The sequence below is a fragment of the Micromonospora sp. NPDC049559 genome (genome assembly GCF_040676675.1).
Taxonomy (GTDB): Bacteria; Actinomycetota; Actinomycetes; order Mycobacteriales; family Micromonosporaceae; genus JBFAPK01.
In genome coordinates, this window is sequence record NZ_JBFAPK010000007.1 from 143,071 (window position 1) to 200,741 (window position 57,671).

Annotated in this window: 49 protein-coding genes and 1 pseudogene (1 of these 50 running past the window's edge); 22 read left to right on the plus strand and 28 right to left on the minus strand. The window is 73.5% G+C overall.

Annotated features, from left to right (window positions below; translation table 11 throughout):
* Positions 1–208 (minus strand): hypothetical protein (locus AB0J86_RS11645; RefSeq protein WP_363856039.1); only part of this gene is annotated, 208 nt, incomplete at its 3' end.
* A gap of 104 nt (positions 209–312) precedes the next feature.
* Here AB0J86_RS11645 and AB0J86_RS11650 point away from each other — a divergent pair.
* The 7 genes from AB0J86_RS11650 to AB0J86_RS11680 all read left to right on the plus strand — a co-directional run bounded on the left by AB0J86_RS11650 (position 313) and on the right by AB0J86_RS11680 (position 8,806).
* The gene (locus tag AB0J86_RS11650; protein ID WP_363856041.1) at positions 313–627 is read left to right on the plus strand and encodes a hypothetical protein; all 315 of its coding nucleotides are present in this window, start codon (positions 313–315) and stop codon (positions 625–627) included.
* Between the two features lie 15 nt (positions 628–642).
* The gene (locus AB0J86_RS11655; protein WP_363856043.1) at positions 643–1,005 is read left to right on the plus strand and encodes a hypothetical protein; all 363 of its coding nucleotides are present in this window, start codon (positions 643–645) and stop codon (positions 1,003–1,005) included.
* Positions 1,006–1,090: 85 nt separating this feature from the next.
* Positions 1,091–4,546, plus strand: coding sequence for an ATP-binding protein (locus AB0J86_RS11660; protein WP_363856045.1), 3,456 nt, complete (start codon positions 1,091–1,093; stop codon positions 4,544–4,546).
* 1 nt (position 4,547) lies between these two features.
* Positions 4,548–6,476 (plus strand): MFS transporter, encoded by a 1,929-nt coding sequence (locus AB0J86_RS11665; protein ID WP_363856047.1) that lies wholly within the window; start codon positions 4,548–4,550, stop codon positions 6,474–6,476.
* On the plus strand, positions 6,473–7,030 hold the full coding sequence (locus AB0J86_RS11670) for a hypothetical protein (protein ID WP_363856049.1): 558 nt from the start codon (positions 6,473–6,475) through the stop codon (positions 7,028–7,030). The genes AB0J86_RS11665 and AB0J86_RS11670 overlap by 4 nt, the downstream gene beginning before the upstream one ends.
* A gap of 89 nt (positions 7,031–7,119) precedes the next feature.
* Positions 7,120–8,184: a peptidoglycan DD-metalloendopeptidase family protein gene (locus AB0J86_RS11675; RefSeq protein WP_363856165.1), complete on the plus strand. Its 1,065-nt coding sequence runs from the start codon at positions 7,120–7,122 to the stop codon at positions 8,182–8,184.
* Between the two features lie 16 nt (positions 8,185–8,200).
* Positions 8,201–8,806 carry a hypothetical protein gene (locus tag AB0J86_RS11680; protein ID WP_363856051.1) on the plus strand — a complete coding sequence of 202 codons (606 nt, stop codon included), beginning with the start codon at positions 8,201–8,203 and terminating at the stop codon, positions 8,804–8,806.
* A gap of 38 nt (positions 8,807–8,844) precedes the next feature.
* Here AB0J86_RS11680 and AB0J86_RS11685 read toward each other — a convergent pair whose 3' ends face one another.
* Positions 8,845–9,402, minus strand: coding sequence for a hypothetical protein (locus AB0J86_RS11685; protein ID WP_363856167.1), 558 nt, complete (start codon positions 9,400–9,402; stop codon positions 8,845–8,847).
* A gap of 223 nt (positions 9,403–9,625) precedes the next feature.
* Here AB0J86_RS11685 and AB0J86_RS11690 point away from each other — a divergent pair, with 223 nt between their 5' ends.
* Both AB0J86_RS11690 and AB0J86_RS11695 read left to right on the plus strand, forming a co-directional pair.
* Positions 9,626–12,400, plus strand: a complete 2,775-nt coding sequence (locus tag AB0J86_RS11690) for an FtsK/SpoIIIE domain-containing protein (protein ID WP_363856053.1) — start codon at positions 9,626–9,628, stop codon at positions 12,398–12,400.
* Positions 12,397–13,296 carry a hypothetical protein gene (locus AB0J86_RS11695; RefSeq protein WP_363856055.1) on the plus strand — a complete coding sequence of 300 codons (900 nt, stop codon included), beginning with the start codon at positions 12,397–12,399 and terminating at the stop codon, positions 13,294–13,296. The genes AB0J86_RS11690 and AB0J86_RS11695 overlap by 4 nt, the downstream gene beginning before the upstream one ends.
* 42 nt (positions 13,297–13,338) lie before the next feature.
* Here AB0J86_RS11695 and folE read toward each other — a convergent pair whose 3' ends face one another.
* The 4 genes from folE to AB0J86_RS11715 form a co-directional block, all read right to left on the minus strand.
* On the minus strand, positions 13,339–14,013 hold the full coding sequence (folE, locus tag AB0J86_RS11700; protein WP_363856169.1) for a GTP cyclohydrolase I FolE: 675 nt from the start codon (positions 14,011–14,013) through the stop codon (positions 13,339–13,341).
* 29 nt (positions 14,014–14,042) lie between these two features.
* On the minus strand, positions 14,043–16,055 hold the full coding sequence (ftsH, locus tag AB0J86_RS11705; RefSeq protein WP_363856057.1) for an ATP-dependent zinc metalloprotease FtsH: 2,013 nt from the start codon (positions 16,053–16,055) through the stop codon (positions 14,043–14,045).
* A gap of 637 nt (positions 16,056–16,692) precedes the next feature.
* Positions 16,693–17,268, minus strand: coding sequence for a hypoxanthine phosphoribosyltransferase (gene hpt, locus AB0J86_RS11710; RefSeq protein WP_363856059.1), 576 nt, complete (start codon positions 17,266–17,268; stop codon positions 16,693–16,695).
* Positions 17,269–17,380: 112 nt separating this feature from the next.
* Complete coding sequence (locus tag AB0J86_RS11715) at positions 17,381–17,518, minus strand: hypothetical protein (RefSeq protein WP_363856061.1); 138 nt, start codon at positions 17,516–17,518, stop codon at positions 17,381–17,383.
* A 146-nt stretch (positions 17,519–17,664) separates the two neighbouring features.
* Here AB0J86_RS11715 and AB0J86_RS11720 point away from each other — a divergent pair, with 146 nt between their 5' ends.
* Positions 17,665–18,627 (plus strand): helix-turn-helix domain-containing protein, encoded by a 963-nt coding sequence (locus tag AB0J86_RS11720; protein ID WP_363856063.1) that lies wholly within the window; start codon positions 17,665–17,667, stop codon positions 18,625–18,627.
* Between the two features lie 88 nt (positions 18,628–18,715).
* Here AB0J86_RS11720 and tilS read toward each other — a convergent pair whose 3' ends face one another.
* The 3 genes from tilS to dacB are packed head-to-tail and all read right to left on the minus strand — an operon-like array spanning position 18,716 to position 22,290.
* Positions 18,716–19,702, minus strand: coding sequence for a tRNA lysidine(34) synthetase TilS (gene tilS, locus AB0J86_RS11725; protein ID WP_363856064.1), 987 nt, complete (start codon positions 19,700–19,702; stop codon positions 18,716–18,718).
* A gap of 8 nt (positions 19,703–19,710) precedes the next feature.
* Entirely contained in the window at positions 19,711–20,781 is a 1,071-nt protein-coding gene (locus AB0J86_RS11730; RefSeq protein WP_363856066.1) for a zinc-dependent metalloprotease, read from the minus strand.
* Between the two features lie 54 nt (positions 20,782–20,835).
* Positions 20,836–22,290, minus strand: a complete 1,455-nt coding sequence (dacB, locus tag AB0J86_RS11735; protein WP_363856068.1) for a D-alanyl-D-alanine carboxypeptidase/D-alanyl-D-alanine-endopeptidase — start codon at positions 22,288–22,290, stop codon at positions 20,836–20,838.
* 1,005 nt (positions 22,291–23,295) lie between these two features.
* Between dacB and AB0J86_RS11740 the strand changes: the two genes are divergently transcribed.
* A complete protein-coding gene (locus tag AB0J86_RS11740) occupies positions 23,296–23,808 on the plus strand; it encodes an inorganic diphosphatase (RefSeq protein WP_363856070.1) in 513 nt (170 codons plus the stop codon).
* Positions 23,809–23,941: 133 nt separating this feature from the next.
* On the opposite strand, the gene eccD is transcribed toward AB0J86_RS11740, so the two are convergent.
* Entirely contained in the window at positions 23,942–25,372 is a 1,431-nt protein-coding gene (gene eccD, locus AB0J86_RS11745) for a type VII secretion integral membrane protein EccD (RefSeq protein WP_363856072.1), read from the minus strand.
* 284 nt (positions 25,373–25,656) lie between these two features.
* On the opposite strand from eccD, the gene eccCa reads away from it, so the two are divergent.
* Positions 25,657–29,640 carry a type VII secretion protein EccCa gene (gene eccCa, locus AB0J86_RS11750; protein ID WP_363856074.1) on the plus strand — a complete coding sequence of 1,328 codons (3,984 nt, stop codon included), beginning with the start codon at positions 25,657–25,659 and terminating at the stop codon, positions 29,638–29,640.
* Between the two features lie 255 nt (positions 29,641–29,895).
* Positions 29,896–31,209: a type VII secretion-associated serine protease mycosin gene (mycP, locus tag AB0J86_RS11755; protein WP_363856171.1), complete on the plus strand. Its 1,314-nt coding sequence runs from the start codon at positions 29,896–29,898 to the stop codon at positions 31,207–31,209.
* A 206-nt stretch (positions 31,210–31,415) separates the two neighbouring features.
* Here mycP and AB0J86_RS11760 read toward each other — a convergent pair whose 3' ends face one another.
* From AB0J86_RS11760 to AB0J86_RS11785, 6 genes are all read right to left on the minus strand, one after another.
* Positions 31,416–32,594, minus strand: coding sequence for a MarP family serine protease (locus tag AB0J86_RS11760; protein ID WP_363856076.1), 1,179 nt, complete (start codon positions 32,592–32,594; stop codon positions 31,416–31,418).
* Between the two features lie 110 nt (positions 32,595–32,704).
* On the minus strand, positions 32,705–33,403 hold the full coding sequence (locus AB0J86_RS11765; protein WP_363856078.1) for a CoA pyrophosphatase: 699 nt from the start codon (positions 33,401–33,403) through the stop codon (positions 32,705–32,707).
* Positions 33,400–34,161: a TlpA disulfide reductase family protein gene (locus tag AB0J86_RS11770; RefSeq protein WP_363856080.1), complete on the minus strand. Its 762-nt coding sequence runs from the start codon at positions 34,159–34,161 to the stop codon at positions 33,400–33,402. The genes AB0J86_RS11765 and AB0J86_RS11770 overlap by 4 nt, the downstream gene beginning before the upstream one ends.
* Positions 34,158–34,931, minus strand: coding sequence for an endonuclease III (gene nth, locus AB0J86_RS11775; protein WP_363856173.1), 774 nt, complete (start codon positions 34,929–34,931; stop codon positions 34,158–34,160). Before nth ends, AB0J86_RS11770 begins: the two co-directional genes overlap by 4 nt.
* A gap of 267 nt (positions 34,932–35,198) precedes the next feature.
* The gene (locus AB0J86_RS11780) at positions 35,199–36,398 is read right to left on the minus strand and encodes a CapA family protein (protein WP_363856081.1); all 1,200 of its coding nucleotides are present in this window, start codon (positions 36,396–36,398) and stop codon (positions 35,199–35,201) included.
* Positions 36,399–36,548: 150 nt separating this feature from the next.
* Positions 36,549–37,226, minus strand: coding sequence for an adenosylcobinamide amidohydrolase (locus AB0J86_RS11785; RefSeq protein ID WP_363856083.1), 678 nt, complete (start codon positions 37,224–37,226; stop codon positions 36,549–36,551).
* Between the two features lie 313 nt (positions 37,227–37,539).
* On the opposite strand from AB0J86_RS11785, the gene AB0J86_RS11790 reads away from it, so the two are divergent.
* From AB0J86_RS11790 to AB0J86_RS11820, 7 genes and pseudogenes are all read left to right on the plus strand, one after another.
* Positions 37,540–38,217, plus strand: coding sequence for a Crp/Fnr family transcriptional regulator (locus tag AB0J86_RS11790; protein ID WP_363856085.1), 678 nt, complete (start codon positions 37,540–37,542; stop codon positions 38,215–38,217).
* 212 nt (positions 38,218–38,429) lie between these two features.
* Complete coding sequence (locus AB0J86_RS11795; RefSeq protein WP_363856087.1) at positions 38,430–39,050, plus strand: TetR/AcrR family transcriptional regulator; 621 nt, start codon at positions 38,430–38,432, stop codon at positions 39,048–39,050.
* Positions 39,051–39,148: 98 nt separating this feature from the next.
* Positions 39,149–39,943, plus strand: a pseudogene (locus tag AB0J86_RS11800) (TIGR03084 family metal-binding protein); the annotation flags it as partial.
* 95 nt (positions 39,944–40,038) lie between these two features.
* Positions 40,039–41,754, plus strand: a complete 1,716-nt coding sequence (locus AB0J86_RS11805) for an acyclic terpene utilization AtuA family protein (RefSeq protein WP_363856089.1) — start codon at positions 40,039–40,041, stop codon at positions 41,752–41,754.
* 384 nt (positions 41,755–42,138) lie between these two features.
* Complete coding sequence (locus tag AB0J86_RS11810; protein WP_363856174.1) at positions 42,139–43,677, plus strand: carboxyl transferase domain-containing protein; 1,539 nt, start codon at positions 42,139–42,141, stop codon at positions 43,675–43,677.
* A 7-nt stretch (positions 43,678–43,684) separates the two neighbouring features.
* Complete coding sequence (locus AB0J86_RS11815; protein ID WP_363856090.1) at positions 43,685–45,793, plus strand: biotin carboxylase N-terminal domain-containing protein; 2,109 nt, start codon at positions 43,685–43,687, stop codon at positions 45,791–45,793.
* 90 nt (positions 45,794–45,883) lie between these two features.
* Entirely contained in the window at positions 45,884–47,041 is a 1,158-nt protein-coding gene (locus AB0J86_RS11820; protein WP_363856092.1) for an acyl-CoA dehydrogenase family protein, read from the plus strand.
* Between the two features lie 92 nt (positions 47,042–47,133).
* Here the strand turns inward: AB0J86_RS11820 and AB0J86_RS11825 are convergent, their stop codons facing one another.
* The 3 genes from AB0J86_RS11825 to AB0J86_RS11835 all read right to left on the minus strand — a co-directional run bounded on the left by AB0J86_RS11825 (position 47,134) and on the right by AB0J86_RS11835 (position 50,124).
* Positions 47,134–47,757: a hypothetical protein gene (locus AB0J86_RS11825; protein ID WP_363856094.1), complete on the minus strand. Its 624-nt coding sequence runs from the start codon at positions 47,755–47,757 to the stop codon at positions 47,134–47,136.
* Positions 47,758–47,986: 229 nt separating this feature from the next.
* Positions 47,987–49,183 (minus strand): hypothetical protein, encoded by a 1,197-nt coding sequence (locus AB0J86_RS11830; RefSeq protein WP_363856096.1) that lies wholly within the window; start codon positions 49,181–49,183, stop codon positions 47,987–47,989.
* Entirely contained in the window at positions 49,180–50,124 is a 945-nt protein-coding gene (locus tag AB0J86_RS11835; RefSeq protein WP_363856098.1) for a transporter substrate-binding domain-containing protein, read from the minus strand. The genes AB0J86_RS11830 and AB0J86_RS11835 overlap by 4 nt, the downstream gene beginning before the upstream one ends.
* A gap of 169 nt (positions 50,125–50,293) precedes the next feature.
* Between AB0J86_RS11835 and AB0J86_RS11840 the strand changes: the two genes are divergently transcribed.
* Both AB0J86_RS11840 and AB0J86_RS11845 read left to right on the plus strand, forming a co-directional pair.
* Positions 50,294–50,926, plus strand: a complete 633-nt coding sequence (locus AB0J86_RS11840; RefSeq protein WP_363856100.1) for a LysE family translocator — start codon at positions 50,294–50,296, stop codon at positions 50,924–50,926.
* 285 nt (positions 50,927–51,211) lie between these two features.
* Positions 51,212–52,501, plus strand: coding sequence for a phosphodiester glycosidase family protein (locus AB0J86_RS11845; protein WP_363856102.1), 1,290 nt, complete (start codon positions 51,212–51,214; stop codon positions 52,499–52,501).
* A 78-nt stretch (positions 52,502–52,579) separates the two neighbouring features.
* Here AB0J86_RS11845 and AB0J86_RS11850 read toward each other — a convergent pair whose 3' ends face one another.
* The 9 genes from AB0J86_RS11850 to AB0J86_RS11890 form a co-directional block, all read right to left on the minus strand.
* Positions 52,580–52,975: an NUDIX domain-containing protein gene (locus AB0J86_RS11850; protein ID WP_363856104.1), complete on the minus strand. Its 396-nt coding sequence runs from the start codon at positions 52,973–52,975 to the stop codon at positions 52,580–52,582.
* Positions 52,976–52,977: 2 nt separating this feature from the next.
* Positions 52,978–54,012, minus strand: coding sequence for a hypothetical protein (locus tag AB0J86_RS11855; RefSeq protein WP_363856106.1), 1,035 nt, complete (start codon positions 54,010–54,012; stop codon positions 52,978–52,980).
* Positions 54,013–54,024: 12 nt separating this feature from the next.
* Entirely contained in the window at positions 54,025–54,618 is a 594-nt protein-coding gene (locus AB0J86_RS11860; protein ID WP_363856108.1) for a thiamine pyrophosphate-dependent enzyme, read from the minus strand.
* Positions 54,605–55,114: a thiamine pyrophosphate-binding protein gene (locus tag AB0J86_RS11865; protein WP_363856110.1), complete on the minus strand. Its 510-nt coding sequence runs from the start codon at positions 55,112–55,114 to the stop codon at positions 54,605–54,607. Before AB0J86_RS11865 ends, AB0J86_RS11860 begins: the two co-directional genes overlap by 14 nt.
* On the minus strand, positions 55,111–55,680 hold the full coding sequence (locus AB0J86_RS11870; protein ID WP_363856112.1) for a GTP cyclohydrolase I: 570 nt from the start codon (positions 55,678–55,680) through the stop codon (positions 55,111–55,113). Before AB0J86_RS11870 ends, AB0J86_RS11865 begins: the two co-directional genes overlap by 4 nt.
* Positions 55,673–55,978 (minus strand): hypothetical protein, encoded by a 306-nt coding sequence (locus AB0J86_RS11875; RefSeq protein ID WP_363856113.1) that lies wholly within the window; start codon positions 55,976–55,978, stop codon positions 55,673–55,675. The genes AB0J86_RS11870 and AB0J86_RS11875 overlap by 8 nt, the downstream gene beginning before the upstream one ends.
* Before the next feature lie 72 nt (positions 55,979–56,050).
* Positions 56,051–56,479, minus strand: a complete 429-nt coding sequence (locus AB0J86_RS11880; protein ID WP_363856115.1) for a hypothetical protein — start codon at positions 56,477–56,479, stop codon at positions 56,051–56,053.
* 125 nt (positions 56,480–56,604) lie between these two features.
* A complete protein-coding gene (locus tag AB0J86_RS11885) occupies positions 56,605–57,570 on the minus strand; it encodes a hypothetical protein (RefSeq protein ID WP_363856117.1) in 966 nt (321 codons plus the stop codon).
* On the minus strand, positions 57,570–57,671 hold the final stretch of the coding sequence (locus tag AB0J86_RS11890) for a thymidylate synthase (protein ID WP_363856119.1). The gene runs 516 nt beyond the window's last position; 102 of the gene's 618 nt are visible here — the last part of the coding sequence; the start codon falls outside the window, past its right edge — the gene reads right to left on this strand; the stop codon is at positions 57,570–57,572. The genes AB0J86_RS11885 and AB0J86_RS11890 overlap by 1 nt, the downstream gene beginning before the upstream one ends.

The following is a 57,671-nucleotide window of genomic DNA, read 5'->3' on the forward strand; positions in this document are numbered from 1 at the left end:
GCGACGCGAGCGCAGCAGCACTGAGCAGGGGATTGGTACGGACGTCGGAACGGGCTTCCAGTACCCGACGGGCATGCTCTTCGCGGCTTGTTCCAAACAGGAGCGGGCCGTACGCTTTGGAATTGCGCAGGATCGGATGGCGAAGCTTGAGGGGAAGGGCCAAAGCGGGGAAAAACGCCCATAACGCGTCACCTGCCGTGACGGGCACGAAGCAGCCGGTCTACCACGACTATCGACAACCCGGCATTCGCGCCAGGGCTTGACAAGTACGCTGCCGCGGCTCCGCCTGCCGTGGCTCGGGGAGGTTTTTCGATGATCGCGACGGAGTCCGTGGAAGCGGTGTGGTCGGGTGCGACCCACGCCCTCCACGCGCTCGCCTTGGTGCCGCTCGCCGAGCCGGCCCCCAAGGGCATCGACACCAACGGCGTCGTCACCTTCTTCGCCAGCAAGATTGCGCCCATCCTGCTCGCCGTACTCGGAGTGATCTTCATCGGCCGGGCCAGCCGGGGTGAGATCTCCAAGGTGCTGACCAGCTCGGCCATCGCCATCGTGGGCCTGGCCTTCATCGCCGGCGCCGCCACGCTCTTCTTCGTCGGCGACTACCTGATCAACCTGATCTTCGAATAGGCGCCTGGGCACGAGATGCGGCTGCGCACCGACGACGACATCTACCGGGCCCGCCTGGTCTACCTCGGCCCGCCCGGGTACACGCTGCCCATCCACCTGCCGTACGCCCAGTACGGGTTGTTCATGCTGCTGGTGCCGCTCTACGTGTTCATCCACTGGCTGTTCACGTTCAAGGTCGAGCTCTTTCCAGCCTGGGAGATCGCCCTCGCGATCGTCACGACGTCGTTCGTGTTCCGCTACGTCGATCCCGATCGACCGGCCCGCATGGTGATCCGGACCGCCCTCACCGACTGGCGGCGGACCAGCGAACCGGCGACGGAACAGCGCGACCCCCGGCTGATCGCGACGCGTATCCGGGTCCGGGAGGAGCTGGCATGATCCAATCCGCGTGGAGCCAATCGAGGCGGGATATGTACGCGTCGCACCCCAGCACAGCCATCGCCGGCCCGAGCGAGGCGATGGCATGACCCGCCCCACTCCGCCGGGTTCCTCTCACCCGGCCGGCCGGTCCGGCAACCACGATGACTACTCTAGGCAATCAAACAACTACGGCGAGCCGGCCGGCGAGGACGAGGTCGTACGTGACGGCGCGCTCGTGACCAGCCCGGGACACGGCGGGGTGGCGGTCTTCCGCGCGCCACACCCGCCGGCCCGGAACCGTCCCGCGCCCACCAGCGGTAACGGCGTGCAGCCGTCCCCGACATCGGCGCAGCCGTCCGGCACCGCCGAGCACCCCGACATCGACTCGCCGTTCCTCGACCTCTTCGCCGGTGGCGGCCCCCGGCCGGCCGCCCATCCCCGCCCGCCCCGCGCGGTCGGACCGGCCGAGCCGCCGGCGCCGCGCCGCCCCGGCTGGGGCGAGGAGCCCGTGGAGCAGCCCGCCCCGGCCGTCGTGGTCGAGGCGCCGTCCCGGCCGGTGGAGCCCGTACCGGCGCGCCCCAACGGGCGTACCGAGCGGACGCCCCCGACCGAGTGGCCGGAGGACGAGACCCTGGCCGACCCGACGGCGGCCATCGCGCTCCCCTCCCCCCGCCCCATGGCGAGCCCCGCTCAGCGGAGCACGCCGCGGCCCCGGCCCAGCCGGCACCGGATCCCCGAGCAGCCGGGTCCGCTGCCGGCGACCCGTCCGGTCGGCGAGTCGCTTCCGGCGCAGCCGTCGACGGCGCCCGGGGGTGCCCCAGCCCCGCTGGACCGGCCAGCCGGCGCGGCGACCCCGGCCGTGGAACCGGCCCGACCGGCGCACCTGCCCGCGGAGGACACGGACCGGCGTACGGCCCGGCGAGACCCCGGCCGGCCGCCGGAGCGCGCCAAGCGATCCGGTCGGGAGCCGGCGGCCAAGCCGGTCCGCCCGCCGAAGATCCGGTTCCGTGACCGCGATCCCGCGATCGAACTCGCCATCACGGAGATCGCCGGACACCTGACCTTCACCCCGAACACCGTCACCGCCTGGTACTGGCTGCCCGAGGTCCGGTGGGCGTTCCGGCCCGACGCCGAGCGCGAGGCGCTGCTCGCCGCCATCGCCGAGCAGTACGCGGGCCTCGCCGGGTTCCGGCTGCACCTGCGGCGGACGACCCGGCCGTTCCCGGCCGACGAGTGGGCCCGTACCGTCGACGCGCACACCCCGAACCCGCTCGCCACCGTGCCCGGGGCGACCAGTTGGTCGGACCATCTCGTGGCCGCGCAACGGCACCTGCTCTCGGTCAACCACGCCGAGGGGCAGACCTACCTCGGGGTCACCTTCGCCCGCCGGTCGCTCGGCAACTCGCTCAGCGAACGGGTGCTGCGCGCCTTCGGCCGCGGCGTCGCCGAGGGGGAACGGCGCAAGTTGGGCCGTACGGTCGAGCAGTTCGACGAGGTGCTCGGCGCCTTCGGCATGCGGGGACGGCGAGTGACCCCGCAGGAGCTGGAGTGGCTGCTCTACCGGTCGGTCGCGCTCTGCATGGCCCCGCCCGGCACGCTCTCGCCGATCACCGGCGGTCGGTGGGACCGCGGTGACCTGCTCGCGCTCACCGAGCAGATCGAGCGCTACCGCACCCCGTACGGCTCCACGGTCAAGCTGGTGAACCGGATGACCGGCGAGGAGCGGCACGTCGCGGTGCTGGCCGTCGGCCGGATGGAGCCGCTGGAGATCCCCGAGCGGCACGAGCCGTGGCTGCACTTCCACGAGCGCCTGCCCTGGCCGATGGAGCTCTCCACCCGGGTCGACATCCTCGGCTCCGGCGACTCGTTCCGGAACCTCGAACACCGGCTCCGGATGATCCGCTCCCAGCAGCTCGACTACGCCGAGCATGGCATCGACGCCCCGCCGGAGCTCGAGCGGCTCGCCAAGCGGGCCCTGGTCATCGGCGACGAGATGACCACCGGGCTGCCGGTCGACTCGGCCCGCGCGCACGGCTGGCACCGCATCGCGGTCGGCGGACGCAGCCGGGAAGAGTGCCTGGAACGGGCCCGGCGGCTCATCCAGCTCTACTCCCGGGAGCTGCGTATTTCGCTGCAGCACCCGAAGAACCAGGACTGGCTGGCCCGCGAGTTCATCCCGGGCGAACCCATCGCCAACACCGGCTACGTCCGCCGGATGCCGGTGAACCTGCTGGCCGCCGCGCTGCCGCAGGCCGCCTCCACCGTCGGCGACCGGCGCGGTGACCTGATCGGCCGTACCGCCGGGACCTGCCGTCGGCCGGTCTTCCTCGACCTGCACTTCCCGATGGAGGTACGGGAGCGCTCCGGTCTGGCCGTCTTCGTGGCCGAGCCCGGCGGCGGCAAGTCCACCCTGCTCGGCGCGCTGGGCTACCTGGCCGCCCGGCGTGGCGTACAGGTGACCCTGCTCGACCCGTCGGGTCCGCTGGCCCGGCTCTGCGCCATGCCCGAGCTGCGGCCGTACTCGCGGGTGCTCAACCTGACCGGCTCGGAACAGGGCACGCTCGCGCCGTACTCGCTGATCCCCACCCCGCTGCGCAGCGAATTTTCCGCCGGGGCGGCCGGCGACCGGGAGTACGAGATCGCCGTCTCCAACGCCCGCGCCGAACGCCGGATGCTGGTGCAGGACATCTGCATGATGCTGGTCCCGCCGCAGGTCGCCCGAGAGGCGTCCACGGCGACCCTGCTGCGCCACGCCGTACGGCAGGTGCCGGCCGAGGAGACCTCGACCCTCGACGACGTGGTGGCCTGCCTCAGCGGGCTCGACGACGACGCCGGCCGGGAACTGGCCAACCTGCTCCTCGACACCGCCGAGATGCCGCTCGCGCTGCTCTTCTTCGGCCGCCCGCCGCAGGGGCTGCTCGGCGCCGACGCCGCGCTGACCGTGATCACCATGGCCGGCCTCCGGCTGCCCGATTTGAAGATCGAGCGCGAGTACTGGTCGGCCGAGGAGGCGCTCGCGCTGCCGATGCTGCACACCGCGCACCGGCTCGCGGTACGTCGCTGTTACGGCGGCTCGATGAGCGCGCGGAAGCTGGTCGGCCTGGACGAGGCGCACTTCATGGAGGGCTGGCGCTCCGGCCGCTCGTTCCTGGTCCGGCTCGCCCGCGACTCCCGCAAGTGGAACCTCTCGGCCCTGGTCGCGTCGCAGAACCCGCGGGACATCCTCGGCCTGGACGTGCAGAACCTCGTCTCCACCGTCTTCGTCGGCCGGATCGCCGAGGACAGCGAGATCGCCTCCGAGGCGCTCCGCCTGCTCCGGGTCCCCGTCAACGACGGCTACGAGGCGACGCTCGCCTCACTGTCCAGCGTGGACGCGTCGTCCGCGGCCCGGCTCGGCTTCCGCGAGTTCGTCATGCGCGACGTCGACGGCCGGGTGCAGAAGGTACGGGTGGACGTCTCGTACGTCGAGGGCCTGCTCGAACATCTCGACACCACGCCGGCCATGACAGCCGGGGCGCAATCCAACCTGCCGAGCAGCGTCGCGGACCTGGAGGCGTGACATGGCGCGAGCGGGAGCCAGGCTCACCGCACTGACCCTCGCCATCGGGCTGCTCGCGGCCGCGACGGTGCTCTGGCCCTTCTTCGGTGCGACACCCGCCTCGGCGGAGCCCGCGCCGGCTCCGGGTCTCTGCACGACCGAGCAGTGGCAGGCCGACTTCCGCGCCTGCGTCGGCAAGCTGCAGCAGGTCGGCCAATCGGAGATCGAATGCCGCAAGCCTCCGGTCCCCAGTGCCCCGGACTCGGGCCTGGCCGGTTGGTTCGCCAGCCGCCCCGAGTCGGCGAAGGATCCCGGCCCGAAGGGCATCTACAGCATCTACGGCTACGCCGGCTACAGCTACAGCATCTATGACGGCGGCTGTGCCTCGACGCTGGTACACGCCGACTACCGTTTCACCACCACCATGGCCAACGGCGAGTTCATGGTCGCCACCGCGGTGATCGGCGCCTCGAACGCCCTGCGCGAGCGCGCCTGGGACCCGCAGTCGATGTGGGGCTGGGCCGACCCGCTGGTCGATCAGGCGACCAAGGCCGTGTACCAGAAGGTCTTCAGCGTCTTCGGCATTATCACGCTCTGCGTGGTCGGGCTCTATCTGCTCTGGCGCTCCCGGCAGTCGGACATGAGCAACGCCATGACCACGGCCGGCTGGGCCCTGTTCGTAATGGTCGCGGTGACCGCGCTCGCGGCGTGGCCGGTGAAGTCGGCCAACCTCGCCGACGGCACCCTGGTCACCACCCTCGGTGTGGTGCACGACGCGGTGGGGCCGGCCGACAAGTCGATTCCCGCGGACCAGTGCGCGCTGCCCGACCCGAAGTCCTGCGTCGACACCCGCCCGCCAGCCGTACGGGCCAGCGACACGGCGACCGAGACGATGCTCTACCGGAACTGGCTGCGCGGCGTGCTCGGCTCGGCCGACAGCGAGACCGCCAAGAAGTACGGCCGGGCGCTCTACGACGCGAAGGCGTTCTCCTGGGAGGAGCAGGAGAAGCTGCGGGCGAACCCGGGCACCCGCGACGCAACCGTCCGGCAGAAGCAGGCCCAGTGGATGACGGTCGCGGGCCAGATCGAAACCGAGGACCCGGAGGCGTACGAGTACCTCCAGGGCAGCCGCGACATGGAGCGGGTCGGGGCCGGCTTCATCGCGATCCTGGCCTCGGTCCTCTTCGCCATGTTCGACCTCACCGCCTCGCTGCTGGTGCTGCTCGGCTTCATGATCTTCCGCTGGGCCGTCATCGCGGCACCGATCCTCGGCACGGTCGGCCTGCTCCGTCCGGCCAGCTCCGGTCTGCGCCGGCTGGCCAACGCCGTGATCGCGGCCGTCTTCAACATCGCGATCTTCGGTACCGGCGCGGCCATCTATCTCTTCGCCGTCGATTTGATCATGAGCACCCCAACACTGGCCGGCTGGCTTCAGGTGGTACTGGTCTGGCTCTGCGGCGTGGTCGGCTGGCTGCTGCTGCGGCCGTACCGGCGCATCACCCAACTGGGCGGCAAGGACAGCAGCGAGGCCATCACCTCGGCCGGCTCGTGGCACCGCCGCTTCTTCCGGGACATGCGTGAGGCCGCCCGCCTCGACGTGGTGGAGCCGGGCGGCACCGCCGAGCCCCGGTTCGGGCGCCGACGCCAGGTGGTCGTCGAGCAGAGCAACCTGCGTCCCGAGGCCCGGTTGGAGGACCCCGCCCACGGCGCGGCCACCCGCTCCGGCGAGCGGGAACGGGAAACGGTCCGGGCCGAAACCGGGGGCGGATCGGAGAGCCCGGCGCCCGAGCGGCGTTCCAGTCCGCCGCGCCCCCGCCGGAACCGACCGTCTGAGTGGACCGAACCGGACGTACCGGAAGAGGCACCTTCCTTCGCCATCTACCGGCCCGACTCGGCCGAGCGGCCGGCCACCAGGCCGGCGCCGCCCCGGGTACGCTCCGAGGCTCGGTGACCCCGATGCGACGGGCCATCGAATTCCTCACCACCCGCCTGCTGCGCTCCCGGCTCGGCATCGCGGTGCTGCTCGCGGCGGTCATCTTCGGCATCATCGGGGCCGCCCGGCTCGTCGCCGGCCCGTCCGACGGCGGGCTCGGCCTGCCCCGCGAGCCCAGCCGGCCCATCACCACCGTCGACCCCTCCGCCGGCGACGACGGGGTCCTCAACGACGAGTCGGTGCCGTCCCCGAGCACCCGGCCGGGCAGTCCCAAGCCCGAGGAGGTGGGACGCGCCTTCGCCGACGCCTGGCTCATCCACCGCGACGTCTCGCCCGAGCAGTGGCACGCCGCCTTGCTGCCGTACTCGACCCCGACACTCGCGGAGAAGCTCACCGGCGTCGACCCGGTGGCCGTACCGGCCGACCGGCTGACCGGTGAGCCGACCGTCGTCCCGCAGACCGAGAGCCTCGTGGAAGTGACGATTCCGGTGGACACGGGCCGGCTCCGCTTACGCCTGGTGGCACCGGACGGTCGGTGGTTGGTGGACGGCGTGGATTGGGAGCGGACGTGACATCTCCGGTGGGGGCACTCGGCAACCTCGGCAGGTCGGCCCGGCGACGGCGACGCCTGGTCCCGTTGGCGCTCGCGCTGACCGCCGCCATGGCCCTGCTCTGCTGCACCGGTGGCGCCGGCGCGTTCATGCTCACCAGCCTGGGCGGCGACGAGGATCCGGTTTACAGCCTGGCCTCGTCGGACTGCGGTCAGGGTGGACCGGTCAAGGCGGACGGCTCGATGCCGCGGATCGGGGCGTACGACAAGTCGAAGATGCGCAACGCCGCCATCATCATCAACGTCGGCGCGCAGATGTCCGTGCCGCCACGCGGATGGGTGATCGCGGTTGCCACCGCGATGCAGGAGTCCGGGCTGTCCAACCTGCCCAACCTCGGCGCGCGGAACGACCACGACTCGATCGGGCTGTTCCAGCAGCGGCCGAGCCAGGGCTGGGGCACGGCGGCACAGGTCCGCGACCCGGCCTACGCGGCCCGCAAGTTCTACGAGAAGCTGCTGAAGGTCAAGAACTGGCAGCGGCTGCCGCTCACCGACGCCGCGCAGAAGGTCCAGGTCAGCGCGTTCCCGGACGCGTACGCCAAGCACGAGCCGATCGCCACGGAGATCGTCAACCTGCTCGCCAACGGCGCCGCCCGCTCGGCCATGGACGCCGGCAATCCGCGGTGCGCGGAGGGCAGCGAGATCGCGGCGTCTGGCTGGGGTGCCCCCATCCCGGGTTCCCCCGGCTCGGGATTCCGCACCGCCGACCGGCCGAAGCACAACGGCGTCGACATCGGCGCGGCCAAGCGCACCCCGATCCACGCCGCCGCGGCCGGCCGGGTCCTCGTCTCGCGCTGCGACCCGGACAACGCTGGGCGGCTCAGCTGCGACAGCGACGGCTGGCCCGGCAAGGGCGGCTGCGGCTGGTTCGTCGACATCCTGCACGCCGGCAACATCATCACCCGCTACTGCCACATGATCCAGCAGCCGAAGGTGCACAAGGGAGACCTGGTGCAGGCCGGGGAGGTCATCGGTATCGTGGGGTCGAGCGGCAACTCGTCCGGCCCGCACCTGCACTTCGAGGTGCACCTGAACGGCGACCGGAGCAGCCGCGGAGCGATCAACCCCGTGCCCTTCATGCGAGAGCGCGGCGCGCCACTGGGGCGCCGGGAGTGAGGTGGCGAACCGCGCGATGAGTCGCGAGCCGCTACCCGACCCCTTCGCCGGTGAGCCGGACTGGGCTCCCCTACCGCCTCGTGCGATCAGGCTCGCGCCGGCCACCGGCTCAGTCGAACTGCGGGGCCAGCGCGTCCTAGTGGGACTGCCCGGCCTCGGTTGGCGCGCCGACCTGCGCGCCGACGACCGGGTGGTGCAGGGCAGCCGGACCTATGTGCCGGTCATCCCGGAACACGAGTGGTACCGCGCGGAGGCGGAGCAGACCGAGGTGTTCGCGCCGCTGGTACCGGCCGATCGGGTCTGGGTCGAGACGTTGGGCGAGCGCAATCCCGACGCCGTGGCGCGGGCCGACGTCGTCTCGCGGCTGGTCACCCTGGACGTGCCGGCGCACCGGGCCCCGGTCCCCGTCGTCGACGCCGACGCCGTCTCCGGCCGGCGCGTCGTGCAGGTCGTCGACGGAATCGAGCGCCGGGATCTGCGGGCGGTCACCGAGGTGCACACGAGTCTCGACGGTGACATCTGCGTACGCGTCACCAGCGAGATGGAGTGGTACCGCTGGGCCTGGAACGGGCAGGCCCCGAAGACGCAGGAGGTACCCGTGCACCTGCTCTGGATCGAATAGCACCCACGGATAGACCCGGCCGGATCGGCCGAGCGGGATCAGGTCGCGCGACGTGCCGTGCAGACGCCCCAACCGTCGTCCTGACGGGTGGTGAACTGCCACGGCTGCCGCTCGGTCTGCGCAAGGCTGCCTACCACGGTCGAGATCACCAGCTCGACCGCGACGTCAGCGTTTTTGCCGTGCTTGTCCACCCGCAACGCACCCCAGCTGACCTGGAACGTGGTGTTGAACCGTTTCTCGCGGGCGGCCAGGTCCGAGCGCAGGTCGCTCAGGGGGCCGAGCTCGATACCGCTGGCGCAGGTGTACTGACCGGCGAGCGTGTCGTCCCGGTCCACGAGGAACGCGCGCAGGTAGTTGTCCACGACCACGTCCGGGGCGCTGCGGTCGGGCGCCGTGGCGCGGTCGTAGAGGACGTAGCCGATGGTGGCACCACCCAGGCAGAGCGCGGCGAGCGCGCCGCCGACGATCGCCAGCACCAGCCGGAGCCTGCGCCGGCGGGGCGCCGGCGGCGGTGTGACCGGCTGCGACCCGGCCTGGCCTGGCGGTGTCCGCTGCGTCGGAACACGGGACACCTGGGAACCGGCTGGGGGGTGCACTGATTCCACCCCCCGAGGCTATCGGCTGGCGCCGACTTACCCAATGCCCGGAAGAGCCGGATCATCGACTGCGCGGGACCAGTCGGTGACGGTATGCGATCAGTGCTGGCCGGCGTCGAAGGGCGCCACGAGGACGGCGGTACCTCCACGGGAATGACGGCCCCCTGGGATACCGTCAGACTTCAGATACCCGGGTACCGGCCGCGAGGGGAAGGTGGACGGGTTGGCCAGCTTGAAGGCGCGGACGAGCCAGGCCGCGGCGCTGCACCGACGGGTGGTCGCCACCGTCACCGCCGCGTCGACGGTACTGGACGCGACCCGTCCGGCCCCGGCCGACCAGCGGGCGCAGCACTCGCTCGCGGAACGGCTCCGGGCCGCCGCCGAGGAACTGGTACCGGGCTGGCTGGGCGCGCCGCTGGACGCGCAGTCCGAGGACGCGCCGCTTGGCGGTCCGCACCTGCCCGGGTACGTCCGGATCGGTATCGCGCAGCCGCTCGACGACGCCCGCTTCCCGGCGGTGGTTCCGTTGCTCGGCACCGGACACCTCACCGTGGACGCGGATGCCCGCGATCCGCGGGTCGCCGGCCTGCTCCGGTCGTTGCTGCTGCGCCTGCTCGCGGCCGCGCCGCCGGGCGCACTGCTGGTACGGGGCGTGGACGCGGCCGCTCCCGGCGAGGTGTTCGCGCCGTTCGCGCCGCTGGCCGACGCGGGGCTGATGCCGCCGCCGGCCACCGACCGGACCGGGCTGCGGGCCGTGCTGGCCGAGGCCGAGCAGTGGATACGTCCGGCGCGGCCGACCACGGCGCGGCACTACCGGCGGGACCGCACGCTGCTGCTGGTGATCGCCTCCCTGCCGGAGTTGACCGAGGCGGTCGACCTGACCCGGATCGGCGCCCTGGCCGAGCACGGTCCGGAGGCGGGGCTGCACCTCGTGGTCGCCGGTTGGCCGCCGCCGCCGTTGACCGCGGAGACGACCCAGCCGCCGCTGCCCCGTACCACGATGATCGCCCTGCGCAACCCGTACGCCCTGGTCGGCGACCCGCCCGGGACGTCGTTCGCCACCCCCGTGCCGCACCTGCCCGGTACCGGGCTGAACTCACCCGTCTTCCTCGACGAGGATCCGCCGGCCCGCCTCGTCGAGCGGGTCTGCCAGAAGCTCGCCGCCCGGTTCGACGCGGGTTCCTGCCTCGGCCTGGGCGACCTCCTGCCGGACGAGACGGAGCAGCTCTGGTCGGAGGAGTCGACGGCGGGGCTGCGTACGACCGTCGGCAGCGACGGTGGCCGGGTGGTCAGCCTCGGCTTCGACGATCTCACCCCGCACTGGATCGTGCGCGGACGCCCGGGCTCGGGCCGGAGTTCGTTCCTGGTTAACGTCCTCTACGGGCTCTGCGGTCGCTACTCGCCGGAGGAACTGGCCCTGTACCTGGTGGACTTCTCGCCCGGGGCGACGTACGCCGAGTTCGTACCGACCGGGCGTGACCCGTCCTGGTTGCCGCACGTGCGCGCCGCCGGCATGGAGGCCGACCCCGAGTACGGCCTGGCCGTGCTCCGCGAGCTGACCGCCGAGGTCGAGCGGCGGGCCCGCGACTGCGCGGAGGCCGGCGTGACCCGCTTCTCCGAGCTGCCCGCCGGTCGGCGCCCGCCCCGGGTCGTCTGCCTGTTAGACGAGTTCCCGCTGCTGCTCGCGGGCGATGCACCGGCCGCCGACGAGGGGCTGGCCCTGCTGGAGTCGCTGGCCCGCACCGGCCGCTCGTACGGCGTCCACCTGATCCTCGCCACCCGTACCGCGCCCGGGCTCCAGGCACGGGCGGGCGGGGTGGACGGGATCCTCGGTCAGTTCCCGGTGCGGGTGGCGCTGCCCGGCGGCAGCGACGCGCTCGAACCGAGCAACGACGCGGCGGCCGGGCTGCCCCTGGGCACGGCCGTGGTGAACACCGCGGGTGGGCTGGGCGGGCCGCGCGGGGCCACCCGCGGTCACGAGCGCACCGTGCGCTTCCCCGCCCCGCAGCACGAGCCGGCCGTGCTCGCCGCGCTGCGGCAGCGGTTGTGGGAGCGACGCGCGCCGGACGCCGTACCGCCGCCGGTCTTCGCCGGGTACGCCCGTCCCCGGCTGGACGACGATCCGGCGTACCGGGCCGCGCTGGCCGCTACCGAGCCACCGCCGGCGCCCGCACCGGCCCCCCGCGGCGGGGCGCGCGCCGACCGAGGCACGGCGAGTACGTCGTCGGGCGCGGCGGAAACGCCGAGAGCGCTGCTGGGGCGGGCCGTCGACGTACCCGGCGCCACGGTCGGCGTGTCGTTCGACCCGGCTCCGGAGCACCAGCTCGCGGTCGTCGGGCCGGACCCGGCCGGCGCCGACCTGCTCGGCTCGGCCGCGCGCAGCCTCGCGGCGGGTCACCCGCCCGGCTCGGCCCGTTTCGTCCTCGCGTCCCTCGCCCCCGACCCGGACCGTACGGTGCCGCGCCTCGCCGCCGAGCTCGCGGAGCGGCACCCGGTCGAGACCGTCGACGCGGCCGGCCTGGCCCGGGCGCTCGACCCTGGGGCGGCCGGAGACCCGGACCAGCCCGGATACCTGGTGGTCTTCGGCCTGGACGGCCTGGACCCGGAGACGGTGCCGGCCGACCGGCTGCGGACCCTGCTGACCGAGGGTCCCGGGCGCGGCGCGCACCTGCTCTCGTGGTGGCGACGGCCGGACCGGTTCGCCCGCGCGCTGGGCGGCGCCACGGCTGACAGGGGTACGCAGGGCGCGGCACACACTCAGGACGCCGGTCACGCTCGGGATGGGTCGGCGTCCCCGGGTTCCGCGGGCGGCTACGGCGGCAGCCTGGTCCTGCTCGACCGGCCCGACCCGGGCGTCGTCGCCCTGCTGGGTCACCCCGTCGAGTGGCGTCCCCGACCGCACCGGGCACTGCTCTACGACGGTGCGACCGGCCGTACCACGCTCTTCATCCCGTTCGTCCGCCCCGGCGACCCGCCCGAAGCGCTGGAGGCACCGTGACCGACCAGATCAAGACGCCCACGCCGCGACCGGCGGAGCCCGCCGGTCCGGGCGCGCCCGGAGCCGAGAGGTCCGGAGCCGAGGAGCGCGCGGTCCACTCGCCCCGCACCTCGAACGACGCCGGCGAGCGAGCACGGCCGCGCGACGCTGCCGTGCGTCAGGGAGCGCGGGCGAAGCCCCGTGACCCGGAGGCGAACGACGCCGCCGCGCGCCGCACGGCGGACGGGACCGGCGGCGCGGCGAGCGGGCGCGACAGCGACGCCTGGCAGGAGTACGTGGCCGCGGCGCGCCAGCTGGACGCGGTACGCCGTGCCGCGGCGGCCGCGGCGGGCGAGCAGGCGGAGTCGGTGCAGACCGCGCACGAGGAGCTCGCCGAGGTACGGGCGCGGCTGGTGCCGCAACGGTCGCGGCTGCGTGGGCTGGGCGTGACCGAGCTGGAGCTGACGCCCTCGCCGCCGGAGGTGACGGTGGCGGCCCGGGCGATGGCGGCCGGGCCTCGGGCGGTACTGGCGGCGCTGCGCCAGGCCCGGGGCGCCCTGGAACTCGCGGACGCCCGGGTCACGGGCGGCACCACCGGTCCGCTGGACTGGCTGGCCGGGTGGTCGCCGTGGCTGCGCAACCTGCTGGCGTACGGGTCGTTCGCGGCGCTGGCCGTCGTCGGGCAGCTGGTCTTCTACGTGGTGGCCGGCGGGGCGTTACCGGTGCTGGCGCTGCTGGCGGGGCTGCTGCTACCGGTCGCCGCCTTCCTGGGTGCCTGGGTCACCCTCGGTCTCGTCTCCGAGGCGGCTCCGGGCGGCGGAACCTCGCGCACCCCGCTGCTGGGCGCGCTGGTCTGTCTGCTGCCGGCCCTGCTGATCTGCGCCGCGGCCGGACTGGTGCGGCTGGCGACGAGCTGAGGTCCGCCGGCCCGCGCGTCGGCACGGTCGCCGGTCGCGGGCCTACGAGCGGATGATCAGCGACATCGCCTCGGCCCGCGACTTCGCGTCCCGCTGGAACAGCCCGCGTACGGCCGAGGTGATGGTCTTGGATCCGGCCTTCTGGATGCCCCGCATCGCCATGCACATGTGTTCGCACTCCAGCACCGCCACGACGCCGCGCGGCTCGAGCTTCGACATGAGCAGGTCGGCGATCTGCGTGGTGAGGCGCTCCTGCACCTGCGGGCGTCGGGCGTAGACCTCGACGAGGCGGGCCAGCTTGGAGAGGCCGGTGATCCGGCCGGACTCGCCGGGGATGTAGCCGATGTGCGCCACGCCTCGGAACGGCAGCAGGTGGTGCTCGCAGAGGCTCATCACGTCGATGTCCCGGACGACGATCAGCTCCTGGTGGTTCGCCTCGAAGGTGGTGGCGAGCACCTCGCCCGGGTCGACGCGCAGGCCGGCGAAGAGCTCGGCGTACGCGCGGGCGACCCGGGCGGGGGTCTTGCGCAGACCATCGCGGTCGGGGTTCTCCCCGACCGCGATGAGGATCTCGCGTACGGCCCGCTCGATCCGGCCGAGGTCGACGACGTCCTCCACCGGCCGGCCGTTGAGCTTGCCGTTGATCAGCCGGGCGGCGAGGTAGTCGAGCGAGTCCTCGCCGTCCGGCTCCGTCGCCGAGCCCTCCCAGCCGTTCAGCTCAGCGGAGGTCTCGGCCCGTCCGGTGTTCAGTGGCCACCGTCCGAGTTGGGCGACGCACCGCCGCCGATGGCGGCCTGCCCGTCGGCCACGGCCTGCGCCTTGAGCTTCTCCTTCTCGGCCGGCGTGAGCACCGGGGGCTCGGTCGAGGGCTGGCGCTTGCCGAACCCGTTGTACGGGGCCATCGGCGGGCGCTTCACCACCCGGGCGCAGATCCGGGCCATGTCGGCCGTGGAGATGGTTTCCTTCTCCATCAGTTCGAGCACGATGTTGTCGAGCACGTCGCGGTACTCGACCAGGATCTCCCAGGCCTCGTCGTGGGCCAGCTCGATCAGCGCGCGCATCTCGGCGTCGATCTCGGCGGCGACGGCGTCGGAGTAGTCCCGCTCGTGGCCCATGTTGCGGCCGAGGAACGGCTCGTCGCCGGTGGTGCCGTACTTGATCGCACCGAGCTTGGAGCTCATGCCGTACTGGGTGATCATCGCCCGCGCCAGCGAGGTGGCCTTCTCGATGTCGTTGCCGGCACCGGTGGTCGGCTCGTGGAAGACCAGTTCCTCGGCGGCGCGACCGCCGAGCGCGTACGCCAGCGTGTCGATCATCTCCGCGCGGGTCTGGGTGTACTTGTCCTCGGTCGGCAGCACCAGCGTGTGTCCGAGCGAGCGACCGCGGGACAGGATCGTCACCTTGTGCACCGGGGCGGAGTGGGGCAGCGCCCAGGCGACCAGCGCGTGACCACCCTCGTGGTACGCGGTGATCTTCTTCTCGGCGTCGCTCATCACCCGAGTGCGGCGCTGCGGGCCGGCGATCACCCGGTCGATCGACTCCTCCAGCGCCTCGTTGGAGATCGCCCGCTTGTCGCTCCGGGCGGTCAGCAGCGCGGACTCGTTGATCACGTTGGCCAGGTCGGCACCGGTGAAGCCGGGGGTACGCCGCGCCACCGCGTCGAGGTCGACGTCGGGCGAGAACGGCTTGCCCTTGGCATGCACCCGCAGGATCGCCTTGCGGCCCTCCATGTCCGGCGTGTCGACCGCGATCTGCCGGTCGAAGCGGCCGGGGCGGAGCAGCGCCGGGTCGAGGATGTCCGGCCGGTTGGTGGCGGCGATGAGGATCACGCCGCCCTTGGTGTCGAAGCCGTCCATCTCGACGAGGAGCTGGTTGAGCGTCTGCTCGCGCTCGTCGTGCCCGCCGCCCATACCGGCGCCGCGGTGCCGACCGACCGCGTCGATCTCGTCGACGAAGACGATCGCCGGGGCGTTCGACTTGGCCTGCTCGAAGAGGTCGCGTACCCGGCTGGCGCCGACGCCGACGAACATCTCGACGAAGTCGGAGCCGGAGATCGAGTAGAACGGCACGCCGGCCTCGCCGGCGACCGCGCGGGCGAGCAGGGTCTTACCGGTACCGGGCGGGCCGAAGAGGAGCACACCCTTGGGGATCTTCGCGCCGAGCGCCTGGTACTTCGCCGGGTTCTGCAGGAAGTCCTTGATCTCGTGCAGTTCCTCGACGGCCTCGTCCGCGCCGGCGACGTCCGCGAAGGTGGTCTTCGGCGTGTCCTTGGTGATCACCTTCGCCTTGGACTTGCCGAAGTTGAGCACCCGCGAGCCGCCGCCCTGCATCTGCGACATGAAGAGCAGCAGCAGGACGACCAGTACGGCGATCGGCAGCAGGTTGAGCAGCAGACTCAGGAAAACATTGTCCGAGTTGACCTCGGTATTGATCGGCCCGGTGATGCGGTTGGCCGCCTTGGCGGCGGTCACCTGGTTCCAGACCTCGTTGCCCACCTCGTACGGGAACTTGGCCTGGATCTTGTCGGTGGTGGTGTCGCCGAACTTGGCCCGGTTGGCCAGGTCGAGCTGGAGCGTCTGCTCCTTGTCCTGGAAGACCGCCTTCTTGATGCCGCCCTGGTTGAGCTGGTCGAGCACGACACTGGTGTCGACCTGGTGGTAGCTCGGGCCGCTGTTGAAGAACGAGCTGAGGCCAATCGCACCGATGATCACCAGGATGATCCAGACCACCGGGCGGCGGAAGAAACGCGTACGTTCCATGCTGTTGTCGAGCGCCTTAGCGCCCGGACCCTCCTGATCGACGTCCTGACCGTCTGATGTTGTCGCCGCCGGAGCGGCGGCCGGGGCCGCCTGGCGGGCCGGCCTCGACCCCGGGCGCTGACGTGCGCCGCGGTCATTCGACGGTACACCGTGAATGCGAGGAGCGAGCCCTCCGGGGCGACGCGCGGGATACGCGACGGCGCCCGGGCTGGCCAGCCCCGCAGCCACGGCCGGACCGGCGGCTTCGGTGGGCGCGTGGAGTTGACCCGCGCGGCCCTCCGGAGGGCTCAGCCGTCCGTTCGTCGTGCCGGCGTGACGGCGGATCCGCGCCTGACGCCCAACTCCATACGGTCAAATGGGGCAGAACATCCGGCGCGGAGCTGCATCCGCGCCACCACCGGATACCGTAGCCGGGTTTCCTGAAAGCGCGCTGTACGTCCGCTCGATATTTTCGGGGACCGATGCCCGCTCAGCTCTGAGCGTAATTCCGCCGGCCCGTCGAACCCGAGCGGCGGGCCCGTCGAACCCGAGCACCGGGCCTGTCGAACCCGAGCACCGGGCCCGCCGCCGCGCCGGGCGCGACACGCGGTCCGGCGCGCTCGGCGGCCTCCGGCCGGAGCGGCGCCGCGGCGGCCGTTCAGCCGCGGGCGTAGACCTCGGGCTTGAGCACCCCGACGAAGGGCAGCTCGCGGTACCGCTCGTCGAAGTCGAGGCCGTAGCCGACGACGAACTCGGTCGGGATGTCGAAGCCCACGTACTTCACCGGTACCGACACCTTGATCGCGTCCGGCTTGCGGAACAGGGCGACCACCTCGACGCTCGCGGCCGAGCGCGACTCCAGGTAGCGCAGCAGCCAGGAGAGGGTCAGGCCGGAGTCGACGATGTCCTCGACCACCACCACGTGCCGCCCGGCGATGTCGCGGTCCAGGTCCTTGAGGATCCGGACCACGCCGGAGGAGGTGGTGCCCTGGCCGTACGAGGAGACGGCCATGAACTCCAGCTCGGCCGGCGGCCCGTGCCGTCCCAGCGCCCGGGCGAAGTCCGCCATGAACATCACGGCGCCCTTGAGCACGCAGACCAGCAGCAACCCGTTCTCGACCGAGGCGTAGTCCGCCGCGACCTGTTTGGCCAGTTCCGCGGTCTTTTCCCGGATCTGTTCCTCGGAAATGATCACATGATCGATGTCGGCGTCGTACCAGGAGCCGTCAGCCATGGCCCTAGCCTGCCGTACCGCCGTGGGGCCGCGCCGCCGGGGCGGGGGTTTGTGATGTCCGCACCGGGCCGAGACCCCGGCGACCAGGGCGAACGGGCCCCATACCGGGCGGTCAGCAGGCCGTGGAGCGCCAGCGGCGGCCGTCCTCGGTGGGCTTCCAGTCGGCGGAGTCGCGGCTGTCCGAGGTCAGCCCGGCCATGCCGGCGACGGCGAGGAGGAGCAGGAAGAACAGGAGTACGAGGAGTTCCATGGCGGCACCTTCCGTGTGTCTCTGGTGGTAACCGCCGGTGCGCACCGGACGTCACGGACAGTGTGCGCCGACGCGGCGGGGCGCAGACAGTGGCAGAGATGCCATCGCACCTCGATTTCCTGCCAAACTGCCGCTAGGCTTCGGCCATGCTGCGCAAGGTGGCCGTGATCGCCCTGGACCGCGTCGCCCCGTTCGAACTCGGGGTGCTCTGTGAGGTCTTCGGCACCGACCGGACCGCCGACGGTTTCCCCGAGTACCGCTTCGACGTCTGCACCGCCGACGGCCGGCCGGTCCGGACCACCTCCGGCTTCCTCCTGACCCCGCACGGCGACCTGGGCGCGATCGACGAGGCCGACCTGGTCGCCGTACCGGCGCACTCCTGCCCCGAGGTGGTCGCGCCCGAACCGGTGCTCGACGCCCTGCGCCGGGCCGACGCCCGCGGGGCGTACGTCTTCAGCGTCTGCTCCGGCGCCTTCCTGCTCGGCCAGGCCGGGCTGCTCGACGGCCGGGAGTGCACCACCCACTGGCGGCACGTCGACGCGCTGGCCCAGCAGTACCCGCTGGCCCGGGTGCGGTGCAGCTCCCTCTACGTCCAGGACGGCAACCTGCTCACCAGCGCCGGCACCGCCGCCGGCATCGACGCCTGCCTGCACCTGGTCCGGCAGGCGCACGGCTCGGCGCTGGCCACCAAGCTCGCCCGGCGGATGGTGGTCCCACCGCAGCGCGACGGCGGGCAGGCCCAGTACATCGAGGCGCCGATCCCCCGCACCCCCGACGCGCCCACGCTCGAACCGGTGCTGCGCTGGCTGATCGAGCACCTCGACGAGGCGGTCACCGTGGACGACCTCGCCGCCCGCGCCCACATGGCACCCCGCACCTTCGCCCGCCGGTTCCGGGCCGAGACCGGGGCGACGCCGCACGACTGGATCACCAACCAGCGGGTGCTGCTGGCCCGGCGGCTGCTGGAGGAGACGGAGCTGGGGATCGAGGCGGTGGCCGCCCGCGCCGGCTTCGGCGAGGCGGCGACCATGCGCCATCACTTCGCCCGCCGGCTCGGCGCCACGCCGCAGGCCTACCGCGCCACGTTCCGCACCGTCGCCCCGGTCTGACCGGTCGCCGGGCCCGGGCGGGTACGGCCACCGGCCTCGGGGGACGGACACGGCCGCCCGGCCCGGGCGGCGAGCGCGGTCGCCCGCCTCAGCCGGCGACGGCGGTCAGCCGGGCGCCGCGACGGACCACCCGGATCGCTCCCGGCAGGTGCACGGCGCCCTGCCCGCGCCAGCCGGTGACCAGTTCGTCCAGCGCCGTCACGTGCCGCTGGGAGAGCGCGGCCGGCGGGGCGCCCAGCTCCCGCGCCCAGGCGTGCAGCACCCGGGTACGCACCGCGGGCAGCAGCCCGGCCAGCGCCGGCACGGCCAGCCCGCCTTCGGTACGGGCGCTGGCGAGCGCGGTACCGGCGAGCGCGTCGAGGGCCGCGTTGTCGGCGGCGACGAGTCCGGCGGTACGGGCCAGCCCGGCCACCACCCCGGGTCCGAGCGCCTCGACCAGCGCCGGCAGCGCCTCCGCGCGTACCCGCGCCCGCGCGTACGCCGGATCGGCGTTGTGCGGATCTTCCCAGGGCGTCAGCCCGAGCGCCGCGCACGCCTTGCGCGTCTCGTCGCGCCCCACGTCGAGCAGGGGCCGGAGCAGCGGGACCCCGTCCAGTACCCGCTCGGCCGGCATGGCGGCCAGCCCGCGCGGGCCGGCGCCCCGGGCCAGCGCCAGCAGCACCGTCTCGGCCTGGTCGTCCCGGGTGTGCCCGAGCAGCACCGCCGCGGCGCCGTGCCGCCGGGCCGCCTCGACCAGCGCCCGGTACCGCGCGTCGCGGGCGGCGGCCTCGGGACCTCCCGGCCGGCCGGCGACCGCCACCGTCGTCACCTCGACCGGCGCGAACCCCGTATCCCGCGCCCAGCGGGCCACCAACTCGGCCCGGCCGGCCGAGCCGGGCTGCAACCCGTGGTCCACGGTGACCAGCCCGGCGGGGCGGCCCAGCCGGGGCGCCACGAACGCGGTGGCGGCGGCCAGTGCGAGCGAGTCGGCCCCGCCCGAGCAGGCCACCAGTACGGGTCCGGCGCCGCGTACGCCGGTCAACGCCCGCCGGACCGCGACGCGGAGCGCGGCGACGGGCGGCGGGAGGGCGGCCACGGGGCGGCTCAGCCGGCGGCGAGCAGCGGACCGGCGGGGCCGTGCACGCGGCGTACCCAGGCGTCCGGATCGGTCAGCTCGGACAGGCGCGGCAGGGTCAGCGGGGAGTCGAAGACCTTGTTGAAGCCGTCCATCCCGACCCGCTCGACCACCGCGTGGACGAACTTGCGGCCCTCGGCGTACTGGCGCATCTTCACGTCGATGCCGAGCAGGCGCCGGACGGCCTTCTCCACCGGATTGCCCGCCTCGCGGCGCCGGTTGAACTTGAGCCGGATCTGGTCGACGCTCGGGATCACCTCGGGGCCGACGCCGTCCATCACGAACTCGGCGTGCCCCTCCAGCAGCGTCATCAGCGCGGTCAGCCGGTCGAGGACCGCCCGCTGCGCCGGCGTCTGCACGATGTCGAGGACGCTGGTCCGGCTCTCCGGGTCGCGGATCAGGTCCGAGATCGTGGCGACGCCGCGGCGGAGCCGGTCGAGCAGGTTGTCGCCGCCGCTCTGCGAGGCGTCCACGAACGCCTGCACCTCGCCGAGGAAGTGCCCGCGCATCCACGGCACCGCGGTGAACTGGGTCCGGTGGGTGACCTCGTGCAGGCAGACCCAGAGCCGGAAGTCGCCCGGGTCCGCCTCCAGTTTCCGCTCGACCTCGACGATGTTCGGCGCCACCAGCAGCAGCTGCCCGGGATCACCGGAGAAGACCTCGTACTGGCCGAGCACCCGGCCGGAGAGGTAGGCGAGGACCGTACCGGCCTGGACGCCGGTCAGCCGCGACCCGATGGCCTCGGTGACGGCCCCCGGCTGGCGGTCGCCGGAGAGGCGGGCGACGAGCGGCGTGACCACCTCGCGCAGCCCGGCGATGTTGGTCGCCGCCCAGTCCCGCCGGTCGACGATCCGCACCGGCGGGTGCGCCACCTGCGAGCGCAGCCCGGTGTACGCGGCCACGTGGCCCGCCGCCTCCTCGGTGCGCCGGCGGAGATCCGCCACCACGTCGGTGGCCTCGTCGTAGGAGACCCGCGGCCCCGACTTGCCCAGCGCGCCAGCGGTGGCGGCGGCGAGATCCCAATCCACGAACTGCGCCATGCACCCACCGTACCCGGGCACCCACAACCGCACCCGGGCTCGCGGACGGCGGGGTCAGCGGCAGCCGCAGCCCGCCAGCTTGGCCACGATGTCGTCGAGCGCCGGACGGGCCTGTTCCAGGTCGCTCGGCACGTGGTCGGCGAGGACCGCGAACGCCAGTAGCCGGCCGTCGACGGTGGTCACCACCCCGGAGACGGCGTGCACCCCGGTCAACGTGCCGGTCTTGGCGCGCACCACCCCGGCGGCGGACGCCGCGCCGCCCTTGAACCGCTCGTTGAGCGTGCCCGACCAGCCCGCCACCGGCAGCCCGCCGAAGATGCCGGCCAGCTGCGGGTGGGAGCCGTTCCCGGCCAGGACGAAGACCTTGGTCAACAGCTCCGGGCTGATCCGGTTGTTCCGGGACAGGCCGCTGGCGTCGGAGAGGGTCGCCTCGTCCGCCGGCAGGCCGAGTTCGCCGAGCACGGTCTTCATCGCCGCGGCACCGCCGTCGAACGAGGCGGGCTGGTTGCGGGCGAGGGCCACCTGGCGGGCGAGCGCCTCGGCGACGATGTTGTCGCTCTGGCCGAGCATGACGTCGACCAGGCGCGCCATCGGCGGTGACTCGACCCGCCCCAGCTCGGCACCGGGGACCGGGGCGGCGCCGGGAGACGAGTTGGCGGCCGGTGGCGCCGTACCCTTGGCCACCGCGGCGGCGGGGAGCCCGAGGGCCCGGGCGAAGGCCCGACCCGCGGCCAGATCCGGGGTGGCGGAGCGCGGCGCGTAGCCTTCGCCCGCCCTCGGGTCGGTACGCGCGCCGTCGATCATCAGCGCCGTGATCGCCCCGCCGAAGCCGCCGGTCGGGATGTCGCTGTCCCAGCCCGGTCCGAAGACCGGGCCGGAGTAGAGCGAGCCGTCGACCGTCACCTTTGTCGGCGCCGTACCGCCCAGGGCGCGTTTGACCTGCTCGGCCAGCTGGTCGAGGCGGGCGGCACCGGGGTAGAAGCCGTTGGCACCGGCGGCGAGGGTCGGGTCGCCACCGCCGACCAGGACCACCTCGCCGGGCGCGGCGCCGGCCACCGCCCGGGTCGGGATCCGGTACGCCGGTCCGCGCGCGGCCAGTACGGTCGCCGCCGTCAGCACCTTCGTCACCGAGGCCGGTACGGTCGGCGTCCCCGGCTGGCGGTCGTAGAGGTCCTGCCCGGTGGCGACGTCCACCACGGAGACGTGCACCTGGTCGCCGAGGACCGGCTTGCCGACCAGCGGGCCGAGCGCCGCGGTCAGCCCGGACGTGCTGGGCAGCGGCGCGTTGGCCGCGGCCGGGGCCAGCACCGGCGGCGGGGCGGGCTCGGTCGAGTCGGCCGCTTCCCGGTCGGGGTCGGCCGCGCCGAGCCAGCCGGCCACGGGGCCGGGGCGGAAGACCGCCACACCGGCCGCGGCCGCGATCAGCACGAGCACGCTCGCCAGCACGGCGACGAGCCCGCGACGGCGCCGCCGGGGCGGCGGCCCGCCCGCCGGGGCCGGTGGCGTCACACCGGGCGGCGAGGGCGGGACCGGCACGCCGATCGGCGGCGTGGCACCCGGCGACGACGGCGTTCCACCGGGCCCCGGTGGAACCGGCGCGGCGGCGAAGGGCGGGCCCGGATCTCCCGGCCAGGCGGGCTGGCCGGCCGGCCGGGTCGGTGGAGGCGGCGGGCCGGGAGGGCCCGGCGGGCGGCCGGGCCCGGAACCGGGAACGGACACCGAGGCCCGCGCGGACGTGCCCGGGCCGGGGTGGCCGGCGGGCGGCGGCCAGGCGGGCGGGTTCCCCGCTGCCGGCGGCAGACCCGGACCGGCCGGGCCCGGCGATCCGGACGACGCGTTCGGGCGGGCCGACACGTTCGCACCCGGACCGGCGGGCACAGGCGGACCGCCCGGCACACCCGGACCGGCCGGCGGTGGCCAGGCGGGCGGGTTGGCGCCCTGGCCGGCCATTCCGACGACCGGACCGGGGCCGGGGCCCGCCGGAACGCGTACCCCGCCCGGCGGTCGCGCCCCCGGTCCCGGCACGGACGCGGGCGCCGCGGGTCCGGGTGGCGACGCGGGCGCCGCGGGTCCGGGTGCGGGTGCGCCACCGGCGGACGGGGGCGGAGCGGGGTCGGTCGCGGAATCGGGCCGGCCCGGCCGTCCCGGGTACGGCGGAGGCGGCGGCAGCGCCGGGTACCGTCCGCTCACGGCCGGCGAGCCCGGCGGTGGCGGTACCGACGCACGGCCGCTCGACCGGCCCGGACCCGGCTGCGGGGACCGCGGCGTGGCACCGGCGTCCTCCGCCGGCCCGACGGGCGCTGACGACGGTACGGCCGACGGCCGAGACCCGTCCCCGGGGCCGGAATGTGAATCTTCCCTCCCCACGACCCCCTCCTCCGCTTCGATGGAATGGCCTAGGCGACACTACTGAGGTCCGAGACTATGCGGCGGCCGGAGTGCCGAGTGGCCAACACTCGACCGGTTCCCGCTATTAATTCCGTTAGCCAGCGTGGGCGACGAGGGAGCGTGAAGATGGATTTCGACGTGACGGTTGAGATCCCGAAGGGTCACCGCAACAAGTACGAGGTGGACCACGCGACCGGCCGGATCAGGTTGGACCGCACACTCTTCACTTCTACCCAGTACCCGGCGGACTACGGTTTCATCGAGGGCACCCTGGGCGAGGACGGAGATCCCCTCGACGCCCTGGTGCTGGTGCCCGAGCCGACCTTCCCAGGTTGCCTCATCCGGTGCCGGACCATCGGCATGTTCCGGATGACCGACGAGAAGGGCGGGGACGACAAGGTACTCTGCGTCCCCTTCGAGGACCCGCGCCAGGAGCACCTGCGCGACATCCACCACCTGGGCGAGTTCGACCGCCTGGAGATCCAGCACTTCTTCGAGGTCTACAAGGACCTGGAGCCGGGCAAGTCGGTCGAGGGAGCCACCTGGGTGGGGCGTACCGAGGCCGAGGCGGAGATCCGGGCCTCGTACCGACGCCAGGAAGAGGCGGTCGCCGAGAAGGGCAAGCACGAGGCGCACTGAGTTATCTGCCCTCGCCTCCGCTCGGGCGGCTCGCGCGCCTGGAAAGCCGCGGCGCGCTCGCGGGGGCTGTCGTCACAGACAGGACTGGCCGGTCACGGATCTCCGTGACCGGCCAGCGGCGTATCGGGTGGGGTTAGCCGAGGATGCCCCGGGCGCGGCCGTACAGGCCGAGCACCGCGCAGGCGACGGGTACCACCGACACCACCATCAGGGTGTCGACGAGGTCGGCGGCCCGTCCGAGGTACGGCGTGGCGGGGCGGCGCGAGTACGTCGCACCGGCGCCGACGGTCAGCAGCGCCAGCACCAGCCCGCCGACGGTGAGCCCGAGCAGCCCGATCTCCCCCACCTGGCCGGCCAGCGCCACGCCGAGCACGGCCAGCCCGGCGAGTCCCCCGAGCACCAGCGGTACCCGCTGCCGCACCGTGATGAAGAGCCGGGAACGCAGCAGGAGCGCCGCGGCGCAGACGGCGACGAGGACGTCCCCGGCGACTCCGCCCGACCCGACCAGGACGATCGACGCCACGATGGTGAGCACCGCGTGCCCGATCAGCATCCCGGTGAGCGTCTCCTCGGTACGGGCCACGGCGGCGAAGACGCGACCGCGCTCGGGGCGCTCCCGCGCCGCGTCCAGGGAGGTCGACTTCCCGGTCGTGAAGCCCTCGGCGGCCTCGGCGCCGGTCGGGAGCGTGATCGGCGGCATGGGGAGCTTGCCGAACCGGATCGCGAGCAGCGGCAGCACGCCGATGGCGCAGACCAGCACGGCGAGCAGCACCGCCGCCGCGCCGGCCGCCGACAGGAAGAGCCCGGCCAGCGCGGTCAGCGCGCCGAGCAGGCCGACGGCGGTACCGGCGGCGAAGACCCGCAGCCCGGCCGCGACCCCCACGGCGCCGAGCACGGCGGCGAGCAGCAGCGCCACCGACCCGGCGAGCAGTTCCGGGCCGCCGATCCAGCGGACCGGTCCGAGTACGCCGGCCGGGTCGCCCGAGGCGACGAGCAGCGCCCCGCCGGCGAAGGCGTACGGCATCGCGTAGCCGCCGAGCGCGGCACCGGCGAAGGCGTCCCCGTACGCGCGGGAGGCGACGACCCCGCAGAGGGCGAGGAGTACCGCGATGCCGAGGCTCACGTACGCGCCGAAGCCCCAGGACGGGCCGCCCGCGAGCGTGGCGACCAGCCCGGTCGCGAGCAGCACACCACCCCCGACCAGGGTGGCGGTCCGGGTGGACGCCCCGGTCCAGGCGTTGCCCCGGCGGCGGGCGCCGTCGGCGATCGCCTCGACGACGTCGTCGTACTCCAACTCCGGCCACTGCGCCCGGGCGGGCACCAGGTGCAGCACCTCGCCGTCGCGTACGCCCTGGGGCAGCAGCGCCTGGGCGGGCTGCAGTACGGCGCCGTCGGTACGGCGCAGCAGCCAGCCACCGTGCCGTTCACCGTCGTCGGCCAGTCCCTCACCGGCGTGCCGCAGCACCTCCGGCAGGAGTTCGACGAGCGGCAGGTGCTCGGGGAGGGCGACGTCGACCCGGCGTTGCGGAGCGCTTATCGTGACGCGGGCGAGCCCGGTACTCATTGACACTCCTCCATTCGCGGAAAACCAAGGCTGCGGGGACGAGGGCACTTTACCTACCATGAGCCGGGCCCGTTCTGCCGAGCATGCGGCCATCGCGACGCGGGGCGTCGCCGGGGCCCGCCGCCGCCTGGTGGAGGATCTGCGGGGGCGCTAGTGGGAGGTCACATTGGACACGGGTGAGCAGGCGACGGCCAAGCGCCGTGAGGTCACCACATGAGCGGGCGAATCGGAAAGCTCAGCGCGGTCGAGCCTCATGCCGCGGCGAAGCGTAGCGGAGTAACGGCATGAGCACCGTTGTGATTAAGCGTCCGCCGCGCCGGCCGGCGCCGGAGATTCCCACCGGGGAACTGGCCGTCGAACCGCCGCCGGAGATACCGCAGGCCGCCGGGGCGCGGATGCAGCAGTTGATGACGCTGCTGCCGATGCTCGGCGGCTCGGTCGCGATGGCGATGATGTTCGGTCGCGGCGGCGGTACCTACTCGTACGTGGTCGGGGCGATGTTCGGCGTCTCCTCGCTGGCCATGCTCGCGAGTTCCTGGGGCAGCTCCTCCGGTTCGCCGAAGAAGTCCGAGATGATGGCGGCCCGCCGCGAGTATCTGCGGCACCTGGCCACCCTCCGGCGCCGGGTCCGGGAGACCGCCGCGAAACAGCGGGCCGGCCTCTTCTACCGGCACCCCGACCCGACCCACCTCTGGTCCACGGTCGGCAGCCACCGGGTCTGGGAGCGCCGCCCGAACGACCCGGACTTCGGGGTGGTCCGGGTGGCCGTCGGCCCGCAGACCCTGGCCACCCCACTGATCCCCCCGGTCACCCGGCCGCTGGAGGACCTCGAACCGATGACCGCGGGCGCGCTGCGCCGCTTCCTCGACGCGTACTCGGTCGTCCCCGACCTGCCGGTGGCGCTCTCCATCCGCGGCTTCGCGCGGGTCTTCCTGCGCGGTGAGCCGGTGCGCGGCGAGTACGGCGGCCGGGCGGACGCCGGCGGCGAGGCGCAGGGGCTGGCCCGCGCCATGCTGACCCAGCTCGCCGTCTTCCACGCCCCGGACGAGCTGATGATCGCGGTCTGCGCGGGGCCGGAGCGGCGCGCGGCCTGGGAGTGGGTCAAGTGGCTCCCGCACGCCCAGCACCCGAACCGCAGCGACGCGCTCGGCCCGGTACGCCTGGTCACCAGCTCCGCCGCCGAGCTGGAGCGGCTGCTCGACGAGACGGTCGCGAACCGTTCCCGGTTCAGCCCGGCCGGCCCGGCCACCGACGGTCCGCACCTGGTGATCGTGCTCGACGGCGCGGACCTGACCGGCGCCTCGCACCTGGTCAGCGACGGCGGCATCGACGCGGTCACCATCCTCGACCTGGACAGCCCGCCGCCGCGGCTGCTGGACCGTTCGATGCTGGTACTGGAGATTCACGGCGGCCGGCTGAACAGCTTCTCGATGGACGGCCAGGCCGAGGTGGGCACCGCGGACCGGCTCGACGTCGCCGAGGCCGAGGCGGTGGCCCGCCGGTTGGCGCCGCTGCGGCTGGCGGTGGCCTCCAAGAGCTCGGACGCGCCGCTCGCCGCCGAGATGGGCCTCGGTGAGCTGCTCGGCATCGGCGACCCGGACAACTTCAGCGTCGCGCAGGGCTGGGCGCCCCGGGCCAACCGGGACAAGCTGCGGGTGCCGATCGGCATCGGCGCCGACGGCGGCGCGATCGAACTGGACCTCAAGGAGTCCGCGCAGGACGGCATGGGCCCGCACGGTCTGCTGATCGGCGCCACCGGTTCCGGCAAGTCGGAGCTGCTGCGCACGCTGGTGCTGGCGCTCGCGGCGACGCACTCGTCCGAGTCGCTCAACTTCGTGCTGGTCGACTTCAAGGGTGGCGCGACCTTCGCCTCGCTGGACCGGATCCCGCACACCGCGGCGGTGATCACCAACCTCGCCGACGAGCTGCCGCTGGTCGACCGGATGGTCGACGCGATCAACGGCGAGCTGATCCGGCGCCAGGAGCTGCTGCGGCGGGCGGGCAACTTCGCCAGCCTGCGGGACTACGAGAAGGCCCGCGCCGGCGGCGCCGCGCTCGCGCCGATGCCGTCGCTGTTGATCATCTGTGACGAGTTCTCCGAGCTGCTCACCGCCAAGCCCGACTTCATCGACCTGTTCGTACAGATCGGCCGGGTGGGCCGGTCGCTCGGCGTGCACCTGCTGCTCGCGTCGCAGCGGCTGGAGGAGGGCCGGCTGCGCGGTCTCGACACGCACCTGTCGTACCGGATCGGCCTGCGGACCTTCTCGGCCCTGGAGTCCCGCGCCGTGCTCGGCGTACCGGACGCGTACGAGCTGCCCCGCTCGCCCGGCCACGGCTACCTGAAGTTCGGCACCGAGCCGCTCGTCCGCTTCAAGGCCGCCTACGTCTCCGGCTCGTTCCGCAAGGCGGGCGCGGGCGGCGCCGGCGGCGACGGCCAGACCGGGGCGCCCCGGCTGCTCAACTACTCGACACACTTCGTGCCGGTACCGGAGCCGGTGGTACCGGCCACGCCCGCGCCGGTCGCCGAGGAGAGCGCGGCCGGGAACAGCCTGCTCGACGTGATGGTCGCCCGGTTGGTCGGCCAGGGGCCGCCCGCCCACCAGGTCTGGCTGCCGCCGCTGGGCCAGGCCCCCGCCCTCGACGAGCTGCTCGGCCCGATCACCAGCGACCCGGTGCGCGGGCTCACCTTCGGCAACCCGGAGCTGCACGGCGCGCTCCAGGTGCCGGTGGCGCTCGTGGACAAGCCGTTCGAGCAGCGGCGCGACCTGCTCTGGCTCTCCCTGGAGGGCGCCGCCGGGCACGTCGCGGTGGTCGGCGGTACGCAGAGCGGAAAGTCCACCCTGCTGCGCACGATGATCTGCGGGCTGGCGCTCACCCACACCCCGGCCGAGGTGCAGATCTACTGCCTCGACTTCGGCGGTGGCGGTCTCGCCATGCTGCGCGACCTGCCGCACGTCGGCGGGGTCGCCGGCCGGCTCGACACCGCCGCGGTACGGCGCACCATCGGCGAGATCACCACCCTGCTGGCCGAGCGCGAGCAGCGCTTCGCGGACCTCGGGGTGGACTCGATGGCCACGTACCGCAAGCGGCGCGCCGCCGGTGGCGGCGTCGGACCGGCCGCCGACCCGTTCGGCGACGTCTTCCTGGTGATCGACGGCTGGCCGACCCTGCGCGGCGAGTACGACGACCTGGAGCCGCTGATCACCGACCTCGCCACCCGCGGCCTCTCCTACGGGGTGCACGTGGTCGCCGCCGCGCCGCGCTGGATGGACTTCCGGCCGGCGATCCGCGACCTCTTCGGCTCGCGCCTGGAGCTGCGCCTCGGCGACCCGTCGGACTCGATCGTGAACCGCCGGGCGGCGGCGAACGTGCCGGAGAAGTCGCCGGGCCGGGGCCTCACCGCCGAGAGCCTGCACTTCCTCACCGTGCTGCCCGAGCTGGCCAGCCTCGGCGGGGAGACCTCGTCGCTGGTCAAGGCCGTCGCGGGCGGGTGGGCCGGGGCACCGGCGCCCCGGGTACGGCTGCTGCCGCCGGTGCTGCCGTACGCCGAGCTGGACCTGGGCCGGGTCGGCGGCCTCGAACTGCCGATCGGCATCTCCGAGGCGGACCTGCAGCAGGTCGCCATCGACTTCGCCGCCGAGCCGCACTTCCTGCTCTTCGGCGACGGCGAGTGCGGCAAGTCCTCGTTCCTGCGGGCGCTCGCCACCACGATCACCACCCGGTTCACGCCGGAGCAGGCGCGGGTGATCCTGGTCGACTACCGCCGCAGCCTGCTCGGCACCATCCAGTCCGAACACCTCATCGGGTACGGCACCGCGGCAGCCGCCACCAGCGAGCTGATCGAGTCGGTCGCCGGGTACATGCAGCGCCGCCTGCCCGGCCCGGACGTGACCCCGCAGCAGCTGCGGGACCGCTCGTGGTGGACCGGGCCGGAGCTGTTCATCCTGGTGGACGACTACGACCTGGTGACCACCGGTCCGGCGAACCCGCTGCGGGCCATCGAGGAGTACCTCCCGCAGGCCCGCGACGTGGGCCTGCACGTCGTGCTGACCCGCCGCTCCGGCGGCGCGTCCCGCGCCCTGTACGACCCGATCATCCAGCGGCTGCGCGAACTCTCCTCGCCCGGTCTGGTGATGTCGGGGAGCAAGGACGAGGGCGCCCTCATCGGCAACGTGCGGCCCGGTCCGATGCCGCCGGGACGGGGCCGCCTGGTCACCCGCAAGGAGGGCGTACGCCTCGTGCAGCTCGCCCACCTGCCGGCGATCTGACCAGCTCCTTCGGCCACGGGCCGGCCGCCGCGTGGTGGCCGGCCCGTCGCCTTTCCACCGGCGGCCCGTCGCCTTTCCACCAGGCGGTGCGACGGCGTCGCACCGCCCGGACGGCCGGCACATGCCATTTGCCCCGCGACGGAAGTGAAACGAGGTAACCTCCGTGCATCAGTGTGTCTGTCGGGGTGAAATGGCCGAACTGTGAGCGGGCTGTCAAACCGAAGCCGGAACGCCGCTAGGCGGGTCGCCGGTGCGCTGTTGCTGAGCGCCGTGGGGATCGCCACGGCGCTCGCCGGACCGTCGCCGGCCGCCCAGGCGCAGCCGTCCTCCCTTCCGCCGGCCGCCGCGCAGCCGCTCCCGGCGCCGTCCGTCGCGCCGGTCGTACCGGAGCGGGCCCCCGCCGAGCCGGCCGTCGCGCGCCGGGCCGTGCCGCCCCGAACCGACCCGGTACGGGACGACCAGTGGCAGCTGGGCGAGCTGAACGCCGCGTCGGCGTGGCGGGTCTCCACCGGCAAGGGCGTCACCGTCGCCGTGATCGACTCGGGTGTGGACGGCTCCCACCCGGACCTCGCCGGCCAGGTGCTCCCCGGTCTCGACCTGGTCCAGCCCTCGGACGCCAACGGCCAGAGCGACCCGGTGGGGCACGGCACCACCGTGGCGGCGCTGATCGCCGGGCGCGACGACGACAGCCAGGGCGTGGTCGGGCTGGCGCCCGACGCCAAGATCCTTCCGGTCCGGGTCCTGGACGCCGAGAACCGGTACGACGACGCGATGATCGTCGCCAAGGGCGTACGGTGGGCCGTCGACAACGGCGCCCGGGTGATCAACCTCTCCCTGGGCGGTACCGGCGACAGCCCGGCCCTGGCCGCCGCGCTGGACTACGCGTTCGCCCGGGACGTGGTGGTCGTCGCCTGCACGGGCAACCTCTCGCCCTCCTCGCCGAACACCCGCGTCTGGTACCCGGCCCGGGAGCCGGGCGTGATCGCCGTGGCGGGCCTGGAGCGGGACACCGACTCCCTCTGGTCCGGCTCCATCACCGGCCCCGAGACGGTGCTGAGCGCTCCCGCCACCAACCTGCACGGTGCCCGACCCGGCGGTTTCTGGCGCGTCCAGGGCACGAGCTTCGCGGCGCCCCTGGTGGCGGCGACGGCGGCGCTCGTACGCTCCCACTGGCCCACCATGTCCGCCGGTGACGTGGTCAACCGGCTGATCAGGACGGCCCGCGACCTCGGGCCGGCCGGCCGCGACGACCGGTTCGGCTTCGGCCTGGTGAACCCGGTCGCCGCGCTCAACGGCGAGGTGGCCCGGGTCGACCACAACCCGCTCGACGACCTGCACTCGCCCGCGGTCGTCGGCTTCGGCCCCGCGCCGGGCGCGGACACCGCCGTCGAGTCGACCGAGGGCGAGCCCAGCGGTCTCGGTATCCCGGGCGCGCACCGGCGGAGCAACTGGGCGGCGCAGCCGGCCGGCGGGCCGAACATCCAGCCGCCCGAGGGCGCCTGGGTCGGCGGCACGCTCTTCGTACTCCTGCTGCTCGGCAGCGCGGTGCTGCTGCGCCGGTTCCGATGAGGCTCGGCCTGATCTCCTGCTTTGGGGGCTTGGGGCCTCGCGTGGTCGGGGTTGGGTTGGGGGCCGGATCACCCGCTCTGGGCGGTCAGGCTTGATCCCGTCGCGGGCGATCCGGCCCCCAGCATCGCGCCGCCGAAAGCGACCCGGCCCCAACCCCAGCACGCCGATCGGCCTCGCTGGCGGTAGCAGGGGTGACCCGTGGGTGGTCAGGTGCAGTTGCCGGTGCCGGTGGCGCGGGTCCGCTCGACACCGGCCGCCGCGACGGTGCGCGCCTCGTCGGCCGTGACGGCGAAGCCGGTGTACCGGTCGTCGGCGGCCGCCGCGAAGATCACGCCGAGTACCTGGCCGTTCGGGGCGACCAGCGGGCCGCCCGAGTTGCCGCTGCGGACCAGCGCCCGGATCGTGTAGATCTCCCGGGTCACGTCCCCGGACTCGTAGATGTCCGGACCGGTGATCTCGCTGACGTCGCGGATCCGCGCGGGCTGCGGGTCGTACGGCCCGTCGAGCGGGAAGCCCAGCACCACCGCGTCCGACTCGCTCGGGGCGGGCCGGCTGGCGAAGCGCATCACCTGCGCGTCCAGGCCGGGTACGTAGATCACCGCGAGATCGCGGTGCGGGTCGTAGACCACCACCCGCCCGTTGTGGCGCTCCCCGTTCAGCTCGACCGCGACGCTGCGGGTACCGGCGACGACGTGGGCGTTGGTCATCACCCGGTCGTCGGAGTAGACGAAGCCGGAGCCCTCGATGCGGCGCGAGCAGCTGGGCGCGTTGCCGAGCACCTTCACCACCGACTGCCGCCCCTGGGCGACGACCTGCGATCCGGCCAGCGCGGGATCCGGCGGGGCGACCTGCCGGACCCGGGTCGGCGCCAGCCCGTTGAACACGTCCGGGAAGCCGTTGGTGTTCACGGTGTCCTGCAACGCCTCGGAGAGCCGCTGCGCCTGGGACGGCAGTACCCCGTCCACCGCCTTGATCAGAGCGCTGTTCCGTACCGAGCTGGCCAGCCAGGGCAGCGACGACGAGCCCAGCGGTACCGCCACCAGCCACGCCACCAGCAGTACGGCGACCAGCGAGACGAACGCCCCGCCGACGTCGTCGGCCTTCCGGACCGCCCGGCTGGTGATCGCGTGGCGCAGGTGCGAGCCGACCCAGCCGGCGAGCGCCTGGCCGAGGACCGCGAGGCCGAAGATCATGACCAGGGAGACCACGACGCGCGTCGACGGGCTGTCGAACTGGCGGGCGAGGAGCGGACCGAGCTGGAGGCCGATCAGGGCACCGAGGAAGAAGCCGCTGAACGACAGCACACCGATGACGAAGCCCTGGCGGTAGCCGCTGATCGCGAACACCAACATGAGCAGGATCAGAACCACATCGACCGCGGACACGCGTCCAGGGTACGGGTGCCGGATGTGAACGGTGGCAGTCACTCGAACCGGCCCGGTGCGCGCCGCCTCGCCGCCGCCCCGGCGCGAGGTCAGGCGCCCCGGGCGCGAGGTCAGGAGACCGGGCCGGCCAGTTCGTCCGCCTCGGCACCCGGCGGGGTCGCCGCCACGGGAGGAAGGTCCACGACCCGGTCCCGCGGCCACGGCCGGGCCCAGCCGCCCATGTCGAGCAGGGCCGCGAGCACCCCGGCGGTGAAGCCCCAGACCAGCATGCCGCGCACCTGGAAGGCGGGTCCGACGAAGCCGCTGGGGTGCCGTACCCGTACCCGGTTCGCGGGATCGACCAGCTCCGCGATGGGAAGCCGGGCGACGTGGGCGACCTCGGCCGGCTCCCGGGGGTGCACCGGGTGGGGGCGGTGCCACCAGGCCAGCACGGGGGTGACCACGAAGTCGCTGACGGGGATCCAGAGCCGGGGCAGCTCGGCGAGGACGGTGACGCTGTCCGGGTCGAGCCCGACCTCCTCCTCGGCCTCCCGCAGGGCGCAGGCGATCGCGTCCGGGTCGCCCGGGTCGGCGGCGCCACCGGGGAAGGCGGGCTGCCCGGCGTGGTGCCGCATCCGGGCCGCGCGCTGCAGCAGCAGCACGTCCGGGCCGTGCGCCGGGTCCTCGCCGAAGAGGATCAGGACCGCGCTGGACCGGCCGCCGTTGGCGGGGGTACGCAGCCGGGTGAAGTCCTCGGCCCGCGCGGTGCGTACCCGGGTGAGCAGCGGGTCGAGCCAGGCGGGCGGTCGCGGGGTAGGGGCGGGGCTCATCGCGGCACCGCCACGCCGAGGTGCCGCGTCACCAGGTCGGCGAGGGCCGCGTCGTCGAGCGCGCCGCTGTTGTCCAGATGGCGCACCCGGCCCGCGCCGTCGACGAAGAGGGTCACCGGCAGGCCGGCTGGCCCCGGCTCGTTCCGAGCGCCCCGCTGCGCGCGTAGCGCGCGCAGCGCCGCGCCGTCCTGGTCCACCAGCGTGGGGTAGGTCAGCCCGAGGTCGGCGCCGAGCGACTCGGCGGCCTCGCGCTGGTCGGCGGTGTCCACGCCGAGCACGTGCAGCCGGTCACCGGTCCGCTGGGCGAGCCGCTGGAACGCCGGCAGTTCCTTCTGGCACGGCCCGCACCAGGCGGCCCAGAGGTTGACCACGGCCGGCCCGCGCAGCGCCGCGAGGGTGAAGCGGTCGCCGCCGACCAGGCAGGGCAGCGCGATCTCCGGCAGCGCTTCGCCCGCCCCGGACCCACCCGGCGTGGACGCGGTCGAGGGTCGAGCCGTCGTCTCCGTACCGCCGGACCCGCCCGGGACGGAGGCGGAGGCCGACGCGGAACCGGCACCGGTCGGGGACGCGGAGCCGCCCGCGGACGGGGAGCCGCTCGGGGCCCCGGCGGGCGGGCCGGGCGGGGCGGTCAGCCCGGCGCAGTCGGCGAACGCCCGCGCCGTCGCCGGCGCGCCCGCGGGCTTGCGGTCCGGCCCGGTGCAGCCGGCCGCGAGCAGCAGCGCCGGCAGGAGCAGCGCCGCGGCGATCTCACGTCTCACGGTGCCTCCGCGGCGACGGCCGCCGTCGGTACCAGGTCCGGGTCGATACCCGCCTGCACCGCCAGCTCCCGGGCGCGCGGCCCCCTGAGCAGCTTCGCGGCGGCCTTCGCGTCGGTCGGCCCGAGGCCGTACGAGGGGCAGAGCTTCGCGAGCGTACAGGCGCCGCAGGCGGGCGTACGGGCGTGGCAGACGCGCCGGCCGTGGAAGATCACGCGGTGGGAGAGCATGGTCCAGTCCCGGCGGTCGAAGAGCGCCCCGACGGCATGCTCGATCTTGACCGGGTCCGTCTCCGTGGTCCAGCCCCAGCGCCGTACCAGCCGCTGGAAGTGGGTGTCCACGGTGATGCCGGGCACCCCGAACGCGTTGCCGAGGATGACGTTGGCCGTCTTGCGGCCGATGCCGGGCAGGGTCACCAGGTCGGCGAGGCGTCCCGGCACCTCACCGCCGTACCGTTCGACCAGTTGCTGGCCGAGCTTGAGCAGCGAATCGGCCTTGTTGCGGAAGAACCCGGTCGGCCGGAGCAGCTCCTCCAGCTCGGTCCGGTCCGCCCCGGCGTAGTCGGCCGCGCTCGGGTAGCGGGCGAAGAGCTTCGGCGTCACCTGGTTGACGCGCTTGTCCGTGGTCTGGGCGGAGAGGATCGTGGCGACCGCGAGCTGCAGCGGGCCCTCGTGGTCGAGTTCGCAGTGCGCGTCCGGGTGGGTCTCGGTCAGGATCCGGCCCATCTTGCGCGCCCGGCGCTTGCGCCCGAGGTCGGTCTCGTCGGGCGGCACCGCGCCGGTGACGGCGGGGCCGGCCTTCGGTCGCCGGGAAGCGGGCGCGTTCCGTCGTTTCTCTCCGGTGGTACCGGCCCGGCTGGGCTCACTGCTCGCGCTCACGCCGGAAAGCCTACGTCGGTCCCGCGCCCGGCCGGCCGAGGTGGCCGACAGGGCTCGGCGGGCCGAGGTGGCCGACCGCGCCCGGCCGCCCGGCGCCGCGCCGGGGGTCCCGGCGAGCCGTCCGTCGGCCGTCGGGGCGGGACGCGCGGGGCACGCCGTCGGTCAGGCGCTGGGCGGGGAGATCTTTCCGTCGGCGGCCAACCGGGCGCCGGTACTCGGGAAGTCGGACTTGCAGAGCGACTGGACCAGGTTCAGGCCGCGCTTGGCGCCGTCCATCGTCGGGCGCCCGGCGCCGTTCATGTACGTCGAGACGAACTCCCCGCCGGCCCAGCTGCCGTCGGCGGCGAGCGAGACCTTCAGGACCCCGCCGTAGCCGAGCCGGCCGGTGTTGACCAGGGCACCCTGACCGCCCGCGAAGTTGCCGAGGCTGTACGCGATCAGGCGCCCCTGGTAGAACTCCATCGCCCGCAGCACGTGCGGCCCGTGCCCCACGATCAGGTCGGCCCCGGCGTCGATCATCGCGTGCGAGAACCTGACCGGATCGCCCCGGTTCTCGCCCAGGAAGATCTCGGTGCCCGGCTTGACGCGGGTCTTGTCGGCGCCCTCCGCGCCCATGTGCACCTGGACCACGACCAGGTCGGCCATGGTCGCCGCCTTCGCCACCACCTTCTTGGCCGAGCCGATGTCGACCAGGCTGTTGGACCAGACGTACGAGGAGAAGCCGACCACCGCGATCTTGACTCCCTTGACCTCGACGACGGTGATCTCGTTGGGCGCCCCGGTGTGCCGCAGGCCGTACTTCTCCAGCGCGTTCTGGGTGTTGCGGTAGCCGGCCGGGCCGTAGTCGTACCCGTGGTTGTTCGCCTGGTTGAGCAGGTCGTAGCCGGCGTCCTTGAGATGCTGGGCGTACGACGGCGGGACCCGGAACTGGTGGCATCCGCTGGAGCCGGCCCCGCACTTCGAGGTGCCCGTGTCGTCGGTCAACGGCTCTTCGAGGTTCCCCATCGCCAGGTCGGCCGGGATCGCCTCCTTGACGGAGTCGTAGAAGCCCTTGCCGCCGTTGGGGGGCAGCCGGCCCGGCGCGTTCCCCATGATGTTGTCGCCGGTGGCCGAGAGCGTGACGACCTGTCCGCCGGCCGAGGAGTCGGCGGGAGCCGGGGAGCCGGTCGCGCCGGCGGCCGAGCCAGGGGCCGGAGGGGTCGCGGTGGCGCCCTGCCAGCGCACCCCGCCGTTGTCGCCCCGGAGTGCACCGATCACGAACACCCCGGCCATGACCAGGGCGAGCAGCCCGGCGGTGAGCGCGAACACGGGCCAGCGGGCGGAACGCGCGGGCCGATCAGGGGGCGGGAATTCAGCGGACATCGCCCGCGACCATACCGGCCGCCCGCAAGCCCGGGGACCGCCCGAACGGCCGGTAGGGGATGCGCGCGCGGGTCGGGCGAGTGGCGTCCGCGCCGGGCCCGGTGGCGCTCCGGTCGCGGGGCCGGGGGGCCCGCCCGCCGGGCGCCGGTATCAGCGCGCGTCGTGGTGCCGCACCGACCACGGTACGACCGGACGGGCGCCGCCGTCCCGCACCGCCGCGTACCCGGCCCGGGCCAGCGGCGCGCCCCAGCGCGAGCGCGGGCCACCGTACGCGGCGGGTGGGCCGTCGGGCGGGCAGAGGACGGTGACGGCGTCGGTGGCGGTACCGGTGGCGGCCAGACCGAGGGCGGCCAGCGCCTGGGCCTTCGCCTCGGTGACCGTGGCGATCGCGTTGACCAGCGCGGCGTCGCTCAGCCGGGCCGGTACGAAGGCGACGATGTTGACCGTACCGACCGGGTGCGCCGGCGGCGCGGCGGCGGGTGCCGCCGGGGCGGCAGCCTGGATCGGGGCGCCGAGCCCCACCGTGGCCCAGACCCGTACCCCTTCGTCCTCGCGGCGCACCACCTCCGTCACGTCCACGCCGGTGAGCAGCCCGACCCCGGGCCCCCGCAGACCGAACCGGGCGGCGATCTCCCGCAGGTGCGCGTCCGGGTCGTCCCGGTGGTACGACATCGGGACGGTCGCGTTGACGACCCACCGCCGTACGCCGATGCCGCCGCCGAGCGGGGCTGAGCTGACGGCGCGCAGCGGCGCCTCCGGGCGCCAGACCAGCGCGGGGATCTCCCACCCGTCCTCGGCTCGATAGATCAACTCCGGCTCGGTACGCACGGGCCGACCCTACGGCGCCCGCCGCCGGGGGCGTACCGGGCCGGCGGGCCGGACGGAGCGGGCAGACCTCCCGCCCGGCCGAAGTGCCCCGACGGGACGGGTAGCGGCGGCGAGGCGGGGTACGCGGGGGCGACAAGCGAGCAGCCGGGGATAATAAACGGTCAACAGGCCCCTCGGGTTACGCCGCCGGATCAAGATTCCAGGGGTGCGCCTCCGATTTCCCTCTACCTGCGCCTAGACTTGGCGGCGCGCGACAGATCACCCGGCCGGCAGAACCGCCCGGCGGACAGCACGCGTGAGGCGGAGGTGTGGGATGGACGAGGTACTGGCTCGCAGCGGGATCTTCCAGGGTGTCGACCCGGAGGCTGCGGAGGCGTTGGCCAAGGAGATGGAGACGATCGACGTCCGCAAGGGCGAGGTCGTGTTCAACGAGGGCGAGCCCGGCGACAGCCTCTACATCCTGCTCAGCGGCAAGATCAAGGTCGGTCGCCGCGCCGCCGACGGGCGGCAGAACCTGATCGCGGTGATGGGCCCGTCGGACATGGTGGGCGAGCTGTCGCTCTTCGACCCGGGGCCGCGTACCGCGACCGCCACCGCCGTCACCGACACCCGCCTGGTCCGGCTGCGCAAGCAGGCGCTGCGCCCCTGGCTGGCCAACCGGCCGGAGATCGCCGAGCAGCTGCTCCGCGTGCTCGCCCGCAGGCTGCGCCGGACGAACGACTCGCTGGCCGACCTGATCTTCACGGACGTACCGGGCCGGGTGGCCAAGAACCTGCTGCAGATGGCGGGCCGCTTCGGCACTCGCGACGGCGGGGTCCTGCGGGTCACCCACGACCTCACCCAGGAGGAGATCGCCCAGCTCGTCGGCGCGTCCCGCGAGACGGTCAACAAGGCGCTGGCCGACTTCGCCTCCCGCGGCTGGCTGCGGCTCGACGGCAAGAGCATCATCATCCTGGACCCGGAGCGGCTGGCCCGCCGCGCCCGGGTCTGAGTTGCCGGCCCTCGCTTCGCTCGGGCGGCTCGCGCGCCTGAAGAGCCGCCCGGTAGGCGCCAGTCGCGGCACCTAGGCTGACAAATACAGAGAAAGAGGGGTTAACCGCACGCGGTTAGCCCCTCTTTCTCTGTATTTGCGCGCTGGCCGTCGCCTGCGGGTGAGAAACAAGCAGGCTTGACTGTTTGTTTGTGGACGGGAAGGCTGGGGTGATGGCGGCCGGTCCGACCCGTACCCCCCAGCGGGAGCGCAGCCGTGGCACCCAGGCGCGACTGCTGGCGGCCACCGTCGACTCCCTGGTCGAGTGCGGCTGGTCCGGCACCACGACCACCGGCGTCGCGGCCCGGGCCGGGGTCTCCCGGGGCGCCCAGTTGCACCACTACCCGACGAAGGCCGCGCTGGTCATCGCCGCCGTCGAGCACCTCGCGGAGCGCCGGGCCGCCGAGATCCGCGGCGAGGCCGCCGCGCTGCCGAGCGGCCCCCGCCGGCTCGACCGGGTGGTCGACATGCTCGCCGCCGCCTTCACCGGACCGCTCTTCGCCGCCGCGCTCGAACTGTGGGTGGCCGCCCGTACCGATCCGGAGCTGCGCGACGCGCTCGTACCGCTGGAGGCGCAGGTGGGCCGCGAGCTGTACCACCTCACCGTCGACCTGCTCGGGGTGGACGAGCGCGTCCCGGGCGTACGCGAGAGCGTGCAGGCCACCCTCGACCTGCTCCGCGGGCTCGGGGTGGCGAACCTGCTCACCGACGACACCGCCCGGCGCACCGCCCTGCTCGAAGCGTGGAAACGCCAGCTCGCCGCGCTGCTCGCCCCCGCACCCGTCGAACGCTGACCACCCGCCGAACGCTGACCACCTGCCGAGCACTGACCACCCGCCGAACGCTGACCACCTGCCGAGCACTGACCACCCGCCGAACGCCCGGAGACGACATGGTCGACCTGGAGAGTCTGCTCGCCGATCTGGCCGACGAGTCGGCCGAACTCGACACGCTGGTCGCCACCCGGGACGCGGTCCAGTGGGCCCGGCCGACCCCGGCGCCCGGCTGGACCATCGCCCACCAGATCGCCCACCTCGCCTGGACCGACCACGCGGCGCTGCTGGCCGCGACCGATCCGGCGGCGTTCGCGGAGTTCGTCGGGGTCGCCACCCGGTACCCCGGCGACTTCGTCGACCGGGGCGCGGCCGAGTTCCTCGCCCCCCGGGCCGAGCTGCTGGCCCGCTGGCGGACGGGGCGGACCGCGCTCGCCGAGGCGCTGCGAACCGCGCCGGCCGGGTCGAAGCTGCCCTGGTACGGCACGCGGATGGCGCCGGCCTCGATGGTCACCGCCCGGATCATGGAGACCTGGGCGCACGGGCAGGATGTCGCCGACGCGCTGGGCCTCACCCGTACGCCCACGCCTCGGCTCCGGCACGTCGCGCACCTCGGCGCCCGTACCGTCGGACACAGCTTCACCGCCCACGGCCGGCCGGCGCCGGACGCACCGGTCCGGGTCGAGCTGGTCGCGACCCCGGCGCCGGACGGCGACGGCGAGCCGGACGGCGGGCTCTGGGTTTTCGGGCCGGCCGACGCGGTCAACGTGGTCAGCGGGCCCGCCCTCGACTTCTGCCTGCTGGTGACCCAGCGGCGGCACCGCGCCGACCTGGCGCTGGTGGCGACCGGACCGGTGGCCGAGGAATGGCTCGACCTGGCCCAGGCCTTCGCCGGGCCACCCGGCCCGGGCCGCGAGCCCGGGGCAGGCCGCGAGCCGAGGGCGGGACAGGACGCCGGCCCGGGACGCGAACCCGGAGCGGGCCGCGAGCCGGGCGGGCGGCCCGTCGCATGATCAGGATTGGCAACGCCTCGGGCTTCTACGGCGACCGCTTCGACGCCTGGCGGGAAATGCTCGACGGTGGCGAGCTGGACGTGCTGACCGGCGACTACCTGGCCGAGCTGACCATGCTGATCCTGGGCCGGGACCGGCTCCGGGACCCCGACCTCGGCTACGCGCGCACCTTTCCGCGGCAGCTGGAGTCCTGCCTCGGCCTCGCCGTGCAGCGCAACGTGAAGATCGTGACCAACGCGGGCGGCGTCAACCCGGCCGGGCTCGCCGCCGCGCTGCGCAGTCTGGCCGAGCGGCTCGGCGTGCCCGCGCGGATCGGGTACGTCGAAGGCGACGAGGTGCGGCGCCCGGACGCGCTCACCGCCAACGCCTACCTCGGCGCGTACGGCATCGCCGCCTGCCTGGACGGCGGGGCGGACATCGTGGTCACCGGCCGGGTCACGGACGCGTCGCTCGTGGTCGGCCCGGCGATAGCCCACTTCGGCTGGGGGCGCGACGAGTTCGACGCGCTGGCCGGGGCGACCGTCGCCGGACACCTGATCGAGTGCGGGGCGCAGGTCACCGGCGGCAACTTCAGCTTCTTCACCGAGCTGCCGGACGGCGGGCTCCGGCCCGGCTTCCCGGTCGCCGAGCTGCACGCCGACGGCTCGGCCGTGATCACCAAGCATCCGGGTACCGGTGGCGCGGTCACGCCCGAGACCGTCACCGCCCAGCTGCTGTACGAGATCGGCGGCCCCGACTACCTCGGCCCCGACGTGGTGACCCGGCTGGACGGGATCACCCTGACCCCCGACGGCCCGGACCGGGTACGGGTGACCGGCGCCCGGGGCGCGCCTCCGCCGCCCACCCTGAAGCTCGGCCTGAACCGCCTCGGCGGGTACCGCAACTCGATGACCTTCGTGCTCTGCGGGCTGGAGATCGAGGCGAAGGCGGCCCTGGTCCGGGAGCAGTTGCGGGCGGCGGTCGGCGCCGAGGGGCTGGAGTTCACGCTGGCCCGTACGGACCATCGCGACGCGGCGGAGACCGAGTCGGCGAGCGCGCTGCTACACGTACACCTGCGGGATCCGGACGCCAAGCGGGCCGGGCGGGCGTTCTCGGCGGCGGCGGTGGAGCTGGCGCTCGCCTCGTACCCGGGCTGCACGCTGACGACGCCGCCCGGCGAGGCGACCCCGTACGGCGTCTTCACCGCAGAGGAGATCGCGCAGGACGCCGTGGCCCACGTCGCGGTGCTCCCCTCGGGCGAGCGCGTACCGGTCTCGCCCCCGCCCCGCTTCGCCGTACCCGGGCCCGTCCGGGCCGTTCCACCCCCGCCGCCCGCGCCCGCGCGCCTGGGCGCGGTCGGGCCGGACCGGCCGGCGGCGAGCGGCGGGCGCCACGGGCCGGCGACCCGGCGGGCGCCGCTCGGCGAGATCGTGGGGGCCCGATCGGGGGACAAGGGCGGGGACGCCAACCTCGGCGTCTGGGCCCGCTCCGACGCGGCGGCCCGCTGGCTGCGCGAGTGGCTGACCGTGGAACGGCTCCGGGAGCTGCTGCCGGAGACCGGGCGGCTGCCGATCGAGCGGTACGAGCTGCCCAACCTGCGCGCGGTCAACTTCGTGCTGCGCGGGCTGCTCGGCGAGGGGGTGGCGGCGTCGACGCGCTTCGACCCCCAGGCCAAGGCGCTCGGTGAGCTGCTGCGCTCGCGCGTGGTCGACCTACCGGCGGAGTTGGCGTGACCCCGGCGCCGGCGCGACGGCCGGACGGACCGCCGGCCGACCGACACACGCGCCCAAAGCGCGGCGGACCGACCGCCGGCCGACCGACACGCGCACCCGAAGCGCGGCGGACCGACGTGCGCACCCGACGGCGGCCGACCGGCACGCGGGAGCGACGGTGGCGGGGGCGCGGGTCCGTGTCGCCCGCCGCGAGCCGCTCGTTAGCGAGGTGGCGATGGGCAAGAAGATCATGAGTGGGATCGTCGCGAAGGGCGTGGGATCTGGCGTGACCGGGCGCAACGAGGTCGGGATCGGGCACGGGCGGCACCGGGCGGGGCGACGGTGAACCCGCTGCGCAGCGCCGTCGACCCGAACGGCGCGGAACACCGGCGCAACCGCGAGGCGATGCTGGCCCGCCTGGACGAGCTGGACGCCGCGCTGGAGACGGCGCGGGCGGGCGGCGGGGAAAAGTACGTCACCCGGCACCACGCCCGCGGCAAGCTGCTGCCCCGCGAGCGGATCGAGCTGCTGGTCGACCGGGACGCGCCGTTCCTGGAGCTGTCCCCGGTGGCGGCGTGGGGCACGGACTACCCGGTCGGGGCCAGCGTGGTGACCGGCATCGGCGTGGTCGAGGGCGTCGAGTGCGTGCTGGTCGCCAACGACCCGACGGTACGGGGCGGCGCGGTGAACCCGTACTCGCTGCGCAAGACGCAGCGGGCGGGCGAGATCGCGCTGGCCAACCGGCTGCCGCTGATCAATCTCGTCGAGTCCGGCGGCGCGGACCTGCCCAGCCAGGCCGAAATCTTCATCCCGGGCGGGCGGGTCTTCCGCGACCTGACCCGGCTCTCGGCCGAGCGGATCCCGACGATCGCGGTCGTCTTCGGCAACGCCACGGCCGGCGGGGCGTACGTCCCGGGCATGTCCGACTACACGATCATGGTCCGGAACCGGGCGAAGGTCTTCCTCGCCGGACCGCCGCTGGTGAAGATGGCGACCGGCGAGGTCACCGACGACGAGTCGCTGGGCGGGGCGGCGATGCACGCCACCACCTCGGGGCTGGCCGACTTCCTCGCCGAGGACGAGCGCGACGGGTTGCGGCTGGCCCGGCAGTGCGTACGCCGGCTCAACTGGCGCAAGCGGGGCCCGGCGCCGCGCACCGCGTCCCCCACCCCGCCGAAGTACGACCCGGAGGAGTTGCTCGGCATCGCCGGGCCCGACCTGCGGGTGCCGTTCGACCCGCGCGAGGTGCTGGCCCGGGTCCTGGACGGCTCCGAGTTCGACGAGTTCAAGCCGGCCTACGGCGGCGCGCTGGTCACCGGGTGGGGCACCCTGCACGGCTACCCGGTCGGCGTGCTGGCGAATGCCCGGGGGGTGTTGTTCTCGGCGGAGGCGCAGAAGGCGACGCAGTTCATCCAGCTCGCCAACGCCGCCGACACCCCGCTGCTCTTCCTCCAGAACACGACCGGCTACATGGTCGGCAGCGAGTACGAGCAGCGCGGCATCATCAAGCACGGCGCCCTCATGATCAACGCGGTCACCAACTCGGCCGTGCCGCACCTGACGGTCAACCTCGGCGCCTCGTACGGGGCGGGCAACTACGGCATGTGCGGCCGGGCGTACGACCCGAGGTTCCTCTTCACCTGGCCGAACGCCAAGTCGGCGGTGATGGGGCCGGCGCAGCTGGCCGGCGTGCTCTCCATCGTGGCCCGGCAGGCGGCCGAGGCGAAGGGGCAGCCGTACGACGAGGAGTCCGACCGGGCGATGCGCGCGATGGTGGAGCAGCAGATCGAGGCGCAGTCGGCCGCGCTCTTCCTCTCCGGCCGGCTCTACGACGACGGGGTGATCGACCCGCGCGACACCCGTACCGTGCTCGGGCTCTGCCTCTCCGCGATCCACAGTGGACCTGTCAGCGGCGCCGGCGGCTTCGGCGTCTTCCGGATGTGAGGACGGGATGATTCGACGCCTCCTGGTGGCCAACCGGGGTGAGATCGCCCGGCGGATCTTCGCCACCTGCCGGTCGGCCGGGATCGAGACGGTCGCCGTGCACTCCGACGCCGACGCGGGCGCCCCCCACCCGGCCGAGGCGGACCTCGCCGTACGCCTGCCCGGCGACAGCCCGGCCGAGACGTACCTCCGCGTCGACCTGCTGCTCGACGCGGCCCGCCGTACCGGCGCCGACGCGGTCCACCCGGGCTACGGCTTCCTCGCCGAGAACGCGGACTTCGCCGCGGCGGTGGTCGACGCCGGGCTGACCTGGGTCGGACCGCCGGCCAAGGCTATCGCGCTGATGGGCTCGAAGATCGAGGCGAAGGCGCTGCTCGCCGACGCGGGCGTACCGATGCTGCCCACCGAGACCGATCCGGACCGGGTGACCGAGTTCCCGGTGCTGGTCAAGGCGTCGGCGGGCGGCGGCGGGCGCGGCATGCGGATCGTCCGCGACGCGGCGGCGCTGCCCGAGGCGGTCGCCTCGGCCCGGCGGGAGGCGGCCGGCGCGTTCGGCGACGGCACGGTCTTCGTCGAGCGCTACCTGGAGCGGGCCCGCCACGTCGAGGTGCAGATCTTCGGCGACGGCCACGGCAACCTGGTCGCCCTCGGCGAGCGCGAGTGCTCGATCCAGCGCCGGCACCAGAAGATCGTCGAGGAGGCACCCTCGGCGGCGGTCACTCCGGCGCTACGGGCCGCGCTGAGCGAGGCGGCGGTCGCGGCCGGCCGGGCGGTCGGCTACGTCGGCGCCGGTACCGTCGAGTTCCTGCTCGCCCCGACCGGCGAGTTCTACTTCCTGGAGATGAACACCCGGCTCCAGGTCGAGCACCCGGTCACCGAGTGCGTCACCGGGTACGACCTGGTCCGCCTGCAACTGCTGGTCGCCGAGGGCGGCGCGCTGCCGTTCACCGCCCCGCCACCGGTACGCGGCCACGCGATCGAGGTACGGCTCTGCGCCGAGGATCCGGCGACCGCCTGGCTGCCCGCCACCGGTACCCTGCACCGCTTCGACGTGCCCGGCGTGACCGCCGAGTTCGCACCACCGACCGGGGCCGGCGGGTTCGCGCCGTCGAGCGGCGCCGACACCGCCCGGCCGGGCGGCGGACTGCGGTTGGACAGTGGTCTCCGGCTGGACAGCGGGGTGCGGGACGCCTCGGTCGTCGGGGTGCACTACGACTCGATGCTGGCCAAGCTCGTCGCCTGGGCGCCGAGCCGGCAGGAGGCGGCCCGGCTGCTGGCCGCCGCGCTGGGCCGCGCCCGGCTGCACGGCGTCACGACCAACCGCGACCTGCTGGTACGCGTGCTCCGGCACCCCGCGTTCCGCTCCGGCGAGATCGACACCGGCTTCCTCGACCGGCACCCGGAGGTCTTCGCCCCGCTGCTCTCCTCGGTGGAGGCGGCGCAACTGTCCTACCTGGCCGCGGCGCTGGCCGGGGCCGCCGCCCGGCGCGCCGCCGCGCCCGTGCTCGCCACGCTCCCCTCGGGCTGGCGCAACGTACCGTCGGCGGCGCAGACCAGCGTCTTCGCCGGACCGTCCGGCCCGGTCGAGGTCGGCTACCGGCTGGACCGTCGGGGCGAGCTGCGTACCTGGTGGGTGCGGCCGGTCGACCCGGACGAGCTGGACCTGGCCGGCCTCGGCCCGTCCGGGCTGGGGCAACCACCGGCCCGCGAGGAGCAGCCGCCGGTACGACTGGTGGCGGCGACCCCGGAACGGGTGCTGCTCGACATCGACGGGGTACGCCACGCGCTGGCCGTGCACCGGGTGGGCGAGGTCTCCCACGTGGACGGCGCGGAGGGCTCGGTCGCCCTCACCGAGCTGCCCCGCTTCCCGGAACCGGTGCCGGAGCTGGCCGAGGGTTCGCTGGTCGCCCCGCTGCCCGGCGCGGTCAGCCGGGTGCACGTGGTGCCGGGCCAGCGGGTCGGCGCGGGCGAGCTGCTGCTGACGCTGGAGGCGATGAAGCTGGAGCACCCGGTGCACGCCCCGTCGGCCGGCGTGGTCACGGAGCTGCCGGTCGCGGCCGGCGCCCAGGTCGACGCCGGCACCATCCTGGCCGTGATCGGCCCGCCGGAGCACTGAACCGGCCGCATCCGCCGGCCCGCCCCGAACACCCCGCACCGCCGGCCCACCCCGACCGTCCCCGCGATCCCCCACCGCCGGAGGCACCCCGTGAACTTCGACCTCACTCCGGAGCAGGAGCAGCTCCGCGACGCCGTACGGTCGCTGGGCCGCCGCTACGGCCACGAGTACTTCGTCGCCCGGGCCAAGGCCGGCGAGCCCACCACCGAGCTGTGGCGGGAGGCCGGCCGGCTCGGGTACCTCGGGGTCAACATCCCGGCCGAGTACGGCGGTGGGGGCGGCGGCATCACCGAGCTCGCCATCGTCTGCGAGGAGTTGGCCGCGGCCGGCTGCCCGCTGCTGCTGCTCGTGGTCTCCCCGGCGATCGCCGCCACGGTAATCAACAAGCACGGCACCGACGAGCAGCGCAAGCGCTACCTCCCCGGCATGGCCGACGGCTCACTCAAGATCGTATTCGCGATCACCGAACCGGAGGCCGGGTCGAACTTCCACCGCCTCGGCACGGTGGCCCGCCGGGAGGGCTCCGGCTGGTCGCTCTCCGGGCGCAAGTGCTTCATCTCCGGGGTCGACGAGGCCCCGTACGTGCTGGTCGTCGCGCGTACCGAGGACGCCCGTACCGGAAAGCTCGCGCCCGCGCTCTTCGTGGTACCGACCGACGCGCCCGGCCTGACCCGGTCCAAGCTCGACCTGGAGATCGTCTCCCCGGAGAACCAGTGGCTGCTCTACCTCGACGACGTGCGGCTGCCGGCGGACGCCCTCGTGGGCGACGTCGACTCGGGCCTGCCGGCACTCTTCTCCGGGCTGAACCCGGAGCGAATCACCGTCGCCGCGATGGGCGCCGGCACCGGCCGGTACGCGATCGAGCGGGCCTCCGCCTACACCGCCAGCCGACAGGTCTGGGGCCGGCCGGTCGGCGCCCACCAGGGCGTCTCGCACCCACTCGCGCACGCCGCGGTGCAGGTGGAACTGGCCCGGCTGATGATCTCGAAGGCGGCGGCGCTCTACGACGCGGGCCGCGACGTGGAGGCGGGGGTGGCCGCCAACATGGCCAAGTACGCCTCGGCCGAGGCCGCCGCGCTCGCCGTCGACACCGCCGTACAGGTGCACGGCGGCAACGGCATGACCACCGAGTACGGCGTGGCGACCCTGCTGGGCTCGGTACGGGCCGCCCGGATCGCGCCGGTGAGCCGGGAGATGATCCTCAACTTCGTCGCCCAGCACGTCCTGCACCAGCCGCGCTCCTACTGACCGCCACTCGGCCGCGGGAGCCTCGGAGGTCCGGCGCGATGTAGGGCCGCCGGCCCGTCGGCACTTGGCCGACGCGCTCGTAGACCGCCGCGTCAGGGGCAGATTTCGAAGCTGGCGCGGACGGTGTCCGAACCGTCCGGGAGATGGACGGTGGCGGTCGCGTCCACCGCCAGGCACCGGTCACGCCACCGGACCCGGTCCGCGAAGCGCACCACCCGCCCGGGGTTGACCTGTCGGTACGCGGAGAGGTTGCCGCCCGCGCCGCTCGACCGTCCGGCCACGGCGACGAGCGCGTCGCAGGCGACGGTGGGCGCCACCGCGACCGCGAACCCGGTGCCGGTGACGGAGACGCCGGGGGCCGGACGGCAGCTCGCGTCGTACCAGTCCTGGCGCAGCTCCACCCGGGACAGCCGGCGCGGCGTACGGCAGCGGCTGCCGCCGTACCCCTGCACCTTGAGGGCGGGATCGGCGAGCGTCCGGTCGGCGACGGCCCGGAGGTTCGCGGTCCCGGCCCGGACGGCGGTACGGCGGTACCTGATCTCGCCAGCGAGCGTGATCCGGAAGCAGCCGCCCAGCTCGGGCGAGTAGACCGTGCGGGTGGCGTGGTAGAGGCTGCCACCCGTGACCACGGCCGGACCGGTCAGCAGGATGGTCGCGCCGAGCGCCACGGCGATTCCGGTCAGGGACGCCAGCAGCCGGCCCAGCGTGTCTCTCATCGGGTTCCTTACGCGGGCGGAGCCGGCGGCTGCGCGGCTCGGGACGCCTTCGCCACCCACTCAAGCCGTCCGGCCCCGGAAGCCACAAGGTCATCGCCCGACCGGTACTGTCCCGGACGGCCCGCCGACCGGGACACGACCGCAACGGGACAGGATCGGCGCGGACCCGGCCGCCCGGGGACGCGGGACGCCGCGGTCACGGGTTCGGCGGGACGCGGGACGCCGCGGCTCACGGGTCCGGCGCGATGCGGCAGGTCGCGTCGATGCGGGTCACCGGGCGTACCCGCCGGCCCAGCGCCTCCAGCAGCGAGTCCTCCACGTGGAAGTTCCGGATCCGCAGCCGGTGTCGGGGCAGCTCCCGCTCGGTCGGGCAGAGCACCTGCGACCGGACCCGCTCGACCGGGACGTAGCGCACCCCGCCGCGTTCCTGGAGGATGACCGTGTTGACGTCGTCCACGGTGACGACGTGGCCGCGCACGTCCTCGGTACCGCCCTTTCCGTCGTCCACGGTGGTGACGGTGAGCGGCAGCACCGGCGTCGTGATCACCGGTACCGCCGCCCAGAGGAGCATCGCGAGCACGGCGACCTGCGCCACCGCCGCGAGCGGCCGGATGAAGAACGCCGGCACCGGGCCGGCGACGACCAGGGCCAGCAGCGGCGGTACGGAGAGCAGCAGCAGCGGTACGAGATCCGACTGCCGGGCGGCGTCGACCAGGGTCGGCAGGAGCAGCCAGCCGTACGCCCCGAGCGCCGCCAGAATCAGCGCCGCCCGAGGGACGGGCAGCTCGTGTACGCGTGCCGGGGTGATCTGGAAGGCGGCGACGAGCGCCGGCAGCAGCAACGGCAGGTAGAGGATCTGCCAGGTGGTGACGGCGACGGCGAAGGTGGCGACGATGAACCAGGCCGGGGTCATCTCGGTCCAGCGCGCGAAGAGCGGGTGCCTCGGCACGGCCCGCCCGGCGGCGTCCCCGTCGCCCTCGACCCGGTCGGCCTCGACGGCGCGGTCGGCCGCAGTCCGGTCAGCCTGGGCCCGGTCAGCCGCGACCCGGTCGGCCTCGGCTGCCCGGTCGGCCGCGGCCTGGTCGGCGCTGACGGAGAGCACCCCGCCGATCGCGAAGATCGCCACGAGCCCGGTCGAGACGAGCCGCGCGGCGGTGGTGAAGAGCCCGGCGACGAGGTTGACCGGGCCGACGTTGGCGACCAGCAGCAGCGTCGTCTGGAGTTCGCCGCCCGCCTCCACCCCGAGCCGCAGTACGGAGAAGATCGCCGGTACGCCGACCACCATGGTCCAGAAGGACTGGCTGGCCCGTGCCTTCCGCTCGGCCTGGTCCGGGCCGGTACGCCCGGCTCCGCCCGACCCGCCCGACCCGCCCGACCCGCCTGACCCGGTCGACCCGGTCGACCCGCCCCGGGCCGGTACGGTCACCGGGGCGCCTTGTCGTCGAAGTCGACGAGTTCGGGGACCTGCTGGGGCGGTGGCTGGGTGTTCTCCGGTCCCAGCCAGCGGCCGAGGGTGTTGTTGTACGCCGTCTGCCACGGGCTGGCCTGGCCCTTCCGCCCGGCCTCGTAGCTCTTCTGCAGGAAGAACGCGACCAGGTCACGCAGCGCCGGATCGGTGATCGGTACGCCGACGCCCAGGAGCTCGCTGGTGCCGAAGGGCATCTGCACGAGCTGGAACCTGCCCTGGTACTGGGACAGGAAGCCGGCGAGGATGGTCTGGTCGGAGCTGAGCGCGTGGTACCGGCCGTTGAGCATGCCCTGCACGCACTCGCCGACGGTCTGCACGACCAGCGCGTCGATCCGGTGGTTGGCCAGTTCCCTCTCGGAGGTGGATCCGCCGCTGGTGCAGACCCGGTAGGCCGGGTTCCGGAGGTCCTCGATGGTGCGGATCTTGTCCTTCAGGCCGACCGGGACCAGCACCTCCTGGGTGGTGACGAAGTACGGCCCGGCGAAGCTGACCAGCTTCGCCCGCTCCTCCGTCATCGAGAAGCTCGACACCACGATGTCGACCCGGCCGCCCTGCAACGCGGGGATGCGCTCCTCCGTGGTGGTCGGTACGAACTCGATCCGCTCGTCGCTCTCGTAGCCGAGCGAGTCGGCGATGTACCGGGCGATCTCGATGTCGAAACCGCGGTAGACGCCGTGGTCGAGGTCCGCCATCAGCGGCTCGTTGTCGGAGACCCCAATTTTGATCTTGGCTTGCCCGGCGAGGTGCGACTCCTCGATCTTCTCCTGTACGGACGGCAGCTTCCGCTGCTGCTGGCTGTCGCAGCCCGCACCGGCGGCCAGCAACAACGTCAGGGTCACCCCCGCGGCCGTCATGATCCGGCGGACCCGGCTACCACCCGGCGAAGCTGTCTCGTTCATCGGCGACCTCGGTCTGGGCGTCGGCGTACGCGAACGCTCAGCGTAGCGACCCGGTCCCAGATTCGTAATGGCACTTCGTGGCCACGAAACCCACGTGCGGGCTGCCGTCGCGGCGTCTGTAAGGATCGTCCCTACGGGGCCAGCGCCGCCGGGACAGGGGATTCGTACGATGCCGATCGACCAGCACCTGCTCGTGGCGTTCCTGGTCACCACGACCATCGCGATGATCACTCCCGGCCCGGACATGCTCTTCATCCTGGGCTGCGGAATGCGGGGCGGCCCGCGCGCCGGCCTGCTCGCCACTACCGGCGTGGCGACCAGCGAGGCCATCCACGTCGCCGTCGCCGCCGCTGGGCTCGCCGCCCTCTTCGCCGCCGTACCGACCGCCTTCACGGTGGTCCGGATCGTCGGCGCCGGGTACCTGATTTACCTCGGCGTACAGATGATCCGGCAGCGGGGCAAGGCCCCGGACGAGCTGGCGATCGGTACGGCGGGGGTCACGGCCCGGCGGGCGTACCTGAGCGGGCTGCTGACGAACCTGCTCAACCCGAAGATGGTCACCTTCACCATCGCCTTCCTGCCCCAGTTCATCGACCCGGCGCTGGGCCGGGTCTGGTTGCAGTTCGCCATCCTCGGCAGCATCCTGATCGTGCTGGAGTTCCTGGTGGACGGCACGGTCGGCGTACTGGCCGGGCGGATCGGCAACTGGCTGCGCCGTCGCCAGGCCGCGCACCGCCGGATCGACGCCGCGACCGGCGGCATCTTCATCGGCCTGGGCGTGCGGCTCGCCCTCACCCGCTGACGCGCCGCTTCACCCGCTGACCCGCCGGCTCTTTCGCGAGGGCGGTCACGGCATCGCGCCGTGGTAGAAGAGCTGCCCCAGACCGATGGTGAAGGCGAGCACCCCGTAGAGCGCGTGCTCGACCGACCCGGTACGTCGAGGGTGGACGATGTCTCGGTCACCTCGCCACGGCAGGTCGGGCGGGCACCGGGGGCGGTACGACGAGCAGGGCCGTAACCCACAGTTCGCCCCCCGGTCAGCAGTTGTGCGGTGAACCAGCCCGCTATCCGGACAAAGATGATGATCATGACTGCTACCAGCCTGTTCGCCGCCGGGTTCCGGCGCGCCGGCGCCGCCACGGCGGTGGTGACGGCCGCGATCGCCCTGGGTCTCACCCCGGGCGGCCACGCCGAGGCCGCCACCACCGCGCTGCCCCTGGGCGACGCCGACCTCACCGAGACGCGCGGCAGCCAGTCGTTGGCCGCCGGCGTGACCCTGACCAGGATCGTGCGCGGCACCGAGCCGGCGCCGGCCGACCAGATCAACACCACCACCCGCGGCCCCTGGGTGGTGAACGTGCTGACGATCGATCCGCGCCGCTCGCGTGGACACCTGGAGGCGACGTACGGGCCGGACCTGGCCGCCGTCGAGAAGACCACCGACCTGGTCCGCGCCGCCGGCGCGCTGGCCGGGGTGAACGCCTCCTTCTTCACCTTCACGGCGAGCCAGCAGTACCCGGGCGACCCGGTGGGCCTGAGCATCTCCGGCGGCAGGCTGCTCAGCGAGCCCTCGGGCGATCCGGCCGAGGCCGACCTGGTGGTGGACGCGCACAACAACCGCGTACTGATGGGGCAGCTGCGCTGGACCGGTGGCGTACGGAACAAGCGGACCGGGGCGAGCCTGCCGCTGGAGTTCGTCAACCACCCGCCGGTGGTGCCGGCCGACTGCGCGACGCTCACCGACCCGACCGCATGCACGCTCCCCGGTGACGTGGTCCGGTTCACCCCCGAGTTCGCCGCCACCACCCCCGCGGGCGCCGGCGTCGAGGTGGTCCTCGACCGGCGCGGCTGCGTGGTACGGACGGCGACGACCCGCGGTACCGCGCTGGCCGAGGGGCAGACGTCGGTACAGGCGACGGGCGCGGAGTCGGCGTCCCTGCTAAACGTGGCGGGACAGGGTTGCGTCGAGCAGACGAGCGACCTGGTCGACGAGCGCGGTGAGCGGTTCCCGCTCCGACCGGGAATGTTCGCGGTCAACGGCCGCTACCGCCTCGTGGCGGACGGTCAGGTCGTGGTACCGGACGGCTCGGACAGCTTCTTCGCCCGCAACCCCCGTACCGTCGCCGGCACCACCGCGGACGGGAAGATCGTGCTCGCCACCATCGACGGCCGCATGACCAGCAGCGTCGGCACCACGCTGGACGAGACGGCGGCGGTGGCCAGGGCTCTCGGGCTGCGCGACGCGATCAACCTCGACGGGGGCGGCTCGACCGCCATGTCGGTCCGGGGCACGCTGGTCAACCAGCCGAGCGGTACGGCCGAACGCGCCGTCGGTGACGCGCTCGTCTTCAAGACGGACCGCTACCGCGGGCGGTAGTACCCCCTCGCGCTCGCGGCGCCGGGGGGCGTCCGCCCGTCGGCGCCGCGGGCGCGGCCGGAACCGGCCCGGCGATTGCTAGAGTTCGCCGCGCTCGCGCAGCCAGTCGAAAATCAGCTTGTCCACCGTGGACGACTTTTCCCTACCGGAATAGTCGAGCCACGACATCTCCTCGATCTCCGCGCCCGGCGTGAGTTCGCCCTTGAAATCCGCCCGGTAACAGGTCATTCGGACGATGACGCCCTCGGCCTTTCCGTGCGCCTGGGCCTCGAAGACCTCCATCGGTTCGATGGATTCGTCGACCAGTTCGACGCAGAGCTCTTCCCGGATCTCGCGCTTGAGCGCCTCGTGATCCGTCTCGCCCTCGTCCCGCTTGCCGCCCGGTATGTACCACGCGTCCTTGCCGTACGACCTGGTGCTGAGGATCTTGCCGTCCGTCACGTGCACCCACGCGAGCTTGTCGATGACCTTCATTATCAGCCCTCGGTTATTTGATCGAGTATTGATTCGATGCGGTCGCGGTGGGCACAGCATTGTGCAAGCAGAGTTGCCGAGTCAAGCGGGCGCGCGGTCGGCTCCAACCCGCCCCGGGCACCGCCACGATCGGCTTCCACAATGGCGGAAAAGTCGTTCTTGACCCCGAGATGGTGCCGGATCAGTTCCGGCTCGGCGGCGAATTCTCCGCACAGCGCGGCCCAGTAATCGAGCAGGCCGCGCAGGTGCTCGCCCGGGGAGAACCCGCGCAGCCCGCCGTCGTAGACGACGCACCGTTCCAGCAGGGCGATCGGGTCGCGGGCGGACTCGGCCCGGAACTCCGGCGCGAGCACACCGCCGCGCCGGACGAAGTCCGTCTGGTCGAGGTGGAAGGGAAGCCCGTACGCGCTGCGGTAGACGCCGAAGAGCCCTTCGAGCGCGACCACGGTCAGCCGTGTCGCCGGGTTCGTCCCGGTTAGGCGGCCGGCCAACTCGTCGAGCCGCCGTACCGCGTCGACGGTACCGATGGTGACCACGACTACCCGGGGTGGCAGCAGCCCCGGTTCGGCGGCGGCGAGCAGCGAGAGCGCGTTGCCGAGGGTACGGCCCGTGGCCGCGATGTCGCCGATGCCGAGCACGGCCGACCCGGCCAGGTCGAAGCGGCGGTAGTCGTCGCCCGTGACGACCGGCCGCCCCCGCTCGACGCGGCGCTGGCTGCTCAGGAAGCTCACCCGGCACGGGCGCCCGGACAGCTCCTCCAGCACGCCGTGCAGCCCGAAGTTCAGCCCGCCGCGCAGGATGTAGAGCACGTCCGCCGGCCTGGTGGCCAGCGCCCGGGCCAGGTCGGCGTCGTGTCGCAGCAGCGCGCCGAGCGCCTCGGCGCAGCAGCGCCGCAACAGGTCCTGGAAGGCCGCGCCGACCAGGGTCGGGTCGCGCAGCAGCCGGCGACCGGACGGGCAGGAGAAGACGTACGCCTCCAGCCGGCCGACCCCGTCGAGCCGGTGCAGACCCGCCACCCCGGCCGGTACGAGTCGCATCAGCGTGTCACCTCAGAACTTCCGGGCCGGCACGCTCGGGCGTACCCCGTACCGGAGCTCCAGCATCCGGCGGAACGCGTACACCGCCTCGCGGCCGTTGTCGGTACCGGTCGGGGCGGGCAGCGCGGCCTCGTCGCGGACCACGAGCCGCAGCACGCCGACCGGGGCGGCGGCCACGAGCGCCGCCGCGACCTCGGTCGGCCGGTGCGCCTGCCCGAGGGGCAGGCCGAACGCGCCGACCAGGGCGGGCCAGTCCAGCGGGAAGTGGCGGGAGGGCTGGTTCCCGCCTGACTCGTACCGCTCGTTGTCGAGGACCACGGCGGTGAACCCGTGGAGCCGCTCGCGCAGGCCGGCCAGGGTGGCGAGTCCGGCCAGCCCGAACAGCAGGGAGCCGTCCCCCTCGACCGAGATGACCCGGCCGGCCGGTCCCAGCCCGAGGGCGAGCCCCGACGCGACCGGGAGCACGTCGCCGAGCGCGTCCAGGTGCAGCGTCCGCTCCGGCCAGTACCGGCCGGCGGCCCAGCCGGACCGGCCCACCCCGGCGACCACCGCCACGTCCCGGCCCAGGGCGTCCCGCAGCGCGCCCACCGCCTCATCCGAGTTCACGGCGCAGCCCCTCCAGCAGCTCGGGGGTGGCCACCACGACCGCGGCGCGCATCCGGGTCGCCACCACGTCGAGCCCGCCGCGCAGTGCCCGGGTCAGCTCGGCCGGGGTCGCGGCCACCGCGCCGACCAGGGCGAAGAGCGAGATCAGCCCGCGCATGTGGTCGGAGTGGTGCTGCGCCCACCAGTTCGGGTCGCCGTACCCGCCGCGGTCGGAGACGAGCGCCAGCAGCGGCAACTGGTGCAGCACCACGAGCCGCGCGATGGTCTCGCCGGCCGCCCGCAGGCCCGAGTTCTCCATGCAGACCAGGGGACGGCGCCCGGCCAGGGCCAGCCCCACCGCCACGGCGACCGCCTGGGACTCGTGCACGGTCTGCAGGTAGTCCAGGCCGGTCGTCTCGACCACCCGCCGGACGACCGGGGTCAGCATCGAATCCGGAACGGTGACGACACAGTCGATCTCCGCGGGAAAGAGCCTCTCCCACTCGACGCGGCTCACCGCCGGGCGCTTCCGGCGGGCAGGTCACGCCACTGGCCGAGGCTGCCGCGCGCGTACGTCGTGGTGTTCCAGACCTCCTGCTTGTTCGGGCCGCGCCCGCAGACGCAGAGGTGCTGGGCGGTGGTCCGGACGAACGCGCCCCGGGCCCCTACCGCCTCCATCAGGTCCTCGCAGAGGTCGCGGGCGAGGAACTCCTGGATCTGGAACCGCCGCGCCCGCATCTCCACCAGCCGTGGCAGCTTGCCGATACCAAGGATCATGGCGCCCGGCTGGTAGGCCATCGCCACGTGGCCGAAGAAGGGAAGCAGGTGGTGCGCGCAGAGCGACACGAAGGGGATGTCCTGGGCCGTGACCACGCCGTCGTACTCGACCGTGGGATCGAGTTCGACGGTGACCTTGATGAGGTCGGCCCGGTCGATCCGGTATCCGGAGAGCAATTCCCGGTAGGCGTTGGAAATGCGTTCCGGCGCCTCGGCCTGTGAATCGGCGACCGCCGCGGCGACCTCGGGGAGATCGGGATGCAGCGAGGCGACCCAGTCGTTGAGCGCCTGTTGCGGGTCACCCATGAGGCGTCAGGAATTCTACGATGACGTTCTGATAGAGGGAATCGCCGAGATTGACGAGACGATGCGGTTCGTTGTCGGATCGGCGACAGGAATCGCCGACCCTGTCGTCCTGGTATTCCAGCCGCCCGTCCTGGTATTCGGTCGCCACCGGCCCGGCCCGGGTCACCACGTAACGGTAGGGGACGCGGTGGGTGTGCCATGGAGAGGACGCCTGCGGCGGCAGGTCGAGCAGCCACACCCGTACGTTTTCGTCCTCGAAAACAATCTCGGTACCGACCTGGTCGTTTGCAGGATCCACGGGTCACCGCGCTTTCGTGGTCCTCCGCCGTGGAACTCCGGCGGGTTCAATTATCGCAACGCCAGCCTGGAACTACGTTTCTACATCGACGCTCGCCACACGGTCAAGAGCCCGCCGAAGCTCCTGGAATTCCCGGTACGGCAGATCCGGCGCAAGCCGGCTTAGCTGCCACAGAAGGGCGTTGGCGGCATTTCGCTCACGATCCGGACTGGTCTGGTCGTCGAGGCTGCCCAGAATCCAGAGATAGAGAATCGCCAGCGGATACGCGGTGTCGGCGATGTCGAACCGCAGGCCGAACACGTCCCGTACCGATTCCGGCAGCGCGAAGCCGCGGCCGTCGGCCTGGCAGGAGCGCAGTTCGCGGGAGAGCGCGACCAGGGAGCCCCGTTCGACTCCGTCCGCCACCCGCCAGCCGATGTGCTGCCCGATCGACAGGTCGACCCCGGCGCGGATGATCGTTCGGCACATCTCCTGGCCGATCCCGCCGACTACCAACGGCATCGATCTCTCCTCCCTGGCTGATCTCGGCTGCGGTGCCGGCCCCAACTGGCATCGAGAGCGATAGGGCCACTGTCTCAAATCGTCGTCTTGTCGACAACGTGGACGCACCATCTCCAACTGTCAAATCACGTCTTCATGTGCGGGTCCCCCTTCTGGTAGAGCGCCCGCTCCAGATGCATCAGCAGCAGGTACGGCCGCAGCTCCTGGGCGATCCGCCGCCACCGGAACGCCTTGGTGCCGTACTTCAGGACGATGCTGGCGGGAATGGTGGCGCCCAGCACGTCCCAGACGATCTCGCCACTGATCTCGGGTCCCAGTTTCGGCAGCGCGTACTCCGCCGAGATGGCCCGGTACCGGTTCATGATCTCCCGCGCGGTGGCCTCGGGGGTCAGCACCGGGTCCACGCCCCGGGCGACCGCCAGCAGCGACTCGTCGAGCAGCAGGCGGAAGTCGCGGCTGAACCGGCGGCACTCCTCGACCTGGTCGGGCGTGAGCCGCGTCAGCGAGCCGAGCTGCATCTGGGCGATGACGTCCCGCACCACCGCGGTCTGGAAGCTCTCCCCGGAGCCGCCGCGGAAACTCCGGGTCAGCGCGGTACGCACCGCCGGGTTGGTCAGCATGCCGTCCTGGTTGAGCTCGCTGGAGATCACCAGTGAGGCGAGGTGGTTGCGCAGCCCCACGATCTCGGCCGTTCCCTGCCGCAGCTTCGCCGGCGCACCGGACTCGCCGTCGTAGGCCAGTTCCCGGACCGAGCGCATCACCTCGTCCATCTCGCCCAGTCCGGCGCCGAGGGTCGCGGTCGGCAGGACCAGGTCGCTGGGGCGCCGGGTTCCGTCGGCGGCGGTCGGGGTTCGGACCTCGCCCGAGTCGTCCACCTCGTACTCGTGCGCCCAGAGCTTCACGAAGCCCTGGTCCCGCAGCTCCAGCACGCGGCGTTCGATCAGCGCGGCGTCGGCCCGGTCCGTCGGGGCCACCTCGTACGACGACCGGATCGCGATCGAGTCGGCGAAGAAGACGACCGCCTGCAGGATCCGGTCCAGCGTGTCGTACCCGACGAGCCCGCTGTCCAGCATCGTGAGCGATCGTTCCATCACTGCCTCGTGAGATAGGTCAGGAAGTCGACCTCGTAGAGGTGGGCGCTCCAGCACTGGTACGACACCGTGCTGCGCCGCACGCCGAGGTCGAGGGCGAA

What these genes read in the sequence shown, in the direction of transcription:
- AB0J86_RS11650 (WP_363856041.1), top strand. Translation starts at nt 313, where the DNA reads ATGATCGCGACGGAGTCCGTGGAAGCGGTGTGGTCGGGTGCGACCCAC.
- AB0J86_RS11655 (WP_363856043.1), top strand. Translation starts at nt 643, where the DNA reads ATGCGGCTGCGCACCGACGACGACATCTACCGGGCCCGCCTGGTCTAC.
- AB0J86_RS11660 (WP_363856045.1), top strand. Translation starts at nt 1,091, where the DNA reads ATGACCCGCCCCACTCCGCCGGGTTCCTCTCACCCGGCCGGCCGGTCC.
- AB0J86_RS11665 (WP_363856047.1), top strand. Translation starts at nt 4,548, where the DNA reads ATGGCGCGAGCGGGAGCCAGGCTCACCGCACTGACCCTCGCCATCGGG.
- AB0J86_RS11675 (WP_363856165.1), top strand. Translation starts at nt 7,120, where the DNA reads ATGGCCCTGCTCTGCTGCACCGGTGGCGCCGGCGCGTTCATGCTCACC.
- AB0J86_RS11680 (WP_363856051.1), top strand. Translation starts at nt 8,201, where the DNA reads ATGAGTCGCGAGCCGCTACCCGACCCCTTCGCCGGTGAGCCGGACTGG.
- ftsH (WP_363856057.1), bottom strand. Translation starts at nt 16,055, where the DNA reads ATGGAACGTACGCGTTTCTTCCGCCGCCCGGTGGTCTGGATCATCCTG.
- hpt (WP_363856059.1), bottom strand. Translation starts at nt 17,268, where the DNA reads ATGGCTGACGGCTCCTGGTACGACGCCGACATCGATCATGTGATCATT.
- AB0J86_RS11715 (WP_363856061.1), bottom strand. Translation starts at nt 17,518, where the DNA reads ATGGAACTCCTCGTACTCCTGTTCTTCCTGCTCCTCCTCGCCGTCGCC.
- AB0J86_RS11720 (WP_363856063.1), top strand. Translation starts at nt 17,665, where the DNA reads ATGCTGCGCAAGGTGGCCGTGATCGCCCTGGACCGCGTCGCCCCGTTC.
- AB0J86_RS11730 (WP_363856066.1), bottom strand. Translation starts at nt 20,781, where the DNA reads ATGGCGCAGTTCGTGGATTGGGATCTCGCCGCCGCCACCGCTGGCGCG.
- AB0J86_RS11740 (WP_363856070.1), top strand. Translation starts at nt 23,296, where the DNA reads ATGGATTTCGACGTGACGGTTGAGATCCCGAAGGGTCACCGCAACAAG.
- eccD (WP_363856072.1), bottom strand. Translation starts at nt 25,372, where the DNA reads ATGAGTACCGGGCTCGCCCGCGTCACGATAAGCGCTCCGCAACGCCGG.
- eccCa (WP_363856074.1), top strand. Translation starts at nt 25,657, where the DNA reads ATGAGCACCGTTGTGATTAAGCGTCCGCCGCGCCGGCCGGCGCCGGAG.
- AB0J86_RS11765 (WP_363856078.1), bottom strand. Translation starts at nt 33,403, where the DNA reads ATGAGCCCCGCCCCTACCCCGCGACCGCCCGCCTGGCTCGACCCGCTG.
- AB0J86_RS11780 (WP_363856081.1), bottom strand. Translation starts at nt 36,398, where the DNA reads ATGTCCGCTGAATTCCCGCCCCCTGATCGGCCCGCGCGTTCCGCCCGC.
- AB0J86_RS11790 (WP_363856085.1), top strand. Translation starts at nt 37,540, where the DNA reads ATGGACGAGGTACTGGCTCGCAGCGGGATCTTCCAGGGTGTCGACCCG.
- AB0J86_RS11795 (WP_363856087.1), top strand. Translation starts at nt 38,430, where the DNA reads ATGGCGGCCGGTCCGACCCGTACCCCCCAGCGGGAGCGCAGCCGTGGC.
- AB0J86_RS11805 (WP_363856089.1), top strand. Translation starts at nt 40,039, where the DNA reads ATGATCAGGATTGGCAACGCCTCGGGCTTCTACGGCGACCGCTTCGAC.
- AB0J86_RS11810 (WP_363856174.1), top strand. Translation starts at nt 42,139, where the DNA reads ATGCTGGCCCGCCTGGACGAGCTGGACGCCGCGCTGGAGACGGCGCGG.
- AB0J86_RS11815 (WP_363856090.1), top strand. Translation starts at nt 43,685, where the DNA reads ATGATTCGACGCCTCCTGGTGGCCAACCGGGGTGAGATCGCCCGGCGG.
- AB0J86_RS11825 (WP_363856094.1), bottom strand. Translation starts at nt 47,757, where the DNA reads ATGAGAGACACGCTGGGCCGGCTGCTGGCGTCCCTGACCGGAATCGCC.
- AB0J86_RS11835 (WP_363856098.1), bottom strand. Translation starts at nt 50,124, where the DNA reads ATGAACGAGACAGCTTCGCCGGGTGGTAGCCGGGTCCGCCGGATCATG.
- AB0J86_RS11840 (WP_363856100.1), top strand. Translation starts at nt 50,294, where the DNA reads ATGCCGATCGACCAGCACCTGCTCGTGGCGTTCCTGGTCACCACGACC.
- AB0J86_RS11845 (WP_363856102.1), top strand. Translation starts at nt 51,212, where the DNA reads ATGACTGCTACCAGCCTGTTCGCCGCCGGGTTCCGGCGCGCCGGCGCC.
- AB0J86_RS11850 (WP_363856104.1), bottom strand. Translation starts at nt 52,975, where the DNA reads ATGAAGGTCATCGACAAGCTCGCGTGGGTGCACGTGACGGACGGCAAG.
- AB0J86_RS11855 (WP_363856106.1), bottom strand. Translation starts at nt 54,012, where the DNA reads ATGCGACTCGTACCGGCCGGGGTGGCGGGTCTGCACCGGCTCGACGGG.
- AB0J86_RS11870 (WP_363856112.1), bottom strand. Translation starts at nt 55,680, where the DNA reads ATGGGTGACCCGCAACAGGCGCTCAACGACTGGGTCGCCTCGCTGCAT.
- AB0J86_RS11880 (WP_363856115.1), bottom strand. Translation starts at nt 56,479, where the DNA reads ATGCCGTTGGTAGTCGGCGGGATCGGCCAGGAGATGTGCCGAACGATC.
- AB0J86_RS11885 (WP_363856117.1), bottom strand. Translation starts at nt 57,570, where the DNA reads ATGGAACGATCGCTCACGATGCTGGACAGCGGGCTCGTCGGGTACGAC.